The 56,466-nt window shown below is 35.1% G+C and carries 66 protein-coding genes and 2 tRNA genes (2 of these 68 cut by a window edge); 60 read left to right on the top strand and 8 right to left on the bottom strand.

The window, feature by feature from the left end:
* From rpsL to WHC90_RS05355, 38 genes are all read left to right on the top strand, one after another.
* Positions 1–196 carry the 3' portion of a 30S ribosomal protein S12 gene (gene rpsL, locus WHC90_RS05540; RefSeq protein ID WP_188597492.1) on the top strand. Its footprint begins 179 nt before the window's first position, so only the last 196 of its 375 coding nucleotides appear in the window; its start codon lies off the left edge, out of view; the stop codon is at positions 194–196.
* A 26-nt stretch (positions 197–222) separates the two neighbouring features.
* Positions 223–702 (top strand): 30S ribosomal protein S7, encoded by a 480-nt coding sequence (gene rpsG / locus WHC90_RS05535; protein WP_188597491.1) that lies wholly within the window; start codon positions 223–225, stop codon positions 700–702.
* 3 nt (positions 703–705) lie between these two features.
* Positions 706–2,823, top strand: a complete 2,118-nt coding sequence (fusA, locus tag WHC90_RS05530) for an elongation factor G (protein WP_188597490.1) — start codon at positions 706–708, stop codon at positions 2,821–2,823.
* A gap of 12 nt (positions 2,824–2,835) precedes the next feature.
* A complete protein-coding gene (gene rpsJ, locus WHC90_RS05525; protein WP_024740605.1) occupies positions 2,836–3,141 on the top strand; it encodes a 30S ribosomal protein S10 in 306 nt (101 codons plus the stop codon).
* A 292-nt stretch (positions 3,142–3,433) separates the two neighbouring features.
* A complete protein-coding gene (gene rplC, locus WHC90_RS05520) occupies positions 3,434–4,051 on the top strand; it encodes a 50S ribosomal protein L3 (protein WP_188597489.1) in 618 nt (205 codons plus the stop codon).
* Positions 4,051–4,680, top strand: a complete 630-nt coding sequence (gene rplD, locus WHC90_RS05515; protein ID WP_188597488.1) for a 50S ribosomal protein L4 — start codon at positions 4,051–4,053, stop codon at positions 4,678–4,680. The genes rplC and rplD overlap by 1 nt, the downstream gene beginning before the upstream one ends.
* A 5-nt stretch (positions 4,681–4,685) precedes the next feature.
* Entirely contained in the window at positions 4,686–4,976 is a 291-nt protein-coding gene (rplW, locus tag WHC90_RS05510) for a 50S ribosomal protein L23 (protein ID WP_188597487.1), read from the top strand.
* 13 nt (positions 4,977–4,989) lie between these two features.
* The gene (gene rplB, locus WHC90_RS05505) at positions 4,990–5,814 is read left to right on the top strand and encodes a 50S ribosomal protein L2 (protein WP_188597486.1); all 825 of its coding nucleotides are present in this window, start codon (positions 4,990–4,992) and stop codon (positions 5,812–5,814) included.
* A gap of 6 nt (positions 5,815–5,820) precedes the next feature.
* Positions 5,821–6,099, top strand: a complete 279-nt coding sequence (gene rpsS / locus WHC90_RS05500; protein ID WP_188597485.1) for a 30S ribosomal protein S19 — start codon at positions 5,821–5,823, stop codon at positions 6,097–6,099.
* A 6-nt stretch (positions 6,100–6,105) separates the two neighbouring features.
* Positions 6,106–6,513 (top strand): 50S ribosomal protein L22, encoded by a 408-nt coding sequence (gene rplV / locus WHC90_RS05495; RefSeq protein WP_188597484.1) that lies wholly within the window; start codon positions 6,106–6,108, stop codon positions 6,511–6,513.
* A gap of 11 nt (positions 6,514–6,524) precedes the next feature.
* Complete coding sequence (gene rpsC, locus WHC90_RS05490; protein WP_188597483.1) at positions 6,525–7,241, top strand: 30S ribosomal protein S3; 717 nt, start codon at positions 6,525–6,527, stop codon at positions 7,239–7,241.
* 22 nt (positions 7,242–7,263) lie between these two features.
* Positions 7,264–7,692 (top strand): 50S ribosomal protein L16, encoded by a 429-nt coding sequence (gene rplP / locus WHC90_RS05485; RefSeq protein ID WP_188597482.1) that lies wholly within the window; start codon positions 7,264–7,266, stop codon positions 7,690–7,692.
* 11 nt (positions 7,693–7,703) lie between these two features.
* Positions 7,704–7,895, top strand: a complete 192-nt coding sequence (gene rpmC / locus WHC90_RS05480; RefSeq protein ID WP_188597481.1) for a 50S ribosomal protein L29 — start codon at positions 7,704–7,706, stop codon at positions 7,893–7,895.
* A gap of 18 nt (positions 7,896–7,913) precedes the next feature.
* A complete protein-coding gene (rpsQ, locus tag WHC90_RS05475) occupies positions 7,914–8,171 on the top strand; it encodes a 30S ribosomal protein S17 (RefSeq protein ID WP_188597480.1) in 258 nt (85 codons plus the stop codon).
* 1 nt (position 8,172) lies between these two features.
* Positions 8,173–8,541, top strand: coding sequence for a 50S ribosomal protein L14 (gene rplN, locus WHC90_RS05470; protein WP_188597479.1), 369 nt, complete (start codon positions 8,173–8,175; stop codon positions 8,539–8,541).
* Positions 8,542–8,554: 13 nt separating this feature from the next.
* Positions 8,555–8,863: a 50S ribosomal protein L24 gene (gene rplX / locus WHC90_RS05465; protein WP_188597478.1), complete on the top strand. Its 309-nt coding sequence runs from the start codon at positions 8,555–8,557 to the stop codon at positions 8,861–8,863.
* 2 nt (positions 8,864–8,865) lie between these two features.
* Positions 8,866–9,417: a 50S ribosomal protein L5 gene (rplE, locus tag WHC90_RS05460; protein WP_188597477.1), complete on the top strand. Its 552-nt coding sequence runs from the start codon at positions 8,866–8,868 to the stop codon at positions 9,415–9,417.
* Between the two features lie 3 nt (positions 9,418–9,420).
* Entirely contained in the window at positions 9,421–9,690 is a 270-nt protein-coding gene (rpsN, locus tag WHC90_RS05455) for a 30S ribosomal protein S14 (RefSeq protein WP_188597476.1), read from the top strand.
* Between the two features lie 158 nt (positions 9,691–9,848).
* Positions 9,849–10,247: a 30S ribosomal protein S8 gene (rpsH, locus tag WHC90_RS05450; protein WP_188597475.1), complete on the top strand. Its 399-nt coding sequence runs from the start codon at positions 9,849–9,851 to the stop codon at positions 10,245–10,247.
* A gap of 15 nt (positions 10,248–10,262) precedes the next feature.
* Entirely contained in the window at positions 10,263–10,808 is a 546-nt protein-coding gene (gene rplF, locus WHC90_RS05445; protein ID WP_188597474.1) for a 50S ribosomal protein L6, read from the top strand.
* Positions 10,809–10,819: 11 nt separating this feature from the next.
* Positions 10,820–11,170 (top strand): 50S ribosomal protein L18, encoded by a 351-nt coding sequence (gene rplR, locus WHC90_RS05440; protein WP_188597473.1) that lies wholly within the window; start codon positions 10,820–10,822, stop codon positions 11,168–11,170.
* A gap of 10 nt (positions 11,171–11,180) precedes the next feature.
* Positions 11,181–11,705, top strand: coding sequence for a 30S ribosomal protein S5 (gene rpsE, locus WHC90_RS05435; RefSeq protein WP_188597472.1), 525 nt, complete (start codon positions 11,181–11,183; stop codon positions 11,703–11,705).
* A gap of 11 nt (positions 11,706–11,716) precedes the next feature.
* Positions 11,717–11,899, top strand: a complete 183-nt coding sequence (gene rpmD, locus WHC90_RS05430; protein WP_188597471.1) for a 50S ribosomal protein L30 — start codon at positions 11,717–11,719, stop codon at positions 11,897–11,899.
* A gap of 13 nt (positions 11,900–11,912) precedes the next feature.
* A complete protein-coding gene (rplO, locus tag WHC90_RS05425; protein ID WP_188597470.1) occupies positions 11,913–12,362 on the top strand; it encodes a 50S ribosomal protein L15 in 450 nt (149 codons plus the stop codon).
* A 13-nt stretch (positions 12,363–12,375) separates the two neighbouring features.
* Positions 12,376–13,701, top strand: a complete 1,326-nt coding sequence (secY, locus tag WHC90_RS05420) for a preprotein translocase subunit SecY (RefSeq protein WP_188598566.1) — start codon at positions 12,376–12,378, stop codon at positions 13,699–13,701.
* Position 13,702: 1 nt separating this feature from the next.
* Positions 13,703–13,918, top strand: coding sequence for a translation initiation factor IF-1 (infA, locus tag WHC90_RS05415; protein WP_015482241.1), 216 nt, complete (start codon positions 13,703–13,705; stop codon positions 13,916–13,918).
* A gap of 12 nt (positions 13,919–13,930) precedes the next feature.
* Positions 13,931–14,047, top strand: coding sequence for a type B 50S ribosomal protein L36 (ykgO, locus tag WHC90_RS05410; protein ID WP_188597469.1), 117 nt, complete (start codon positions 13,931–13,933; stop codon positions 14,045–14,047).
* Positions 14,048–14,049: 2 nt separating this feature from the next.
* A complete protein-coding gene (gene rpsM, locus WHC90_RS05405; RefSeq protein WP_188597468.1) occupies positions 14,050–14,424 on the top strand; it encodes a 30S ribosomal protein S13 in 375 nt (124 codons plus the stop codon).
* 12 nt (positions 14,425–14,436) lie between these two features.
* The gene (gene rpsK, locus WHC90_RS05400; RefSeq protein WP_188597467.1) at positions 14,437–14,820 is read left to right on the top strand and encodes a 30S ribosomal protein S11; all 384 of its coding nucleotides are present in this window, start codon (positions 14,437–14,439) and stop codon (positions 14,818–14,820) included.
* A gap of 120 nt (positions 14,821–14,940) precedes the next feature.
* Complete coding sequence (rpsD, locus tag WHC90_RS05395) at positions 14,941–15,546, top strand: 30S ribosomal protein S4 (protein WP_188597466.1); 606 nt, start codon at positions 14,941–14,943, stop codon at positions 15,544–15,546.
* A gap of 94 nt (positions 15,547–15,640) precedes the next feature.
* Positions 15,641–16,633, top strand: coding sequence for a DNA-directed RNA polymerase subunit alpha (locus WHC90_RS05390; RefSeq protein ID WP_188597465.1), 993 nt, complete (start codon positions 15,641–15,643; stop codon positions 16,631–16,633).
* A gap of 61 nt (positions 16,634–16,694) precedes the next feature.
* Entirely contained in the window at positions 16,695–17,171 is a 477-nt protein-coding gene (gene rplQ, locus WHC90_RS05385) for a 50S ribosomal protein L17 (protein WP_188597464.1), read from the top strand.
* 175 nt (positions 17,172–17,346) lie between these two features.
* Positions 17,347–18,453, top strand: a complete 1,107-nt coding sequence (gene carA, locus WHC90_RS05380) for a glutamine-hydrolyzing carbamoyl-phosphate synthase small subunit (RefSeq protein WP_188597463.1) — start codon at positions 17,347–17,349, stop codon at positions 18,451–18,453.
* A gap of 137 nt (positions 18,454–18,590) precedes the next feature.
* The gene (gene eno / locus WHC90_RS05375) at positions 18,591–19,880 is read left to right on the top strand and encodes a phosphopyruvate hydratase (RefSeq protein ID WP_188597462.1); all 1,290 of its coding nucleotides are present in this window, start codon (positions 18,591–18,593) and stop codon (positions 19,878–19,880) included.
* Between the two features lie 174 nt (positions 19,881–20,054).
* Positions 20,055–21,341, top strand: coding sequence for a citrate synthase (locus tag WHC90_RS05370; protein ID WP_188597461.1), 1,287 nt, complete (start codon positions 20,055–20,057; stop codon positions 21,339–21,341).
* 50 nt (positions 21,342–21,391) lie between these two features.
* Positions 21,392–22,309, top strand: coding sequence for a dimethylarginine dimethylaminohydrolase family protein (locus tag WHC90_RS05365; RefSeq protein ID WP_188597460.1), 918 nt, complete (start codon positions 21,392–21,394; stop codon positions 22,307–22,309).
* A gap of 62 nt (positions 22,310–22,371) precedes the next feature.
* On the top strand, positions 22,372–23,313 hold the full coding sequence (gene ctlX / locus WHC90_RS05360; RefSeq protein ID WP_188597459.1) for a citrulline utilization hydrolase CtlX: 942 nt from the start codon (positions 22,372–22,374) through the stop codon (positions 23,311–23,313).
* Positions 23,314–23,315: 2 nt separating this feature from the next.
* Positions 23,316–23,990, top strand: a complete 675-nt coding sequence (locus tag WHC90_RS05355) for a PrsW family intramembrane metalloprotease (RefSeq protein WP_188597458.1) — start codon at positions 23,316–23,318, stop codon at positions 23,988–23,990.
* Positions 23,991–24,006: 16 nt separating this feature from the next.
* Here the strand turns inward: WHC90_RS05355 and pafA are convergent, their stop codons facing one another.
* A complete protein-coding gene (gene pafA, locus WHC90_RS05350) occupies positions 24,007–25,647 on the bottom strand; it encodes an alkaline phosphatase PafA (RefSeq protein ID WP_188597457.1) in 1,641 nt (546 codons plus the stop codon).
* 106 nt (positions 25,648–25,753) lie between these two features.
* Here pafA and WHC90_RS05345 point away from each other — a divergent pair, with 106 nt between their 5' ends.
* The 7 genes from WHC90_RS05345 to WHC90_RS05315 all read left to right on the top strand — a co-directional run bounded on the left by WHC90_RS05345 (position 25,754) and on the right by WHC90_RS05315 (position 32,194).
* The gene (locus WHC90_RS05345; RefSeq protein WP_188597456.1) at positions 25,754–26,494 is read left to right on the top strand and encodes an MlaE family ABC transporter permease; all 741 of its coding nucleotides are present in this window, start codon (positions 25,754–25,756) and stop codon (positions 26,492–26,494) included.
* Positions 26,495–27,262, top strand: a complete 768-nt coding sequence (locus WHC90_RS05340; protein ID WP_188597455.1) for an ABC transporter ATP-binding protein — start codon at positions 26,495–26,497, stop codon at positions 27,260–27,262.
* A 62-nt stretch (positions 27,263–27,324) separates the two neighbouring features.
* Positions 27,325–27,397, top strand: a tRNA-Lys gene (locus WHC90_RS05335).
* 136 nt (positions 27,398–27,533) lie between these two features.
* Positions 27,534–27,615: transfer RNA gene (locus WHC90_RS05330), tRNA-Tyr, on the top strand.
* Positions 27,616–27,709: 94 nt separating this feature from the next.
* Positions 27,710–30,106 (top strand): TonB-dependent receptor, encoded by a 2,397-nt coding sequence (locus tag WHC90_RS05325; RefSeq protein ID WP_188597454.1) that lies wholly within the window; start codon positions 27,710–27,712, stop codon positions 30,104–30,106.
* A 9-nt stretch (positions 30,107–30,115) separates the two neighbouring features.
* Complete coding sequence (locus WHC90_RS05320) at positions 30,116–30,655, top strand: CIA30 family protein (RefSeq protein ID WP_229664867.1); 540 nt, start codon at positions 30,116–30,118, stop codon at positions 30,653–30,655.
* Positions 30,656–30,718: 63 nt separating this feature from the next.
* Complete coding sequence (locus tag WHC90_RS05315; protein ID WP_188597453.1) at positions 30,719–32,194, top strand: DUF389 domain-containing protein; 1,476 nt, start codon at positions 30,719–30,721, stop codon at positions 32,192–32,194.
* A 2-nt stretch (positions 32,195–32,196) separates the two neighbouring features.
* On the opposite strand, the gene WHC90_RS05310 is transcribed toward WHC90_RS05315, so the two are convergent.
* Genes WHC90_RS05310 through WHC90_RS05300 form a run of 3 tightly spaced genes read right to left on the bottom strand, consistent with a single transcriptional unit; the run spans position 32,197 to position 34,575 of the window.
* Complete coding sequence (locus tag WHC90_RS05310) at positions 32,197–33,273, bottom strand: mannose-1-phosphate guanylyltransferase (RefSeq protein WP_188597452.1); 1,077 nt, start codon at positions 33,271–33,273, stop codon at positions 32,197–32,199.
* Positions 33,263–33,850, bottom strand: a complete 588-nt coding sequence (locus tag WHC90_RS05305) for a SprT-like domain-containing protein (RefSeq protein WP_188597451.1) — start codon at positions 33,848–33,850, stop codon at positions 33,263–33,265. Before WHC90_RS05305 ends, WHC90_RS05310 begins: the two co-directional genes overlap by 11 nt.
* A gap of 44 nt (positions 33,851–33,894) precedes the next feature.
* Positions 33,895–34,575 (bottom strand): SDR family NAD(P)-dependent oxidoreductase, encoded by a 681-nt coding sequence (locus tag WHC90_RS05300; RefSeq protein WP_188597450.1) that lies wholly within the window; start codon positions 34,573–34,575, stop codon positions 33,895–33,897.
* A 74-nt stretch (positions 34,576–34,649) separates the two neighbouring features.
* Here WHC90_RS05300 and WHC90_RS05295 point away from each other — a divergent pair, with 74 nt between their 5' ends.
* Entirely contained in the window at positions 34,650–35,942 is a 1,293-nt protein-coding gene (locus tag WHC90_RS05295) for a metal-dependent hydrolase family protein (protein ID WP_188597449.1), read from the top strand.
* Here the strand turns inward: WHC90_RS05295 and WHC90_RS05290 are convergent.
* Both WHC90_RS05290 and WHC90_RS05285 read right to left on the bottom strand, forming a co-directional pair.
* Positions 35,932–37,452, bottom strand: a complete 1,521-nt coding sequence (locus tag WHC90_RS05290; protein ID WP_188597448.1) for a hypothetical protein — start codon at positions 37,450–37,452, stop codon at positions 35,932–35,934. The two genes, WHC90_RS05295 and WHC90_RS05290, sit on opposite strands and share 11 nt — an antisense overlap.
* Positions 37,453–37,495: 43 nt before the next feature.
* Positions 37,496–38,536: a glutaminyl-peptide cyclotransferase gene (locus WHC90_RS05285; protein WP_188597447.1), complete on the bottom strand. Its 1,041-nt coding sequence runs from the start codon at positions 38,534–38,536 to the stop codon at positions 37,496–37,498.
* Positions 38,537–38,710: 174 nt separating this feature from the next.
* On the opposite strand from WHC90_RS05285, the gene WHC90_RS05280 reads away from it, so the two are divergent.
* From WHC90_RS05280 to WHC90_RS05270, 3 genes are all read left to right on the top strand, one after another.
* Complete coding sequence (locus WHC90_RS05280; RefSeq protein WP_188597446.1) at positions 38,711–38,965, top strand: type B 50S ribosomal protein L31; 255 nt, start codon at positions 38,711–38,713, stop codon at positions 38,963–38,965.
* Between the two features lie 167 nt (positions 38,966–39,132).
* Entirely contained in the window at positions 39,133–40,638 is a 1,506-nt protein-coding gene (locus WHC90_RS05275; protein ID WP_188597445.1) for an FMN-binding glutamate synthase family protein, read from the top strand.
* A gap of 10 nt (positions 40,639–40,648) precedes the next feature.
* On the top strand, positions 40,649–41,326 hold the full coding sequence (locus WHC90_RS05270; protein WP_229664866.1) for a class I SAM-dependent methyltransferase: 678 nt from the start codon (positions 40,649–40,651) through the stop codon (positions 41,324–41,326).
* Positions 41,327–41,441: 115 nt separating this feature from the next.
* Here the strand turns inward: WHC90_RS05270 and gcvP are convergent, their stop codons facing one another.
* Complete coding sequence (gcvP, locus tag WHC90_RS05265) at positions 41,442–44,285, bottom strand: aminomethyl-transferring glycine dehydrogenase (protein ID WP_188597444.1); 2,844 nt, start codon at positions 44,283–44,285, stop codon at positions 41,442–41,444.
* Positions 44,286–44,494: 209 nt separating this feature from the next.
* On the opposite strand from gcvP, the gene WHC90_RS05260 reads away from it, so the two are divergent.
* Positions 44,495–45,307, top strand: coding sequence for a hypothetical protein (locus WHC90_RS05260; protein ID WP_188597443.1), 813 nt, complete (start codon positions 44,495–44,497; stop codon positions 45,305–45,307).
* A 148-nt stretch (positions 45,308–45,455) separates the two neighbouring features.
* Complete coding sequence (gene serA, locus WHC90_RS05255; protein WP_188597442.1) at positions 45,456–47,348, top strand: phosphoglycerate dehydrogenase; 1,893 nt, start codon at positions 45,456–45,458, stop codon at positions 47,346–47,348.
* Here serA and WHC90_RS05250 read toward each other — a convergent pair.
* A complete protein-coding gene (locus tag WHC90_RS05250) occupies positions 47,345–48,538 on the bottom strand; it encodes a C40 family peptidase (protein ID WP_188597441.1) in 1,194 nt (397 codons plus the stop codon). The two genes, serA and WHC90_RS05250, sit on opposite strands and share 4 nt — an antisense overlap.
* A gap of 91 nt (positions 48,539–48,629) precedes the next feature.
* Between WHC90_RS05250 and kynU the strand changes: the two genes are divergently transcribed.
* The 9 genes from kynU to WHC90_RS05205 form a co-directional block, all read left to right on the top strand.
* Positions 48,630–49,892, top strand: a complete 1,263-nt coding sequence (gene kynU / locus WHC90_RS05245; RefSeq protein WP_188597440.1) for a kynureninase — start codon at positions 48,630–48,632, stop codon at positions 49,890–49,892.
* A 97-nt stretch (positions 49,893–49,989) separates the two neighbouring features.
* Complete coding sequence (locus WHC90_RS05240; RefSeq protein ID WP_188597439.1) at positions 49,990–51,399, top strand: FAD-dependent oxidoreductase; 1,410 nt, start codon at positions 49,990–49,992, stop codon at positions 51,397–51,399.
* A 40-nt stretch (positions 51,400–51,439) separates the two neighbouring features.
* Complete coding sequence (locus tag WHC90_RS05235; protein WP_188597438.1) at positions 51,440–51,973, top strand: DUF1697 domain-containing protein; 534 nt, start codon at positions 51,440–51,442, stop codon at positions 51,971–51,973.
* Complete coding sequence (locus WHC90_RS05230; RefSeq protein WP_188597437.1) at positions 51,970–53,109, top strand: FAD-dependent monooxygenase; 1,140 nt, start codon at positions 51,970–51,972, stop codon at positions 53,107–53,109. Before WHC90_RS05235 ends, WHC90_RS05230 begins: the two co-directional genes overlap by 4 nt.
* Before the next feature lie 97 nt (positions 53,110–53,206).
* Positions 53,207–53,617 (top strand): RidA family protein, encoded by a 411-nt coding sequence (locus WHC90_RS05225; RefSeq protein WP_188597436.1) that lies wholly within the window; start codon positions 53,207–53,209, stop codon positions 53,615–53,617.
* Positions 53,610–54,374: a DUF6090 family protein gene (locus tag WHC90_RS05220; RefSeq protein ID WP_188597435.1), complete on the top strand. Its 765-nt coding sequence runs from the start codon at positions 53,610–53,612 to the stop codon at positions 54,372–54,374. Before WHC90_RS05225 ends, WHC90_RS05220 begins: the two co-directional genes overlap by 8 nt.
* Before the next feature lie 14 nt (positions 54,375–54,388).
* Positions 54,389–55,831 (top strand): aldehyde dehydrogenase, encoded by a 1,443-nt coding sequence (locus WHC90_RS05215; RefSeq protein ID WP_188597434.1) that lies wholly within the window; start codon positions 54,389–54,391, stop codon positions 55,829–55,831.
* Between the two features lie 24 nt (positions 55,832–55,855).
* The gene (locus WHC90_RS05210) at positions 55,856–56,365 is read left to right on the top strand and encodes a hypothetical protein (RefSeq protein WP_188597433.1); all 510 of its coding nucleotides are present in this window, start codon (positions 55,856–55,858) and stop codon (positions 56,363–56,365) included.
* Positions 56,362–56,466, top strand: partial view of an SDR family oxidoreductase gene (locus WHC90_RS05205; RefSeq protein ID WP_188597432.1) — the 5' portion only. The gene runs 675 nt beyond the window's last position; the window shows 105 of its 780 coding nt (coding positions 1–105); it begins with the start codon at positions 56,362–56,364; the stop codon falls past the right edge of the window. Before WHC90_RS05210 ends, WHC90_RS05205 begins: the two co-directional genes overlap by 4 nt.

Here is a 56,466-nt window from a genome sequence, read left to right as displayed (position 1 = left end):
TAATGAGATAAATGCTTACATCCCTGGAGAAGGACATAATTTACAAGAGCACTCGATAGTATTAGTTAGAGGAGGAAGGGTAAAAGATTTGCCAGGAGTAAAGTATCACGTAGTACGTGGAGCTTTAGATACAGCGGGAGTTGAGGGAAGAACTCAACGTAGATCAAAGTATGGTGCAAAACGCCCAAAGAAGTAATTTATTAACTTTTTTAATGTAAAGACATGAGAAAAAGAAGAGCGAAAAAAAGGATTCTTTTACCAGATCCAAAATTTAATGACCAGTTGGTTACACGTTTTGTGAACAACTTAATGTGGGATGGTAAGAAATCTGTAGCTTTCAAAGTGTTTTATGATGCTTTAGAGATCGTAGAACAGAAAAAAGGAGAAGAAGAAGAAAAATCAGCATTAGAAATTTGGAAAGAAGCATTGTCAAATGTTATGCCACACGTTGAGGTTAGATCAAAGCGTGTTGGAGGAGCAACCTTCCAAATTCCAATGCAAATTAGACCAGATAGAAAAGTTTCTTTAGCTATCAAATGGTTAATCTTACACACACGTAAGAGAAACGAAAAAACAATGGCACAACGTTTAGCTGCAGAAGTATTAGCTGCTGCTAAAGAAGAAGGAGCTGCTGTTAAGAAAAGAGTTGATGTTCATAAGATGGCAGAAGCTAATAAAGCATTCTCACACTTTAGATTCTAAGAAATGGCTAGAGATTTAAGATACACAAGAAATATAGGAATTGCAGCACATATTGATGCTGGAAAGACAACGACTACAGAGCGTGTTTTGTATTATACAGGAGTTTCACATAAAATTGGTGAGGTTCATGATGGTGCAGCAACAATGGACTGGATGGAGCAAGAGCAGGAAAGAGGTATTACAATTACTTCTGCTGCTACAACTTGTACATGGCAATTTCCTTTGGAGAATGCTCAACCAACTCCAGAAACTAAAGGATATCACTTTAATATTATTGATACTCCGGGTCACGTTGATTTTACAGTAGAGGTAAATCGTTCATTAAGAGTACTTGATGGATTGGTTTTCTTGTTTAGTGCTGTTGATGGTGTTGAGCCACAATCAGAAACAAACTGGAGACTTGCTGATAACTATAAAGTGCCTCGTATTGGATTTGTTAATAAAATGGATCGTCAAGGTTCTGACTTTTTAGCAGTTTGCCAACAGGTAAAAGACATGTTAAAGTCTAATGCAGTGCCAATCGTATTAAACATTGGTGATGAAGATGACTTTAGAGGTGTTGTTGATTTAGTGAAAAACCGTGCTATTATTTGGCATGATGAAACTCAAGGAGCAACTTTCGACGTTGTAGAAATTCCTGAGGATATGAAAGAAGAAGCTCGTAAGTATCGTGCACTTTTAATTGAGGAAGTAGCAAGTTATGACGAAGAGCTTTTAGAAAAATTTATGGAAGATGAAGATTCTATTACAGAAGAAGAAGTGCATGCTGCACTTAGAGCTGCTGTAATGGATATGGCTATCATTCCTATGATCTGTGGATCAGCATTTAAAAATAAAGGTGTTCAGTTCTTATTAGATGCTGTTTGTCGTTATTTACCTTCTCCAATGGATAAAGAAGGAATTGTTGGTATTAACCCAGATACAGATAAAGAAGAATTGCGTAAGCCAGATGTAAAGGAGCCTTTTGCTGCTTTAGCATTTAAGATTGCAACGGATCCTTTTGTAGGTCGTTTGGCATTCTTTAGAGCGTATTCTGGTCGTTTAGATGCAGGTTCTTACGTGTTAAATAACCGTTCAGGTAAAAAAGAACGTATTTCTCGTATTTATCAAATGCACGCGAACAAGCAAAACGCTATTGATTATATTGAGGCTGGAGATATTGGAGCTGCTGTTGGATTTAAATCTATCAAAACAGGAGATACACTTTCTGATGAAAAGCACCCTATCGTTTTAGAGTCTATGGATTTTCCAGATCCAGTAATCGGTATTGCTGTTGAGCCAAAAACCAAAGCGGATGTTGATAAATTAGGAATAGGTTTAGGAAAGTTAGCTGAAGAAGATCCAACATTTACTGTTAGAACTGATGAAGCTTCTGGACAAACTATTATTTCTGGAATGGGTGAGCTTCACTTAGATGTAATTGTTGATCGTTTAAAACGTGAATTCAAGGTAGAGGTTAACCAAGGACAACCACAAGTAGAATACAAAGAAGCATTGACTGCATCAGCAGATCACAGAGAAGTTTATAAAAAACAATCTGGGGGTCGTGGTAAGTTTGCCGATATCGTATTTACTATGGAGCCAGCAGATGAAGGCGTACAAGGATTGGTATTTGAATCAATTATCAAAGGTGGAAACGTTCCTAAAGAATTTGTTCCTTCTATTGAAAAAGGATTTAAAGAAGCTATGAAGAACGGTCCTTTAGCAGGTTACGAAATGGATTCTATGAAAGTTACTTTAAAAGATGGATCTTTCCACGCGGTGGATTCTGATCAATTATCTTTTGAGTTGGCTGCAAAATTAGGATTTAAGGCTGCTGCAAAACAAGCAAGAGCTGTAATCATGGAGCCATTGATGAAATTAGAAGTTCTTACTCCTGAAGAAAACATGGGAGATATTGTAGGAGACTTAAACAGAAGAAGAGGTCAAGTAAATGACATGAGTGATCGTGCAGGTGCTAAAGTAATTAAAGCTATTGTTCCATTATCTGAAATGTTTGGATATGTAACTGCTTTGAGAACTATGTCTTCTGGTAGAGCAACTTCTACTATGGAATTTTCTCACTATGCAGAAACACCTTCTAACGTATCAGAAGAAGTAATCGCAAAAGCTAAAGGTTAATACACTATTAAGATGAGTCAAAAAATTAGAATAAAATTAAAATCTTACGATTACAATTTGGTGGATAAATCTGCTGAAAAAATCGTAAAGACTGTAAAGTCAACTGGAGCTGTAGTAAACGGTCCAATTCCTTTACCAACAAATAAAAAGATTTTTACTGTATTGCGTTCACCACACGTAAACAAAAAATCTAGAGAGCAATTTCAATTGTCTGCTTACAAGCGTTTGTTAGACATCTATAGTTCTTCTTCAAAAACTATTGATGCTTTAATGAAGTTAGAGTTGCCAAGCGGTGTTGAAGTTGAAATCAAAGTATAAGTAAATTTAACTAGCCTTTCAACTTAGCAATAAGTTGAAAGGATTTAGTTGTATTTATCCTAAACTTGTTTTAGGGTCTCTAACAAAAAAAACACTCTGATAATTTCAGGGTAAAAATGTCCGGAGGGTTTCGCGAAGGAAAAACGGTAAAAACATATTCAGAGTTGAACGTGTTTAACTCTGTTTTTTTTTAACGAATTTCTAAAAGGACTACAGAAACGGAAGTTTCAAATAATTAATTATTAATATAGACGCGATGGATAATATATCTAACGTCTAAAATCTAAACAAAATGTCTGGATTAATAGGAAGAAAGATTGGGATGACCAGCTTATTCGACGAAAACGGGAAGAACATTCCTTGTACAGTAATCGAAGCAGGTCCTTGCGTAGTTACCCAAGTCAGAACCGAAGAGGTTGACGGCTACAATGCGCTGCAACTTGGTTTCGATGACAAAAAAGCAAAAAGTTCTAACAAAGCGTTAGACGGTCACTTCAAAAAAGCTGGGACCACTGCTAAAAGAAAAGTCATGGAATTCCAAGATTTTACAAAAGATTTTAATTTAGGAGATACTGTTACAGTGGACCTCTTTGAAGAAGGAGAGTTTGTTGATGTATCTGGTACTTCTAAAGGTAAAGGTTTTCAAGGAGTAGTAAAACGTCATGGTTTTGCCGGAGTTGGACAAGCAACACACGGACAACACAATCGTTTAAGAGCGCCAGGATCTATTGGTGCGGCTTCTTATCCTGCAAGAGTATTCAAAGGAATGCGTATGGCAGGTAGAATGGGAACCGACACAGTAACAGTTCAAAACTTGAAAGTGTTAAAGGTGGTTTTAGATAAAAACCTAATCGTTGTTAAAGGAGCAGTTCCTGGACACAAGAACGCTTACGTAACTATTCAGAAATAATGAAGGTAGCAGTTTTAGATATCACAGGAAAAGATACTGGTAGAAAAGTTGAACTTTCTAGCGAAGTATTCGAAATAGAGCCAAACAATCACGCTATTTACTTAGATGTAAAGCAGCATTTGGCTAACAAAAGACAAGGAACTCACAAATCGAAAGAGAGAGCTGAGATTTCTGGAAGTACAAGAAAAATCAAAAAACAAAAAGGAACAGGTACTGCTCGTGCGGGAAGTATCAAGTCTGGTGTTTTTAGAGGTGGAGGACGTATGTTCGGACCAAGACCTAAAGATTATTCTTTTAAATTAAATAAAAACTTAAAGCGTTTAGCACGTAAATCTGCCTTAAGTGTTCAAGCAAAAGACAATAATTTAGTAGTTGTAGAGAACTTTGATTTCGATACAGTAAAAACTAAAAACTTTGTCAATGTATTGAAAGCTTTAGGGTTAGAAAACAAAAAATCTTTGTTTGTGTTGGCTGAGTCGAATAATAATGTATATTTGTCATCACGAAATTTAAAAAGCTCTAAGGTTTTAAATAGCTCACAATTAAGTACTTACGGTATTTTGAATGCAAATAAAATCGTATTCACTGAAGGTTCTTTAGAAGGAGTTGAGTCAAACTTTAACAAATAATAGCTATGAATATTTTAATAAAACCTATTATTACAGAAAAAGCAACAACAGATAGCGAGTTGAATAACCGTTATACTTTTGTTGTAGATAAAAGAGCTAACAAATTAGAGATCAAAGGAGCTGTAGAAGCAACTTATGGTGTCGCAATTACCTCTGTAAGAACTATGAATTATCCAGTTCAACGCAATACCAAATTCACTAAGAAAGGTATGGTTACTGGAATGAAAGGTGCTTACAAAAAGGCGATTATTCAGTTAGCAGAAGGAGAAACGATTGATTTTTATAACAATCTTTAAGTAAAAAAGACAGATGTCAGTTAGAAAATTAAAACCAGTAACACCAGGTCAGCGTTTTAGAGTAGTAAACGGGTTCGACACCATTACTACTGACAAGCCGGAGAAAAGTTTATTAGCTCCGAAAAAAAGATCTGGAGGTCGAAACAATCAGGGTAGAATGACAACTCGTAATATTGGAGGTGGTCATAAACAAAAATACCGTATTATCGATTTCAAAAGAGATAAAACAGGTATCCCTGCAACAGTTAAAACTATAGAGTATGATCCAAATCGTACTGCATTTATTGCCTTGCTTAGTTATACTGATGGAGAAAAGCGTTATGTGATAGCACAAAACGGTTTACAAGTAGGTCAAACAATTATATCAGGAGAAAACGTTGCCCCAGAGATTGGAAACGCAATGTTGTTAAGTGAGATTCCATTAGGAACCACTATTTCTTGTATTGAGTTAAGACCAGGACAAGGAGCTGTAATGGTGCGTTCTGCAGGTTCTTTTGCACAGTTAATGGCAAGAGACGGAAAGTACGCAACCGTTAAATTACCTTCTGGAGAAACAAGATTAATCTTGTTAACTTGTATGGCAACCATAGGAGTTGTATCAAATTCAGATCACCAATTGCTAGTATCTGGTAAAGCAGGTAGAAGCAGATGGTTAGGAAGAAGACCAAGAACTAGACCAGTAGTGATGAACCCTGTCGATCACCCAATGGGTGGTGGTGAAGGAAAATCATCAGGAGGACACCCTAGATCAAGAAATGGAATACCTGCTAAAGGATTCAAGACAAGATCTAAGACTAAGGCTAGTAATAAGTATATTTTAGAACGTAGAAAAAAATAATAAGATATGGCACGTTCATTAAAGAAAGGACCTTACGTATTTCACAAGTTAGAGAAAAAAGTGTTAGCTAACGTAGCGACAGATAGTAAATCTGTCATCAAAACTTGGTCAAGAGCAACTATGATTACTCCTGATTTCGTTGGACAAACAATTGCTGTTCATAACGGACGCCAATTTGTACCTGTATACGTAACAGAAAACATGGTAGGTCATAAATTAGGCGAATTTTCACCAACACGTTCATTTAGAGGACACGGTGGGACAAAAAATAAAGGAAAAAAATAGTAGGAAATGGGAGTTCGTAAACAAAACATGGCAAAACAGTTAAAAGAGGCTAGAAAGCAAGTTGCTTTCGCAAAGCTTACTAACTGTCCTACATCACCAAGAAAAATGCGCTTAGTTGCGGATTTAGTAAGAGGTGTTGAAGTAGAAAAAGCACTACAAATTTTAAAGTTCAGCTCAAAAGAAGCTTCTATCAATTTAGAGAAATTGTTATTGTCTGCAATTGCAAACTGGCAAGCTAAAAATGAAGATGCAAGTATTGAAGAGGCTGGCTTATTTGTTAAAACTATATGTGTTGATAGCGCAGGTATGTTAAAAAGATTAAGACCAGCTCCACAAGGGCGTGCTCATAGAATTCGCAAGCGTTCTAATCACGTTACTTTAGAGTTAGGGAGTAAAAATATTGAAAGCAAATAATCGAAGTAGAAATGGGACAAAAAACAAATCCAATAGGAAATCGTTTAGGAATTATCAGAGGATGGGAATCTAACTGGTATGGTGGAAATGACTACGGAGATAAAATTGCTGAAGATGATAAAATAAGAAAGTATGTAAATGCTAGATTATTTAAAGCAAGTGTATCGAGAGTAATTATTGAGAGAACTTTAAAACTTGTAACCGTTACTATCACTACTGCTAGACCTGGTATTATTATCGGAAAAGGTGGACAAGAGGTAGACAAGTTAAAAGAAGAACTTAAGAAAATCACCGGTAAAGAAGTACAAATTAATATTTTCGAAATCAAACGTCCAGAATTAGATGCAAAATTAGTTGCTTCTAGTATTGCTCGTCAAGTAGAAAATAGAATTTCGTACAAGCGTGCTGTCAAGATGGCTATTGCTGCAACTATGAGAATGAATGCTGAAGGTATCAAGGTACAAGTTTCAGGTCGTTTAAATGGAGCAGAAATGGCGCGTTCTGAACACTATAAAGAAGGTAGAATTCCTCTTTCTACTTTTAGAGCAGATATTGATTATGCACTTGTAGAATCACATACAACTTATGGAAGAATAGGTGTTAAAGTATGGATTATGAAAGGTGAGGTATACGGAAAGCGTGAATTATCTCCATTAGTAGGTTTGTCTAAGAAACAATCTTCTGGTAATGGACCAGGCGCTAAGAAACAACCTCGTAGAAGAAAATAATTTTTAAAAGTAGAAATTAAAAATGTTACAGCCTAAAAGAGTAAAATACCGTAAGGTACAGAAAGCGAAGGGGAACATGAAGGGGATCTCTGGTAGAGGGAATCAACTTTCAAACGGAATGTTTGGAATTAAATCTCTAGATCAAGATTTACTTACGTCTCGCCAAATAGAAGCAGCTCGTATCGCGGCAACTCGTTATATGAAAAGAGAAGGTCAGTTATGGATTAAAATCTTTCCAGACAAGCCTATTACCAAAAAACCATTAGAAGTACGTATGGGTAAAGGTAAAGGAGCTCCAGAATATTTCGTTGCTGTTATTAAACCAGGAAGAGTGTTGTTTGAAGTTGGTGGAGTACCAATGCACGTAGCTAAAGAAGCTTTGCGTTTAGCAGCACAGAAATTACCGGTTAAAACAAAGTTTATTGTTGCACGAGATTTTGATAACGCTTAATTGATAATAATATGAAACAGTCAGAAATTAAAGAATTATCAACAGCGGATTTACAGGAAAATCTTGATACGTTGAAAAAAAACTATACTGATTTGAAAATGGCTCACGCGATTTCTCCTTTGGAAAATCCAATACAATTAAGAGCCTTAAGAAAATCTGTTGCAAGAATTGCTACAGAGTTAACAAAAAGAGATTTACAATAATTGTAGTCAGTTTTAAAGATGGAAAAAAGAAATCTTAGAAAAGAGAGAATTGGTGTGGTATCCAGTAACAAAATGGAGAAATCTATAGTTGTATCTGAGGTAAAAAGAACCAAGCACCCAATGTATGGGAAATTCGTATTAAAAACGAAGAAGTACGTTGCACACGATGAGACAAACGATTGCAATGTTGGAGATACTGTAAGGATCATGGAAACAAGACCTTTAAGTAAATCTAAACGTTGGAGATTAGTAGAAATCCTAGAAAGAGCTAAATAATATGTTACAGACAGAATCAAGATTAAAAGTAGCAGATAATACAGGTGCGAAGGAAGTTTTAGTAATTCGCGTTTTAGGAGGGACTAAAAGACGTTACGCTAGTGTTGGAGATAAAATTGTAGTTACTGTTAAAACTGCAACTCCAAACGGTACCGTTAAAAAAGGTCAAGTATCTAGAGCAGTTGTTGTTCGTACAAAAAAAGAAGTAAGACGTAAAGACGGATCTTATATTAGATTTGATGATAATGCTTGTGTACTTTTAAATCCTACAGAGGAGATGAGAGGAACACGTGTATTTGGTCCGGTTGCTCGTGAACTTCGCGAAAAGCAATTTATGAAAATTGTATCATTAGCACCAGAGGTGCTTTAAAATCGGATAGAAGATGAAAAAGCTTAAAATTAAAACAGGAGATACTGTTAAAGTAATAGCTGGAGATCATAAAGGATCTGAAGGAAAAGTAATGCAAATCCTAAAAGAGAAAAATAGAGCAATCGTAGAAGGTGTGAATATGATTTCAAAACACACTAAACCAAGTGCTCAAAGCCCTCAAGGAGGAATTGTAAAGAAAGAAGCTTCTATCGATGTGTCTAACCTTTCACTTGTTGAAAATGGAGTGGCTACAAGAGTAGGATACAGAACAGAAGGTGAAAATAAAGTTAGATTTTCAAAAAAATCAGATAAAGCTATATAATTATGACTTATATACCAAGATTAAAAGCAGAATATAAGAGCAGAATAATTAGTGCTCTTACTGATGAATTTGGTTATAGCAATGTAATGCAAGTGCCTAAACTACAAAAAATCGTAGTTAGTAAAGGTGTTGGTGCAGCTATAGCTGATAAGAAATTGATTGACTATGCTGTTGAGGAATTGACAACAATTACAGGTCAAAAAGCAGTAACGACTATATCTAAAAAAGATGTTGCAAACTTTAAATTACGTAAGGGAATGCCAATTGGTGTTAAAGTTACTTTACGCGGTGAGAAAATGTATGAATTCTTAGATAGATTGGTAACTGCATCTTTACCACGTGTTAGAGATTTTAACGGTATCAAAGCTAATGGGTTTGACGGAAGAGGTAATTACAACTTAGGAATTACTGAACAAATCATTTTCCCAGAAATAAACATTGATAAAGTAAATAAAATTGGTGGAATGGATATTACATTTGTAACATCTGCAGACACAGATAAAGAAGCTAAATCATTGTTAACAGAATTAGGTTTACCCTTTAAAAAGAATTAAGACATGGCTAAAGAATCAATGAAAGCCCGTGAGGTAAAAAGAGCAAAAACAGTAGCTAAATATGCAGAAAAACGTAAAGCTTTAAAAGAAGCTGGAGATTACGAAGGATTGCAAAAGTTGCCAAAAAATGCTTCTCCAGTACGTATGCACAACAGATGTAAACTTACAGGGAGACCAAAAGGATATATGCGTACTTTCGGATTGTCACGTGTGACTTTCCGTGAAATGGCAAATCAAGGCTTAATACCAGGAGTAAAAAAGGCAAGTTGGTAAAAACCAACAATAAAGCTAAATAATAAAATAGATTGTGTATCTTTGCCGATCTATTTTTTTGAGTAAATGAATATGAACTGATTTAAGGTTTAGTGGTCACAGAGAAATCTGTAGCATCAATAGAGGTCGCTAAAAACCGAAATCGCAATTTAATTAATATGTATACAGATCCAATCGCGGATTACCTAACTCGTGTGAGAAATGCAATTGCTGCAGGACACAGAGTAGTTGAAATTCCAGCTTCAAACTTGAAGAAGGAAATGACTAAAATTTTGTTTGATCAAGGGTATGTTTTAAGCTACCAATTTAATGATGCTTCTGTACAAGGAACTATCAAAATTGCCTTAAAATATGACAAGGAAACAAAAGAGTCTGTAATTAGAAAATTAGAACGAATCAGTACACCAGGTTTGCGTAAATACGTTAGTGCATCAGAGATGCCTAGAGTATTGAATGGTCTTGGTATTGCAATCGTTTCGACTTCTAAAGGTGTGATGACTAACAAGCAAGCACGTTTAGATAATGTTGGAGGGGAAGTACTATGTTACGTTTATTAAAAAGATTTTAGTAAGATGAGTAGAATAGGAAAAAATCCCGTAAGTATACCAGCTGGTGTTGAAGTAAGCATCAATGGTAACGAAGTAACAGTTAAAGGTAAATTAGGAGAGTTAACTCAAGAAATTACTGGAGACATTACGATTAAGATAGAAGACGGTGCTGTTGTTTTAAACAGACCATCTGATAGTAAACCACACAAAGCACACCACGGATTATATAGATCATTAGTATTTAATATGATTGAAGGTGTTAGTAAAGGATGGACTAAAGAATTAGAGCTAGTAGGAGTTGGTTATAGAGCTTCAAGTCAAGGTCAGAAATTGGACTTAGCCTTAGGTTTTTCTCACAATATTGTTTTAGAATTAGCTCCAGAAGTTAAGGTTGAGACCGTATCTGAAAAAGGTAAAAACCCTATTATTAAATTAACTTCATATGACAAGCAATTAATTGGTCATATTGCCGCTAAGATTCGTTCTTTCCGTGCACCAGAGCCTTATAAAGGTAAAGGAGTTAAGTTTGTAGGAGAAAAATTAAGAAGAAAAGCAGGTAAATCTGCATAATATATAGCATTATGGCATTATCAAAGCTTGAAAGAAGACATAGAATTAAAAACAGAATCAGAAAAATTGTTTCTGGGACTGCGAATAGACCTAGATTGTCTGTTTATAGAAGTAACAAGGAAATATATGCTCAAATTGTAGATGACGTTGCTGGTGTAACATTAGCCGCTGCATCATCAAGAGATAAAGAAGTTGCTTCAAGCTCAAAAACAGAGGCAGCTGCTTCTGTTGGAAAAGCAATTGCAGAGAAAGCTACAAAAGCAGGTATAGAAGCTGTTGCTTTTGATAGAAACGGGTATTTATACCACGGTAGAGTAAAAGTATTAGCAGAAGCTGCAAGAGAAGCTGGTTTAAAATTTTAATAAGTTGAGTATGTATCAAAAATATAAAAACGTAGAGAGAGTTAAACCTAGCGGATTAGAACTTGTAGATCGTTTAGTAGGAGTACAACGTGTTACGAAAGTAACAAAAGGAGGTAGAGCATTTGGTTTCTCTGCAATCGTAGTTGTAGGAGACGGAAACGGTGTTGTAGGACATGGATTAGGAAAATCTAAAGATGTTGCATCTGCTATTGCAAAAGCAATTGAAGACGCAAAGAAAAACTTAGTAAGAATTCCTCTTTTAGACGGAACCTTACCTCATGAACAAAAAGGTAAATTTGGTGGAGCAAAGGTGTTTTTAAAACCTGCTTCTCATGGTACTGGAGTTATTGCCGGTGGTGCAGTGCGTGCGGTATTAGAATCAGTTGGAGTTCACGATGTATTGTCTAAATCACAAGGATCTTCAAACCCTCACAATGTGGTAAAAGCAACATTAGATGCTTTATTACAATTGCGTAGTGCAGTAATGATTGCAAAACAGAGAGGTATTTCTTTAGAAAAAGTATTTAACGGATAAACCTTAAAACGATGGCAAAAATTAGAGTTACACAAGTAAAAAGCAAAATCGGACGCCTTCAAAGTCAAAAAAGAACTTTAGAAGCATTAGGTTTACGTAAAATGAACCAAGTAGTAGAGCATGAGGCAACTCCTTCTATTATTGGTATGGTAAATACAGTTAAACACTTAGTTTCTTTCGAAGAAATTAAATAAAGACATATAAGAAATGAGTTTACATAACTTACAACCAGCAGAGGGATCTGTAAAAAAAGAAAAAAGAATCGCGAGAGGAGAAGGTTCTGGTAAAGGTGGTACTGCCACTAGAGGTCATAACGGTCAAAAATCGCGTTCAGGTTATTCTAAAAAGATAGGATTTGAAGGAGGGCAAATGCCACTTCAAAGACGTGTGCCTAAATTTGGTTTCACCAACATTAATCGTAAAGAGTATGTAGGTGTTAATTTAGACAAATTACAAACATTAGTTGACGAAGGTAAAATTACTGATACAGTAAATTTAGAGATTTTAATTGCAAACCGTGTGGTTAGCAAAACTGAACTAGTTAAAATACTAGGACGTGGCGAATTAAAAGCTAAATTAAATATTACTGCTCACAAATTTACTGCTACTGCAAAAGCTGCTATTGAAGCTGCTGGTGGAGAAGCCGTTACTTTATAAGATTAGGTAAATGATGAAGTTAATAAATACTTTAAGAGACATTTGGAAAATAGAAGAGCTTAAAAATAAGCTAATTCTTACATTAGGTTTAATCGCTGTATATCGCTTTATGGCTCAAGTTCCATTACCTGGAATTGATCCATTGCAATTAACAGCTTTAAAAAGTCAAACTTCTGACGGTCTTTTAGGATTATTAAATGCATTTACTGGAGGGGCTTTTTCTAGAGCATCAATTATGGCGCTAGGAATCATGCCTTATATTTCTGCATCGATTGTGGTTCAGTTAATGGGAATTGCGGTTCCTTATCTACAGAAACTACAGAAAGATGGAGAAAGTGGAAGAAAGAAAATTACACAGATTACTAGATGGTTAACTATCGCGATTACTTTGGTTCAAGGACCAACGTATATCACTGCTATTAAAACACAATTCGGTTTACCTGAAGAAGCGTTTTTAGTAGGTGGAGCAACCTTTTGGTTTTCATCAATGATCTTGCTAACAGCAGGAACTGTTTTTGCAATGTGGTTAGGTGAGCGTATTACAGACAAAGGAGTTGGTAATGGAATATCATTATTAATTACTGTAGGTATTATTGCTAACTTTCCAACTGCATTTGTTCAAGAATTGGTTTCTAAGACTACCAATGCTGGTGGAGGTGGAATCATGATGATCTTGATTGAAATCATTGTTTGGTTTGTTGTAATTTTATTATCAGTTCTCTTGGTCACTGCAGTCCGAAAAATTGCGGTACAATATGCAAGAAGAACTGTTGCTGGTGATGTTAAGAGTGTTGCAGGAGGATCAAGAGATTATATTCCTTTAAAACTGAATGCAGCGGGTGTGATGCCAATTATCTTTGCACAAGCAATTATGTTCTTACCAGTAGCTTTGGCTAGAAAGTTTCCAGCCTTAAGTGAACTTCAAGACATGAATGGATTGTGGTATAATGTATTGTTTGCCTTATTAATTATAGTTTTTAGCTATTTTTACACAGCCATTACAGTACGTACCGATGAAATGGCACAAGGATTAAAAAGAAGTGGTGGTTTTATCCCAGGGATTAGACCAGGTTCTGATACAGCAGATCATTTAGATTCTGTTTTGTCAAGAATTACCTTCCCAGGTTCTCTATTTTTAGCAGGTTTATCAATCTTACCAGCCATCATCGTTCAGTTTGGTGTTCAACAAAGTTGGGCTATGTTTTATGGAGGTACTTCACTAATCATTATGGTTGGTGTGGCTATTGATACCATTCAGCAAATTAACTCGTATTTGTTAAACAGTCATTATGACGGTTTGATGAAAACAGGAACTAGTAATAGAAAAGCGATCAAATAATATGGCTAAGCAATCAGCAATTCAACAGGACGGAACTATTACAGAAGCATTATCAAATGCTATGTTTCGTGTCGAATTAGAGAACGGACATATTGTGACAGCGCATATCTCTGGTAAAATGCGTATGCATTATATTAAATTATTACCAGGAGATAAGGTAAAATTAGAAATGAGCCCTTATGATTTAACTAAGGCAAGAATTACTTATAGATATTAAAACAAAGTACTGATGAAAGTAAGAGCTTCAATAAAAAAGAGAAGTGCCGAGTGCAAGATTGTGCGTAGAAAAGGCAGATTATATGTAATCAATAAACAGAATCCTAGATTTAAACAAAGACAAGGATAGTTATGGCAAGAATAGCAGGAATTGATATACCAAAAAACAAAAGAGGAGTTATAGCTTTAACTTACATCTTTGGGGTAGGAAACAGTAGAGCTAAAGAAATTTTAGCAAATGCAAACGTTGATGAAAGCATCAAGGTTCAAGATTGGTCTGATGATCAAATCGCAGCAATTAGAGAACAAGTTGGATCTTTCACAATCGAAGGTGAATTACGTTCTGAAATTCAAATAAACATCAAACGTTTGATGGATATTGGATGTTACAGAGGTATTCGTCATAGAGTTGGTCTTCCGTTAAGAGGACAAAGAACCAAAAACAACTCTAGAACGAGAAAAGGTAGAAGAAAAACTGTAGCTAACAAAAAGAAAGCTACTAAATAATAACTAGATATTATGGCTAAAGCGAATACAAAAAAGCGTAAAGTTATTGTTGAATCAGTTGGTGAAGCACATATCACCGCTTCTTTTAATAACATTATTATTTCTTTAACAAACAAAAAAGGTGACGTTATTTCTTGGTCGTCTGCTGGTAAGCAAGGGTTTAGAGGTTCTAAAAAGAATACTCCATACGCTGCTCAAACTGCTGCAGAAGACTGTTCTAGAGTAGCTCATGAAGCTGGACTTAGAAAAGTGAAGGTTTATGTTAAAGGACCAGGTAATGGTAGAGAAAGTGCGATTAGAACAATACACAATAGCGGAATTGAAGTATCAGAAATCATTGATGTTACTCCAATGCCACACAATGGATGTCGCCCTCCAAAAAGAAGAAGAGTTTAATTCTACTTTGAAACTTGTTTCATAAAAAGAATTCAAATTAATTAATATTTTAACTTGGTTGGAAACCGATTATCGAAGGAGTACGCCTTAATTCATAATCCCAACCTTAATAACTAAGAAATGGCAAGATATACAGGACCAAAAACTAAAATTGCTCGTAAATTTGGTGAAGCAATTTTCGGAGATGATAAAAACTTTGAAAAAAGAAATTATCCTCCAGGACAACACGGAAACGCAAAAAGAAGAGGAAAAAAATCTGAATATGCGACTCAATTAGAAGAAAAACAAAAAGCAAAATATTCTTATGGTATTTTGGAGCGTCAATTTTCTAATATGTTTAAAAAAGCACAACGTTCTAAAGGAATTACAGGGGAGATCTTACTTCAATTATGTGAATCTCGTTTAGACAATGTTGTATTCCGTATGGGAATCGCAAATTCTCGTAGTGCAGCACGTCAATTAGTTTCTCACAGACATATTACTGTTAATGGAGAAATTTTAAACATTCCTTCTTATTCTTTAGTTGAAGGAGATGTGGTAGCTGTAAGAGAAAAATCTAAATCTTTAGTAGCAATCGAAAGTGCATTAGCTTCTAACAGCAATGTATACGAGTGGTTAACTTGGAATGATGATTTAAAATCTGGTACTTTCTTAAAAGCTCCAGAAAGACTTCAAATTCCTGAGAACATCAAAGAACAATTAATTGTAGAGTTGTACTCTAAATAATAAATTAATCATATTGGTATTTAGCCAAAGGGTTTGTTGGTACATCTTCAGACTTATAAACCGCGCAACTAAATAACAATCAAAACGAAGAAATATGGCAATTTTAAATTTTCAAAAACCTGATAAAGTAATCATGATTGAATCTACAGATTTTTCTGGTAGATTTGAGTTCAGACCTTTAGAGCCAGGTTTTGGTTTAACAGTAGGAAATGCGTTAAGAAGAGTATTATTATCTTCATTAGAAGGTTTTGCAATTACCTCTTTACGTGTTGATGGTGTAGAACATGAGTTTTCAGCAATCAAAGGTGTTGTAGAAGATGTTACAGAAATTATATTGAATTTAAAACAAGTGCGTTTTAAGAAACAAATCGAAGAAACTGATAGAGAGTCTGTCTCAATATCTGTATCTGGTCAAGAGCAGTTAACTGCTGGAGATTTACAACGTTTTATTTCTGGGTACCAAGTTTTAAATCCAGATTTAGTAATCTGTAATATGGATAAATCTGTGAATTTAAACATGGAATTAACCATAGAAAAAGGAAGAGGATTTGTCCCTGCTGAAGAGAATAAAAAAGCTGGTTTACCCTTAGGCACTATTTTTACAGACTCAATTTACACTCCTATAAAGAATGTAAAATATGCTGTAGAAAACTTTCGTGTAGAGCAAAAAACAGATTACGAAAAATTAGTTTTCGATATTGATACTGATGGTTCTATTAGCCCTAAAGATGCTTTAACTGAAGCTGCTAAAATTTTAATCCACCACTTTATGTTATTCTCTGATGAGCGTATCACTTTAGAGGCTGATGAAATAGCACAGACAGAAACATATGATGAAGAATCATTGCATATGCGTCAGTTATTAAAAACAAAATTGGTAGATATGGACTTGTCTGTAAGAGCCTTGAATTGTTTGAAAGCTGCAGAAGTTGATACTTTAGGAGACTTGGTATCATTTAATAAAAATGATTTGATGAAGTTCCGTAATTTCGGTAAGAAATCTTTAACTGAGCTAGATGAACTAGTGCATGTAAAAGGTCTTACTTTCGGAATGGACTTAAGCAAATACAAATTAGATAGAGATTAACCTTTCATAATTTTGCTCCCCAAAGAGGGTAGATGCAAGATGAAAGAAAAAAACAAATGTCATGAGACACGGAAAGAAATTTAATCATTTAGGTAGAAAAACAGCGCATAGAAAAGCGATGTTAGCAAATATGTCTTGTTCTTTAATAGAGCACAAGCGTATTAACACAACAGAAGCTAAAGCGAAAGCTTTGCGTAGGTTTATTGAGCCTTTAATTACAAAATCTAAGAATGATAGTACTCACAACCGTCGTGTTGTATTTAGTTACCTTAGAGATAAATATGCTGTTACAGAATTATTCAAAGAGATTTCTGTAAAAGTAGCTGACAGACCAGGAGGATACTTACGTATTATCAAATTAGGAAATCGTCAAGGGGATAATGCTCCTATGGCAATGATAGAATTAGTTGATTACAACGAATTGTACAATCCTAATGGTAAAAAAGCTAAGAAAACGACTCGTAGAGGTAGAAAGAAAGCTACTGATGCAACTCCAGAAGTTGCTGAAACTAAAGCTCCAGAAACTACTGAAGAATAAATATGAATTTATTTATTACAAATATTAAAAAAGGGATAAACAGCAATGTTTATCCCTTTTTTTTTGTTTTTTTATTTTCTAACATGGTTTTAACTTTTAAGATATTTAGTACTTTTGCAAGTGCAAAGAAGTCCATTTAATACACACAATCGATTCTAAAGAACACAGATAACAGATGAAATACAAACAACACAAAAAAGCCTTAATTTTATTAGCAGATGGAACTATCTTTTTTGGAAAGTCTATCGGTATAGAAGGTACCGCGACAGGTGAAATTTGTTTTAATACAGGAATGACAGGGTATCAAGAGATATTCACTGATCCATCGTATTTTGGACAATTGATGGTTGCTACCAATGCGCATATAGGAAACTATGGAGTAAACAATGAAGAAGTAGAATCAGATGGGATTAAAATTTCTGGACTTATTTGTAGAAATTTCAGTTTTACACATTCTAGAGTAGACTCTGATGGCAGCTTATTTGACTGGTTTAAAGAGCACAATTTAGTTGCTATTTCTGATGTTGATACCAGAGCCTTGGTTTCTTATATTAGAGATCATGGTGCAATGAATGCTATTATATCTACGCATGTAGATGATATTGAATCGCTAAAAGAACAATTGGCACTAACACCTAATATGGAAGGCTTAGAATTGGCCTCAAAAGTATCTACTAAAGAGCCATATGTTGTGGGTGATGAAAATGCAAGGTATAAAATAGCAGCATTGGATATCGGAATCAAAAAGAATATTTTGCGAAATTTTGTAAAACGAGATGCCTGTGTTAAGGTATTTCCATTTGATGCAAGCTTTGAAGACTTAGAAGCATTTAATCCTGATGGTTATTTTATTTCTAACGGACCTGGAGATCCAGAACCTTTGATCAATGCACAACAACTTGCAAAAGAGATTATCAAAAGGGATCTTCCTTTGTTTGGAATCTGTTTAGGACATCAAGTTATTGCTTTGGCCAATGGAATTTCTACTTACAAAATGCACAATGGTCATAGAGGAATCAACCATCCTGTTAAGAATTTATTGACTGGAAAAGGAGAAATCACCTCTCAAAACCACGGTTTTGCTATCAATAGAGAAGAGACTGAGGCAAATGAAAATGTAGAAATTACACATGTACATTTAAATGATCATACTGTAGCAGGTATTCGTATGAAGAATAAAAATTGTTTTTCTGTACAATACCATCCAGAAGCAAGCCCTGGACCGCATGATGCAGAATATTTATTCGATCAGTTTATAGAAAACATTCAAAAAACAAAATAACAAAGACGCTAACGTTTTCGTTACTTATTAAATCTAATGCTTTTTTAGAAATTGTGATTTTGTAGATTAGCAGTATAAAAAATAAACCAATGAATTTTGCAAAGTTGTGAGATTCTTATAAAAAATAACCAACCGAGATGAGTATTATAATAAACATTCACGCACGTCAAATTTTTGATTCTAGAGGAAATCCAACGATTGAAGTTGATGTAATTACAGAAAATGGTGTTCTTGGTAGAGCTGCTGTTCCTTCAGGAGCATCAACAGGAGAACACGAAGCTGTAGAGCTTAGGGATGGCGGAAAAGCCTATATGGGTAAAGGAGTTTTAAAAGCGGTACAAAACGTCAATCAAATTATTGCGCAAGAATTACTTGGTACATCTGTATTTGAGCAAAATACTGTAGATCAAATGATGATTGATTTAGATGGTACTTCAAATAAATCGGTATTAGGCGCTAATGCTATTTTAGGTGTTTCACTTGCTGTAGCAAAAGCTGCTGCAAATGAGCTTGGAATGCCACTATATAGATATGTAGGAGGTGTGTCTGCAAATACGCTACCAGTACCGATGATGAATATTATCAATGGAGGATCACACTCTGATGCGCCAATCGCATTTCAAGAGTTTATGGTGATGCCTGTAAAAGCGGCTAATTTTACTCAAGCGATGCAGATGGGGTCTGAAATCTTCCATCAGCTTAAAAAAGTGTTACACGATAGAAACTTATCAACTGCGGTTGGTGATGAAGGAGGTTTTGCTCCAACACTAGACGGAACAGAAGATGCTTTAGACACCATAGCATTAGCAGTTAAAAATGCGGGATATACGCTTGGAGATCAAATTATGATTGCTCTTGATTGTGCTGCTGCAGAGTTTTATGTAGATGGAAAATACGATTACACCAAATTTGAAGGAGCTAAAGGAAAAGTAAGAACTAGTAAAGAACAGGCAGATTATTTGGCTGAACTTTCTGCCAAGTATCCTATTATCTCTATTGAGGATGGAATGGATGAAAATGACTGGGATGGATGGAAATACTTAACAGAAAAAGTTGGCGATCGCGTACAATTGGTCGGAGATGATTTGTTTGTAACCAATGTAACTCGTTTGTCTAGAGGTATAGAAAACAATATTGCAAACTCTATCTTAATTAAGGTAAACCAAATTGGTACTTTAACAGAGACAATCGCAGCTGTTCATATGGCGCATAATGCAGGATATACTTCTGTTATGAGTCATAGATCTGGTGAAACAGAAGACAACACCATTGCCGACTTAGCAGTGGCTCTAAACTGTGGGCAAATTAAGACAGGATCAGCTTCTCGTTCTGATAGAATGTCTAAATACAACCAGTTGCTTCGAATTGAAGAAGCCTTGGGGAATACAGCTTATTATCCACAAGAAAAAGCGTTTAAAGTACAGTAAACAACAATCACATATATCATAAAAACCTTAGGCAATTGTCTAAGGTTTTTTTTTGTGCAATTCTATAAGATTATCTTATCATTAAATATCAAAAATCTATCCATACTTGCTTTTAAAATCCTTTAAAAAATGGTATCTTCGTGGCTAACATCAAAATTAAAATAGAGATTGAATATGTCAGATATAGCTACGCTAAAACTAGGTGATAAATCATATGAGTTTCCACTAGTTAAAGGGACTGAAAATGAAGTTGCAATTGATATTAAATCATTAAGAGCAGCCACAGATGGTGTTATTACGATAGATCCAGGATATAAAAATACAGGGTCTTGTGTTAGTGCCATTACTTTTTTGGATGGAGAAAAAGGAATTCTTAGATACAGAGGATACTCTATTGAAGAGTTAGCAGAAAAAGCTGATTTTTTAGAAGTGGCCTATTTGTTGATTTTTGGAGAATTGCCTACCACAGAAGTTTTAGAAAAGTTTACTCAAGATATTTGTGCTCAGTCTATCGTAGATGAAGATGTACGTAAGATTGTTGATGCTTTTCCTAAGTCTGCACACCCAATGGGTGTTATTTCTTCTCTAACATCTGCATTAACAGCATTTAACCCTTCTTCTGTGAATGTAGATTCTGAAGAAGACATGTACAATGCAATTGTAAAGATTTTAGGTAAATTCCCAGTTTTAGTTGCGTGGACGATGCGTAAAAAACAAGGCCTTCCTTTAGATTATGGAGATTGTAACTTAGGTTATGTAGACAACACCTTTAAAATGATGTTTAAGCAGCCAAACAAAGATTACGTAAAAAACCCTATAGTAATTAGCGCTTTAAATAAATTATTGATTTTGCATGCAGATCACGAGCAAAACTGTTCTACTTCTACAGTTCGTATAGCAGGTTCTTCTCATGCTGGATTATTTGCTTCTTTATCTGCAGGTATTTCTGCTCTTTGGGGACCATTACACGGTGGTGCTAATCAAGCTGTTTTAGAAATGCTTGAAGCGATCCGATTGGATGGTGGTGATACTAAAAAGTACATGGCTAAAGCAAAAGATAAAAATGATCCTTTTAGATTGATGGGCTTTGGTCACAGAGTTTACAAAAACTTTGATCCAAGAGCAAAGATTATTAAAAAGGCAGCTGATGAGGTTTTAAGTGATTTAGGTATCGATGATCCTATTTTAAATATCGCTAAAGCATTAGAGCAGGAAGCATTAAATGATCCGTATTTTGTAGATAGAAAATTATATCCAAACGTTGATTTTTATTCTGGAATCATATACAGAGCAATGGGCATACCAGTAGAGATGTTTACTGTTATGTTTGCAATGGGACGTTTGCCAGGATGGATCGCACAATGGAGAGAAATGAGACTTGGAAAAGAGCCAATTGGTAGACCACGTCAAATATATGTAGGAGAAACGCTTAGGCCTTTTACCCCAATTACAGAAAGATAATAATTACAAAAAAAAGCTTCATAATTTTATGAAGCTTTTTATATTTACCTATGTTAAAGTTACAGATAAAGAATGAAACCTCAAGATTGAGGGCTGTCATATTGGGAGTTGCAGAAAGCAATGGTCCTATCCCATCTGTTGATGAGGCGTACGATCCAAAATCAGTTGAGCATATTTTAGCGGGTACTTACCCAACAGAAGCAGCGATGATTCTTGAAATGGAAGCTCTTGCCGCTGTTTTTAAAAAATATGACGTACAGGTTTTTAGACCTACTATAATAAAAGATTACAATCAGATTTTTGCTAGAGATATTGCTTTTGTTATTGATGATTTGTTAATCAAAGCCAACATTCTACCAGATAGAGAAAGAGAGCTTGAAGCAATAGCACCTATTTTAAGTCAGATTGATCCTAGTAAAATAATCCAATTACCAGATGAGTGTCATATAGAAGGAGGCGATGTCATGCCTTGGAACGATTATGTTTTTGTTGGAACTTATTCAGGTGATGATTACTCTAATTATATAACTGCACGTACCAATATGGACGCTGTGATTGCCTTACAAGAACTTTTTCCTGATAAAACGGTTAAGTCTTTTGAGTTGAGGAAGTCCAATACAGAAGCAAAAGACAATGCACTGCATTTAGATTGTTGTTTTCAGCCTATTGGAAAAGGGAAAGCCATACTTCATAGAAATGGGTTTTTAATAGAAAAGGAATACCAATGGTTGCTTGATTTTTTTGGGCAAGAGAATGTTTTTGAGATTAGCAAAGAAGAAATGTATCAAATGAATAGTAATATTTTTTCAATTTCAGAAGATGTTATTATTTCAGAAAAAAACTTTACACGCCTAAATACGTGGTTGCGAGAGCAAGGATTTACCGTAGAGGAAGTTCCATATGCAGAGATAGCCAAACAAGAAGGTTTACTTCGTTGCTCTACTATGCCGTTAATTCGTGATTTATAGTAAAATAATTACTTTTTTTTTGTGATAAAAAACTTACATTCGTAGTCTATTATTTATCATCAATGCTACAGACTACCCAGACTATTTTAATGATTCGTCCTATTGGATTTAGGATGAATGAGCAAACGGCCGTAAACAATTATTTTCAAGAAGATTTGGAAATAAAGAATGCCGAAATAAACCTTAAAGCACAGCAAGAATTTGATCAATATGTATCTGTATTGCGATCAAAAGGAGTTCGTGTTGTTGTCATTTCTGACACCGATGAATTTGATACTCCAGATTCAATCTTTCCAAACAATTGGATTTCCTTTCATCAAAATGCTACGGTAGCCTTATATCCTATGTTTGCAGAAAACAGACGATTAGAGCGCAGAGATGATATTCTAGACGCCTTAGAGGAGAAAGGCTTTATTATCGATCATGTGGTTGATTATACAGAAGCAGAAAAAGAAGGTATTTTCTTAGAAGGTACAGGGAGTATGATCTTAGATCGGAAAAACAGCAAAGCCTACTGTGCATTATCTCCAAGAGCAGATGAAGAGTTGTTTATTGAATTCTGCGAAGATTTTGAATATACTCCTGTCGTTTTTAGAGCTTACCAAACTGTTAATGAAGATCGAGAAGAAATTTATCATACCAATGTTATGATGTGTGTTGCTGAAACCTTTGCTGTTGTATGCACAGATACTATTGATGACGCTAAAGAGCGAAAGAACCTTGTGAATCACTTAAAGAAAGATGGAAAAGAGGTTATTGCTATTTCTGAAGCTCAAATGCATCAATTTGCAGGGAATATGTTGCAGGTTAAAGGAATGGGAGATCAATTGTTTTTAGTGATGAGTAGTACTGCATATCACTCTTTAAATGCTGGGCAGATTAAAAAAATTAACAAGCATTGCGAGATTATTCACAGTAGTTTAGAAACAATTGAAACCTGTGGTGGAGGAAGTGCAAGGTGTATGATGGCAGAAATCTTTTTACCCCAAGAAACTTCTATGTAACTATGGGTTTACTACTCTTGGCCTTGGCTCCAGCATTGATAATCATGGTTTATATTTATGTAAAAGATAAATATGAAAAAGAGCCGATTAAATTATTGCTGACTAATTTTGGGCTAGGGGCAACCGCAAGTATTATTTTGACTTTTATTTTAAGTGCGGTAAGTAAATTGTTTTTTTCGGTTACGGACCCCTTAAGTATACTTCAGCAGTTTATCAAAGCTTTTATGATCGTAGCGCTCGTAGAAGAGCTATCTAAATATTTAATTGTTCGCTATGTTGCTCAAAGAAATCCTGAGTTTAACGAGCCATTTGACGGGATTGTCTATGCAGTTATGGTATCTATGGGTTTTGCTACCCTAGAAAACATTTTATATGTCTTTCAGTTTGGTTTTGGTAACGGGCTGCTACGTGCTTTTACAGCAGTGCCTGCGCATGCAACTTTTGGAATTTTGATGGGATATTTTATGGGATTGGCTAAGTTTTCAAATAAAAAAGCCCAATTGAATTTAACTGGGCTTTTAATGGCGGTTTTATTTCACGGCGCCTATGATTTTTTCTTGTTTGTTAACTTTGTTCCTGGGTTATCTTTTGGAGCTTTTGCTTCGTTAATTATCGCAATAATTTTATCTAGAAAAGCCATCCGAAGACATCAAGATATCTCTCATTTTAAAGAGTAAATTTTCTCTCAAAAATCTATTTTAACGCTTCATCAACGATAATTCCATTTGTTCCATTTGGAAACTCTACTTGCAGTAAATTTGCAATGGTTGGAGCTATATCTACGATGCTGTATCTCTTTTTTGAGACTCCTGCTTTGATTCCTTTACCGTAAAAAATAATAGGAATATGGGTGTCATAACTATTCCCTGATCCGTGTGTAGTACCTTTTCTAGAAGTACTGCTAAACGTAGAGAAATTTGGCGCTAAAAGCACATCTCCTGAGAACTTTTGATTGTAGCCTTTTTGCAATTTGTGTAAGATGCCATCAGTAAAGTTTGTGGTTTGCATGGTTTTGGCGGTAACTGCTTTGTAGATGTTTTTATAGTTGACAACTTCATCAGCAATTTTCTGAGCAACCACATGAATGTCTAAATTTAATTTCTTTAGGGTTTCTTTATTTAAAAATATTTGAAAATTAGATAGGTTTTCTACTAATTTATCTGATTTAAAATGAGTTAATGTAATGTTATTTACATAGTTTTTTAAATCTTTAGCATTGATGTACCCAGCAGGAATTTTTAAGGATTGTAAATACGCAGGTACTTGTACAGCGGCATGATCAGCTGTTAAAAACAAGGTGTATTGGTCTTTTCCAATTTGCTTGTCTAAAAACTGAAATAAATCAGCCAAGTCTTTGTCTAATCGAATGTAAGTGTCCTCAACCTCTTTTGAAGCTACGCCAAATTGATGACCAATATAATCCGTAGAAGAAAAGCTAATCGCTAAAAAGTCTGTATAATTTGATTTCCCTAAGTTCTCACCAATTATTGCTGCTTTTGCAAAGTCTTTGGTAAAGCTATTACCCGCAGGTATGGCTTTTAAAAGATTATAGTTCCCATTGGCTTTTCTCAGCTTTGCGATATCATACGGAAAGGTTGTCTTTTCTTTTCCATTAAATGGAGCCTCATAAATATTATCATCAGCCATGCTTTCTGTATAGCTGTTGATGTTGTAAACAGTGTTCCAAGGTTGTTTTAAGTAGTTGTCAGCTTTGCCGTTTGCATTAAAATTAGACACCCAATTTGGTAAGTTTTTCATATAATAGGTAGAGCTAATCCATTTGCCAGCTGAGCCTCCGTCAAACCAGTATGCTGCATCTGCAGTATGTCCAGCAGGTAGTATAGAAGAGCGATCCTTAATAGCGATTCCTATGGTTTTACCCTGCATGTTTTGTGCTAATTTTAACTGATCTGTAATGGTGGTGGTTTGCATTCTGTACGGAGATTTTTTACCGCCATTACCAGTATTTCCTACTGTTTCATATTGGTTGTCATCTACACAGTAAATACTTTTCTTTAAAAACTTATCATACCAGTTGTTTCCAATAATTCCATGATGATCTGGAGTTGTTCCTGTATAAATAGAGGTATGCCCAACAGCGGTATAGGTTGGAACATAGTTATAATGTGCATTTTCTAAAGAAAACCCATCTTTTAAAATCCTTTTAAACCCATCTTTACCATATTTGTTTGCAAAACGGATTAGATAGTCATAACGCATTTGATCGACAACAATACCAACCACCAATTTAGGTTTTTGAAGGTTTTCTTGTTGCTGCGCTTGACTGTTTATTACAGTAAAAAGTAAAATAAGAAAGAGTTGAATATTTTTCATGAGTTATCGTATTAGAATTCAAAAATAAATATTTTAATTAAGGAATTAGTCAAATTTACGTACAGTTAATGATATTTTAATACTTTAGCAGAAACAAAAGTCTTTGATGAATTATATAGAGCATATAGGAAAGTATTTTATGATGCTTCGACAGGTTTTTACCAAGCCACAAAAGGCCCGGGTGTTTAGAGAAGCGCTCTCAAGAGAAATAGAAGAGTTAGGCTTGAAATCTTTAGGGATTATTATGTTTATTTCTTTTTTTATAGGAGGTGTCATCGCCATGCAGACTGCCTTAAACCTTGACAACCCACTGATCCCTAAAACACTGATTGGTTTTGCTGCAAAACGATCTATTATATTAGAATTTGCTCCTACATTTTGTTCCATCATTTTAGCGGGTAAAGTAGGGTCGTATATAACCTCTAGCATCGGGACCATGAGAGTCACAGAACAGATAGATGCATTAGAAGTTATGGGTATTAATTCTCTTAATTATTTGGTCTTGCCAAAAATTATAGCAACCGTATTTTTTTACCCTTTTTTAATTACCCTAGGGATGATGTTAGGTATTCTAGGAGGATGGGTTGCAGGGAATCTTTCTGGCTTGTTTTCTGGAGTTGATTATATAGAAGGGATACAAACAGATTTCAAACCATTTTTAGTTCAATATGCGATTATTAAAACATTGGTTTTTGCCTTTTTAATAGCAACAGTACCTTCGTATCATGGCTATTATGTTAAAGGTGGATCGCTAGAAGTAGGGAAGGCAAGTACGCAGTCTGTAGTGTGGACTATCGTGCTTATTGTAATTGCAAATTATTTTTTAACCCAAATGTTGTTGACGTAAATGATAGAAGTAAAAGGTTTATATAAAGGTTTTAATGGGGTCGAAGTTTTAAAAGGAATTACGACTTCTTTTGAGGCGGGTAAAACAAATTTAATCATTGGCCAAAGTGGTTCTGGTAAAACTGTTTTCTTAAAGTCTCTAATTGGTTTGCACATTCCAGAACAAGGCTCAATTATTTTTGATGGACGGGTAAATACAGAAATGAATACCGAGCAAAAAAGACAACTGAGACAAGAAATAGGAATGGTTTTTCAAGGGAGTGCCCTTTTTGATTCTATGACTGTAGAAGAAAATGTAATGTTCCCTTTAAAAATGTTTGCCAAATTATCAAAGAGCGACATGTTAGAAAAAGCAAACGCTGTTTTAAAAAGAGTTGATTTGATAGGATCAAATCTTAAGTATGTATCGGAACTTTCTGGAGGAATGCAAAAAAGAGTTGCTATAGCTCGCGCAATTGTGATGAATCCAAAATATTTGTTTTGTGATGAACCTAATTCTGGTTTAGATCCTCAAACGGCCATTATTATAGACAACTTGATCAAAGAAATTACTGAAGAATATCAAATAACAACGGTAATTAACACCCATGACATGAATTCTGTGATGGAAATTGGTGAAAAAATTGTATTTCTTAAAGATGGGGTTAAAGCCTGGGAAGGAAGCAATAAAGAGATCTTTAAAACTGATAATGAAGCTATTGTAAATTTTGTCTACAGCTCTAATTTATTTAAGAAAGTAAGGCAGGCATATTTAAACGAAACTATTTAAAAAAAAAGTTTGTTTTTAGAGATATTGCTTTTATATTTGCAGCCGCTAAGATTAAAGAAAATGACCTGGTAGCTCAGTTGGTAGAGCATCTCCCTTTTAAGGAGAGGGTCCTGGGTTCGAGCCCCAGCCCGGTCACTAATTTTTACTAAGTAATTTGTAAAATAAGACACAAAGGTTTGTAGGGCGAGAAGTTTATGCTGAGCATAGACGAAGTAAGCCCCAGCCCGGTCACAAAAGCTTCTCTAAAGAGAAGCTTTTTATTTGAAATTTTGGTGAGATACTCAAGTGGCCAACGAGGGCGGACTGTAAATCCGCTGCATTATGCTTCGAAGGTTCGAATCCTTCTCTCACCACAAGACTTAAAAAGCAGTTTACCATTGGTAAACTGCTTTTTTTATGCGTATATCTAATTTTTTGTTTAACTTTGTATTAAAATAATTAAACAAAATGAATACACGTATCTTATTTTTAGTTTTCTGTATGCTTTTTGGAACTCTTTTTTCACAAGGAGTGATCAAAGGAAAGGTTATTGATGCCAATACACGAGAGGGACTTCCTTTTGTTTCTGTCATTGTTCTAAATACTCAAATTGGAGCCACTACAGATGAGCGTGGAGAGTTTATTATTAGCAATACGCCATTGGGCTATCTAAAGTTGCAAGCATCTTTTATAGGCTATGAAACTGTAATTACTGAAGATTATTTAACCACCAAGGATAAAATTCCTTTTGTGAGTATTTCATTAAAAGAAACTTCGCAAAAACTAGATGAGGTTGTTATCGCAAATCCATTATTTAAAAAATCAATGCAAAGTCCCTTGTCTCTTCAGTCTTTAGGAATCGCAGAAATAGAGAAAAACCCTGGAGGTAACAGAGATGTTTTAAAAGTTATTCAATCCCTCCCTGGGGTTGCGTCAAATCCTGGATTTAGAAATGATATTATTATAAGAGGGGGAGCTACTTCAGAAAATGCCTTTTATTTAGATGGAATAGAGATTCCTGTTATCAACCACTTTCAGACTCAAGGAGCTACCGGTGGTCCTGTAGGGATTATCAATGCAGATTTGATCCGAAAAGTTGATTTTTATACCAGTGCTTTTCCATCAAATCGAGGGAACGCCTTAAGTTCTGTAATTTCATTTACTCAAAAAACTGGAAATCCAAACTCACTAAACACAAGAGTTACCTTAGGTACCTCTGACGCAGGGATCACCTTAGATGGTCCTTTGACCAGTTCAACCACCTTTATGGCCTCGTTTAGACAATCTTATTTACAGCTTTTGTTTAAGTTGATAAAACTACCTTTCTTACCTACCTATAATGATTTTCAAGTAAATGTAAAATCAACCTTTAGCGACAATAGCCAGTTGTCAATTATTATGGTTGGTGCTATTGATAACTTTAAGTTAAATGAAAGTGTAAATGATGGTGTAGTTGATGAAGAAACTATCAAAAGAAATAGGTATATATTAAGTAACATCCCCGTTCAAGAGCAATGGAATTATACGATCGGCGCAAATTATAAGATATTTGGTGATGGGTCTAATCAGCAATTTATTTTAAGCAGAAGTGCTTGGAATAATGATGCTATTAAGTATTTTAATAACACAGGTCAGGTAAATGATTTGTTGTTAAAATACGCATCAACAGAAGTTGAGAATAAGTTTAGGTATGAGAATAATAGAATTGTAAGTGGCTTTGATATTAATTTCGGTGCAGGACTTCAGCAGGCCACCTATACAAATAACACCTATAATAAAACAGCCAATTCACAGGGTGGCATAGTTCAAGACTTCTCTTCAGAATTAAGTATTGGAAAATATGCACTTTTTGGACAAGTGTCTAAAAAGTATTTGGATGAGAGAATGGGGGTTTCTTTTGGTTTTCGAATGGATGGAAATACCTACAACAGTCAGATGAAAAACCTTTTTAATCAATTCTCACCAAGAGTTGCTGTAAGTTATGCTTTGACAAATAAATGGTCGTTAAATACGTCTTTAGGGAGGTATTATCAATTGCCTTCTTATACCAGTCTTGGATACAGAGATATAGCGAACACATTGGTAAATCAAGAGCAATTAACATATATCCAAGCAGATCACTTTGTCTCTGGAATCGAGTTTAAGCCCGATGCTAGTACAAAAATAACCTTAGAAGGTTTTTACAAGAAATATGGTTCATATCCTTTTTCTGTCAGAAATCAGATTAGTCTAGCAAATCTAGGAGATGATTTTGGGGTTATCGGAAGTGAGGAGGTTACTTCTACATCAAAAGGAAATGCTTATGGTTTTGAGGTTTTTGCACAAAAAAAATCAACCAGTGGGTTGTATGGAATTTTCTCGTATACCTTTGTAAGAAGTGAGTTTCAAGATCAACAGAATAACTATGTTCCTTCTAATTGGGATAATAAGCATTTGTTAACCCTTACGGCAGGGAAAAAATTTAATAAAGATTGGGAGCTTGGCACAAAATTTAGATTGGTTGGAGGTAAACCTTATACCCCTTATGACCTTAACGCATCCTCGCTGATCTCTAATTATGATTTAACTAATAGAGGTATTTTAGATTATAGTCGTTTAAATACTGAGCGCTTTGATACTTATACGCAGTTGGATGTCCGTATCGATAAAACTTGGTATTGGAAGCGGTTTTCTTTAAATTTTTACATCGATGTTCAGAATGTATTGGCTAGTAAAACTACGACACAATCATTTTTGTTACCAAGTTTAGATGCCAACGGAAACAAATTAACCGATCCAAATGATGCCAACAGGTACCTGTTAGAAGATATTGAGAATTCTAGTGGAAACGTATTGCCTGGTTTTGGTTTTATTGTTGATTTTTAAAGAAATACAATGAAAACAATTTTTTATAAAGCCACATTTTTAATTTTTATGTTTATGGGAGACGCTGTAATATTTGAGTTTAATGCAAAGAGCAGTATTGAAAAATGGACCCTTTTGGATGATGTGGTGATGGGAGGTAAGTCAGGCGGTGATTTTTTCTTAAGCAAGGAAGGGTTTGGTGTATTTGCGGGGACAGTTTCTCTTGAAAACAACGGAGGATTTTCATCGGTTAGATATCCGTATACTAAAACTGATTTATCTCAATATACAAAGATTGTGATCAGGCTTCGCGGTGATAAAAAGAACTACCAATTTAGAGTAAAATCAAAACGTTCTGATTATTATTCATATACACATACTTTTAGTACAAATGGAGATTGGCAGACTATTGAAATTCCGTTTTCAGCTTTGAATCCAGCTTTTAGAGGAAGAAGTTTGCAGATGCCAAGTTACCCTGCACAGAGTATAGAAGAAATCGCTTTTTTAATAGGGAATAAAAAAAATGAACGCTTTCAATTAGAGATTGCTAAAATCACATTAAGTAATTAATCATTATAAAAAGATATTGTTCTTTTTTGTATCTTTCCAATACCAATTTAACAGATTTAATCTATGACCCAAGATCAGAAAGATGACCTTCAACAAGATGTCGAAGTAGAAAAAACCAAAGAAGACATTAAAAAGGACGCAAAAGGTCTTTTTAAAGGTGTAAAGAAATTTTTGGTTGAGCTCTTAGATTTTAGACAAGACACAGATCATCAGGCAACCATAGAGGCTATCAAGGTCGATATTCCTTTTAAAGGAGCTACAGCATGGATTTTAATCTTTGCGGTATTTGTGGCATCTATTGGTTTAAATGCAAACTCTACAGCAGTGGTTATTGGAGCCATGTTAATCTCTCCTCTTATGGGGCCTATTTTAGGGATTGGTATGTCTATTGCCATTAATGATATAGATACCTTAAAGAAGTCTTTAATCAATTTAGCAACCATGATTGTGTTAAGTTTGATTACTGCCTTTTTGTTTTTTTATATTTTTCCTTTAAGCGAAGATAATTCTGAGCTACTAGGGAGGGTTCGTCCAGATATTCGAGATGTACTAATCGCCTTTTTTGGTGGATTGGCTTTAATGGTAGCACGTACTAAAAAAGGAACCGTTGCTTCTGTTATTTTTGGTGTGGCCATCGCCACAGCATTGATGCCGCCTTTATGTACAGCTGGGTACGGATTGGCACAAGGAAATATGAGTTATTTTTTAGGCGCCATGTATTTGTTTACCATCAATACTATTTTTATTGCATTGGCAACTTTTTTGGTATTAAAGTTATTGCGCTTTCCAATGCTCAAATACATCAATTCTGCAAAGAGAAAACGTACTGCTCAGCTAGCTTCAGCCTTGGCAATTGTAGTGATGATTCCTGCAATTTTCACTTTTGTTTCTGTTTATAAAGAAAACACGATCAACAATCAAATGAATGCGTTTATCAAAAACGAAGTAAAAAGCAATTCATCCCTTCAATTAATCGGAGAGCCTGATATTGAGGATAAAAAAATTAAACTGAGCTTTTTTAATGAGGTAGATGAGGCTACTCAAAACGCCTTAAACAATCAGTTAGCTAATAATGAAAAATACAACGCTCTTAAAGAGTATAAAGTTGCTGTAAAAGGCAGCGATACAAAGAGTTTTGAATTGATCACCACTGCCTACCAAGAGAAGCGCCAAGAGTTGGCAGACAGTAAAAAAATAATAGAAGGTCTTCGAACAGAAGTTGATGAATTAAAAAACACTATAACATTTTTAAATGAAAGTATAGAGCAAAAATCTGCTCTTAATAATGAAAAAGCCATTGCGTTTAGTCGTATCGCTAGGGATGCTAAAATTCGATATTTTAGTCTAGAAAAGCTTGGTTTTGCAAACTTGCTTTCATCCTCAGATTTTATAAAGATAGATACCATTCCTCTAGTTATTGTTAAGTGGAATACGTCTTTAAATGACAGTATTAAAACTCAAAAAGAACTTGAGCTTTCTAATTGGATGAAAGATGAGATGCAGTTAAAAGAGTTGATTATAAAAAGAGAAGATAACTAAATTTAAGATTCAACCTTTCCAAACTTTTCGTTTAATTCTTTTGTGATTTCTTTAATGTGTTGCTCAGAAGCTAGTGGGCAAATTAAAAGGGTGTCATCTTTTTCTACGACAATATAATTGTCAAGCCCTTCAATTACCACGCGTTTTCCCGATTGGGTTTTGAGTAGGTTGCCATTTGCGTTTCTAAAAATAGCTTTGGCATCAACAACAGCGTTGTCATTGTTGTCTTTTGTAAGTTTTTTATGTAAAGAACCCCAAGTTCCCAGGTCGCTCCATCCAAAATCAACGGGTAGAACCAACACGTTATTTGCGCGTTCTAAAATCCCAAAATCAATAGAAATATTTTCTGCATTTTGGTACTCTTTTTCAATAAACTCTTTTTCTAAAGGAGTGTTCCAAACAGGTGTTTCTAGATTGAAAAGGCGCATCATATCTGGCAAGTGTTGCTCAAAAGCTTTCAGTATGCTTTTAGCCGACCAAACAAAGATTCCGGCATTCCACAAAAAATCACCGCTAGCTAAAAAAGACTCAGCAGTTTGTAGGTTGGGTTTTTCTCTAAATTGTTTTACTTTTTTAATTTCTGAAGCACTTTTTTCAAATTGAATATATCCATAACCTGTATTTGGGTTGTCTGGTTTAATCCCCAGCGTCATTAAAATATCACTCTTTGCACAAGCCTCCATTGAGGTCTCTATATTTTGAATGAATTTTTTTTCATCATCAATCCAATGGTCAGAAGGTGCTATCAATAAAACAGCATCTTTGTTTTGTTCGTATATTTTTAAAGCAGCATACAAAATACAAGGAGCTGTATTTCTCATTACAGGCTCTAATAATAGTTGCTCGTTGCTAATTTTTGGAAGCTGTTGTTGTACCAATGCTTTATAGCGATCATTGGTTGAGATAAAGATATTATTAGAGCTAACAAGTGTGTTTATTCTATTAAATGTTCGTTGGATTAGAGATTCTCCAGTATCCAATATATCGTGAAATTGCTTTGGGTTTTTCTCGGTGCTAACAGGCCAAAATCGAGATCCAATTCCTCCTGCCATAATCACTGCGTAATAATTATTCTTCATATACTTCTACATTCTGATTGAATAAATAGACCTTGTTGTTGGCTGTATTTAAACATTCAATTCTTGTTCTTCTTAAGTTTCCTCGTTTGTAAGTTACATCTTTAAATCGAAATAAGCTACCCCTAGGAACTTCAAAGATAAAACTCTTTCCGGTTTCTTTGCTAAATTCTTTAAAAGCTAAGGATAATTTAACGTCCGCATCTGTACTTGCTTTTGGGCTTTTTAAATAATTTGCTAGCAAAGGCAATATGTGTTTTGGATATATTTCTGGGTGTACAAAAGGGAGCATTAAGTGCTGAAAAACAGTTTTCCACTCTTTCCCGTGTGCTTGTACATGCCCAAATTTTTGATAGGTTACATGATGGGCAATCTCATGAATCAGAGTTAATAAAAATTGATATTTATTTAGGTTGTTGTTAACGGTAATCTGAAACTGTCCATTGGGAAGTTTTCTAAAATCACCGTGTTTGCTTTGTCTTTGGTCGACTATTTTTAAGGTAAAATGATGCTCTTCTATTAAAAACTGTACAAAGGGAATTGCTTTTTCGGGTATGTAGTTTGCATAATTTTTTTTCATTGTCTAATAAGCCTGTGCAAAGATAAAAAAAGTACCGCCCGTTTTTATGGATTAGTACTAGAAACTGGCAAAATCTTTCCGTTGTAAAAACGGTGACCATTTAAAGAAAAGTCTGCGATATATGCTGCCATTTCTATAGGAGATACGGGTGCCTGATAACCTGGGAAAGCCTCTTCTAGCATTTCTGTTTGTACTGAGCCTAGTGCCAATACGTTAAAAGAGATACCTTCTTCTTTGTATTCCTCAGCTAGGAGTTCTGAAAGTGTAATTACCGCCCCTTTTGAAGAACTATAGGCTGCAAGTCCAGGGAATTTTAAACTTCCTTGAACACCTCCCATACTGCTTATCGTAACAACATGACTACCTCTTTTTAAAAAAGGAAGCATTTTTTGAGTCAATGCAGCAACCGCAAATACGTTTACTTTATAGACTTCAGTAAAATCAGAAACACTGAGCTCTGCAAATGGTTTATTAATTAATTTACCAGCATTGTTAATCAGTATATCCACATGATCCCAATTAGTGCTTACAAAGTTAACAACAGTATCTAATTGCTTTTCATCAGATAGATCAGTTGCTAAGACAGTTATGTTTGGGTGCGCTACGGCATTTAAAGTACTAGCGTCTCTTGAAAGTGCTAAAACTCTATGATTGGCTTCGGCAAAATAGTTGGCTAAGGCAAATCCAATTCCTCTGCTAGTTCCTGTGATGATGATATTTTTCATGATTAAAATCGAACAAATTTAGGGGGCAATCTACTCATTTTTTAATACATTTATAAAATACTAAAACACAAATCATGAAAAAATACTTCCTTTTTATTGCGCTGCTATTTTCTATGAGCAGCTTGATGGCTCAAAAAACCTATGTTTTATGTGGCAAATTATTGGATGTGAAGTCAGGAGCACTATTAGAGAAGAAAACCTTAGTTGTAGAAGGCGATAAAATTATTAAAGTTTTTGATGGATATGTGCAGCCTAAGGACAGAACTTCAAAAGTGTACAATTTAAAAAATCAGGTAGTCATGCCAGGTTTGATTGATATGCATGTTCATATAGAAAATGAATTTAATGCAAATACCAGATTAAACGGTTATATTTTAAATGAAGCAGATATTGCATTTAATGCCAGCGTTTTTGCTAAGATCACTTTAGAAGCAGGTTTTACTACGGTTAGAGATCTAGGAGGTTCTGGTGTCAATGTTTCTGTTAAGAAAGCTATCAATGAAGGTAAGATTATAGGACCAAGAGTATTTACCGCTGAGAAATCTTTAGCAACTACTGGGGGTCATGCAGATCCTACTAATGGGAGTCGAAGAAGTCTTATAGGAGATCCAGGGCCTAAAGAAGGGGTGGTAAATAGTGTCGCTGACGCAAGAAAAGCCGTACGTCAACGCTATAAAAATGGTGCAGATTGGATTAAAATCACTGCTACTGGAGGAGTGCTTAGTGTGGCTAAAAGTGGAGACAATCCTCAATTTACCATAGAAGAAATAAAAGCAATTTGCCAGACAGCTAAAGATTATGGAATGTTTGTAGCTGCTCATGCACATGGAGATGAAGGAATGCAAAGAGCTATTATAGGTGGGGTTAAAACCATTGAGCATGGAACTTATATGAGTGATGCAACTATGGATTTGATGATACAACACAATGCCTATTTGGTACCTACCATCACAGCGGGTAAAGAGGTTGAGGAGAAAGCTAAAATAAAAGGTTTCTACCCAGATATTGTTGTCCCAAAAGCGTTGGCTGTTGGGCCTCAAATTCAGGGAACTTTTGCAAGAGCCTATAAAAAAGGAGTTGGAATTGCTTTTGGTACTGATGCAGGTGTGTTTAAACACGGAGCAAATGGAAAGGAGTTTGCATATATGGTAGAGGTAGGAATGCCTGCTATAGATGCAATTAGATCGGCCACCTTAACCAATGCAATGCTTTTGCAAATGGAAAATAAAATAGGGCAACTTAAGGAAGGTTTTTTGGCAGATATTATCGCTGTAGATGACAATCCCTTAACCAACATAAAGACCATGGAAAACGTTGTGTTTGTGATGAAGGCAGGAAAAGTGTATAAAAAGCAACTTAGTCATTAAGCCAGGTTCCGTGCTGGTATGCACCCATGTCTGGTGAGCTAGTTCTATCTTTTCCTAACAAATCTAAAGGAATGCTTTGGGCAGCATTTAAAGCAGCTTTGCCAACTCCGCTATTGTCAGATCCAATAAAAAAGTCGTTTAAAAAAGGGTTTTTAAAATTAGGTGTACCGTTTAGAATGTTGTTTTGGTAGTGGTTTTGATCTTCAAAATCTAACTCAGCGATAGCTGTAAAATTGTTGTTTACATCATTAAAGCGCAGCATGCTGTTTTTTACACTATAGTTAAATTGACTGCCGTCAGCCTTGTCAAAAATTAATTCAATATTGTTGTTTCCATCGATAATGCAATTTATAAAGTCAGCGGTTACTAGATCTCTAGTCTCTGTAATTTCTTGATTATTACTGTTGGTGTAGTTAAAATAATTAGTAACCAAAACAGCAGGATCATCTCTAAAGCTACCTGTCCAATAATTGGCAAAAGTACAGTGTGTAAAATGATATTTACCGCCGATGGTTGCCGCCAAAGAAATTTGACCAGTGTTTCCTATTACTAAGTTTTCCCCTTTGATATGTGTTTCTCTCCCTAAGATTCCAAAACTAGATTGATTGTAAATTTGAGAATTTTTAATGCTTAGGGTTGGCAGTGTTGGGCTGCCAATAGAGTCAACAAGAATGCCGATGGTTCCGTTTTTTATAGTAGTATAATCTATTTGGTTGTCTGTACTTCCGGCACGAAGCCAGATAGCTCCCCATTGGCCAGGTACCTCACTAAAATTAGGTTCTAATCTATCACCTTCTATAATCACTGGTTCTGTGAGTGTTCCGTTTATTTTAAGACTCGCTTTTGAGTCTACAATCAGACCAGAGTTTTGATGAAAATGAATCTTTGCTCCCGCATCAATTTGTAAGGTTTTGTTTTTAGGAACACCAATATAACCATACACAACATAAGGCTTTTGATTGGTGAAAATCAATTCAGAATCGTTTAGAAATCGACCTTGTGAAAATTTGTTTCCTCCGATCACTAAAGAATCAATTTCTAAAGTGTTTGCGTTTCTGCCAGGATATAAAAAAGTAGCGTCTTGTACCAAGGTAACCAAGGTAACTTCTTGTGCATTGACACCGGTGTCAAATACAATTTTATCGGTATAGAGTGGGTTGGTAATATTTGAGGCGTCAACAGTAGTTTCTATAAAAACATAGAGGCTGTCATTGGCTAAAATATCGATATCTTGAAACTGTTTGCCAGGGATTCCATCAACATTTAAACGATAATTAGAACTCGTGCCGTTGGCTAATTCAATAGAAGGGATGCTAATTGCTTTTGAACTTTTGTTGTACACTTTTAGATTGTAAGTGCTAGATCCAATCGTGCTAAAGACAGTATCAAGATAGACCGTATCTTTAGAAAAATGCAAACTGCCAAAGTTTGGAATGGTTTCAAAATCTTTTCGACAAGAACTCATCGCTATTAATAAAATCAATGCAATAAAAGAAAATGTATACCTCATAGTCTTTGATTCGTAGCTTTTCTGATTTAAAACAAACGAGTGTCTATTTTTTAACCAGCTTTATCTCGTACAATTTGCCCCATAATTTTCCAGTTACAAAAATACGGTTGTTCTCTTGGTCATAGGCAATCCCGTTTAGCACTGCATCGCCATCAGTAATTTTTTCTTCTTTAATAATTTGCTCTTGTAAACCGGCTAAGTTGGCAATACCTTCTACCACACCATTATCTGGGTTAATGATTGCTATTAGGGGTTCTTTCCAATAATTGGCATAGATTTTTCCATTGATGTATTCTAGCTCATTTAAATCTTTGATTCCGTTTTTATCGGTATAGATGTTAATAGAGCGTTTTTCTTCTTTAGTCTCTGGATCTAAAAACCAAAGTTTTGAACTTCCGTCAGATTTTATCAATTCTGTTCCATTGTGAGTCATTCCCCAGCCTTGTCTGCTGTTTCCATAAGAGAATTGCCCTTCTTTTTCAAAGGTGTCTAAGTTGTACACAAAACCCATTTTAGACTCCCAGGTTAAAAAATAAATTTTATTGTTAAAAATGGTCATTCCTTCTCCAAAATAACGATCATCTATATCAACTTTTTGTAAAACCTTACCTGTTTTTAATTCTGTTTTTCTGATAGATGAGGTGCCTCTTCTTCCTGTACTTTCATAGATAAAACCATTGTGATATTCCAAACCTTGCGTAAAGGCTGTTTTATCATGAGGATAAGTATTGACAATTTCATAGGTGTAAATATCATAAGGCTTGTCTGCTAAAACCTCTATAGAATTGTTTACTTTTTTTGTTTTTTCAGGATAAAAAACCAAAGCACTAACTACATGTTTACCAACTCCTAAGGTCTTTGTATCAATGTTTGCTGTGTTGTTTGTTGATGGGATTTTTCTTCCGTTTACATAAAATTGAACAGAATCTATTGGCTTTCCAGATTTTTCAGTTAGGCTTGCTGTTGCTTTTTGATTTAGGACTACCTTAGCTGTAGTTGTTAAGGTAAAATTATATCGATTACTACAAGCTGTTAAAAAAAGTAAAACGAAAGCGTAAGAAAGAATAGTTTTGTATGAATGCATTATCAATTATTTTTACACAAATAAAACGATTTATTTGTTTGTATATTCAAAAATATCGTTAAATTTGCAGCCTCAAATGGCTAAATATTAGTTGTTGAGTATATTAAGAGTCAGAATTTACCAAGCTAACTCTTTGACAAATTTAGGAAATAAAAGTATTAAAAGCATATTAAGATGAAAAAAGGGATACATCCAGAAAATTATAGAATGGTAGCATTTAAAGACATGTCTAACGGCGATGTTTTTTTAACACGTTCTACAGCAAACACAAAAGAAACTTTAGATGTTGATGGAGTAGATTACCCATTAATCAAATTGGAGATTTCTAGAACTTCTCACCCATTTTACACTGGTAAATCAAAACTTATTGATGCAGCTGGTCGTATTGACAAGTTCAAAAACAAATACGCAAAATTCAAAAAGGACTAACTTTAGAATTTTAAGAAATAAAAAAGCCTCGTTAATTCGAGGCTTTTTTTTGTTTAATAAACTATTTTTCAAGTATCATGCTCTCAAATTTTTAGAGCAATTCTAAATAATATCAAGCACTTAAAATTGTATTTTTGATCTACTCATCAGACTCAAATTTTATATTTATGAGAAATACAATTTTAGCAGTTCTATTTAGTGCAACATTGTTGTCAGCCATCTTGGTTTATTTTATTCCGCAAATCGGAACCATTATTTTATTGTCAATTTGCGTTCTTTTATTGCTTATTGGTGTTAAAGATAGTTTGCAAACAAGACATTCATTGTTAAGGGCTTTTCCTTTAGTAGCTCGTTTGCGTTGGCTTTTTGAAGAAGAAAGAGATAAAATTCAACAGTATTTTATAGAGGACAATTTAAATGGAACTCCTATCAGTAGAGAGAAGAGAAGCTTGGTGTATCAGCGTTCAAAATTGCAGAAGGATACCATTCCTTTTGGTACTCAACACAATGTCTATGCTAAAGGCTATGAGTTTGTTAAACACTCTCTGTTTCCAAAAGATCATCGTCAAATACAAGGAGAGCGTGTGCTTTTTGGGTCAGATAAATGTACCCAAAAATACGAAGGGTCTCTGATCAATATTTCTGCAATGTCCTTTGGATCACTAAGTAAAAATGCTATTATGGCTCTAAATCAAGGGGCCAAACTAGGTAATTTTGCTCACAATACAGGAGAAGGAGGGATATCTTCATATCATTTGCAGGGAGGAGATTTAATTTTTCAGGTAGGAACAGGATATTTTGGAGCTGGTAAGTCGGTAGATGGCAAACGCGTATTTGATGCAGATATTTTTAAAGAAAATGCAATTCGTCCAGAAGTTAAAATGATAGAGATAAAGTTTTCACAAGGGGCGAAACCAGGTCATGGTGGTATTTTACCTGCTAAAAAAAACACCGAAGAAATTGCAAAAATACGTTCTGTAGAACCCTTTACTCAAGTAGATTCACCTCCAGGACATTCTGCATTCTCTAATTATAATGAGCTCATTGGGTTTATTCAGGAACTAAGAGAGTTGTCTGAAGGCAAACCAATAGGAATAAAGTTTTGTGTTGGAGATAATGACGAAATTGAAGACATGTTTAAAGCTTTTTCTGAGGCTAAAAATTATCCAGATTTTATCACGGTAGATGGTGGAGAAGGAGGTACTGGTTCTGCACCAATGGAGTTTACCAATTATATAGGAACCCCTTTAATAGAAGGCTTAACCTTTGTAAATAAATTGCGTGAGAAATACAACTTAAAAAACCAAGTTAAAATTATTGCAAGTGGTAAGGCTGTGGATGCTTTTGATATTGTAAAATTATTGGCCTTAGGCGCAGATACAATCAATATGGCTCGTAGTTTTATGCTAAGCTTAGGCTGTATACAAGCTAGAGAATGCAATTTAGATACTTGTCCTGTTGGGGTGGCAACTCAAGATCCAGACTTGGTAAAAGCCTTAGTGGTACAAAAGAAGAACATTCGCGTTAAAAACTATCATGAGAAAACGATTCTCTCTTTAAAAGATGTTGTTGCTGCGATGGGAGTTTCATCATTTGAAGAACTAAATGCAAGTCAAGTTTTTAGAAGAACTAAAAATGAAAAAATTGTTAGTCTAGAAGAGGTTTACTATTAGGTTGTCATTTGTGAAGCATCAAAAAGAGAAAAATTTATTATTAAAAAAGCCTTGGCCAACAAAAGATGCTATGCAGCAAATTTATGAGCTGAAACTTTGGGGAGATAATGGCACTGATTTTTATTCTGGAGCAGGATCTCATCAACCAGAAATTGTAAACCCATATCTAGAAGCTGTTAAATGTTTTTTAACAGCTTTTAAAAATCCACTTGTAGTTTGTGATTTAGGTTGTGGTGATTTTAATATTGGAAAGCAACTTGTAAAACACACTCAAAAGTATATTGCAGTAGATATTGTTCCTAGTTTAATAAAGCAGCATAAAGAAAAATATCGAATAGAAAATTTAGAATTTTGTTGTTTAGATATTGCAAAAGATAAGTTGCCTAAAGGAGATTGTGCTTTAATAAGGCAAGTTTTACAACATCTTTCTAATAAAGAAGTGCAAAATATTCTTACTAAACTTACTGATTATAAATACATTATTTTAACAGAGCATTTGCCAAAAGGAAATTTTGTCCCCAATAAAGATATTGTCTCTGGTCAAGGAATTAGACTAAAAAAACAAAGTGGGTTAAACTTATTAGCTTCTCCTTTTAATTTAAAAATTAAGGAAGAAAAAGAGTTAGTGTCTTATCAATTAAAAGAAGCAAAAGGTAGTATTGTAACCACACTTTATACAATGTATTAAACATTTTTCATTTAGATTTGATTCTAATAGCACAGCCAACCTAATAAAAAAAAACCGCTTTTGTGCTAAAAAAAAGCATAAAAGCGGTTTAAAATTTATAAAAAAACTACCTGTTTTACATATAATCTTCAATTGGGTTACAAGAACAAATTAAGTTTCTGTCTCCAAAGGCATCATCTACTCTTCTAACTGTAGGCCAAAATTTGTTTTCGGCAATATAGTCTAAAGGAAAAGCAGCTTGCTTCCTGCTGTATGGAAGTTCCCAAGTGTCTGCAGTTAATAATTCTTGTGTGTGCGGAGCATTTTTTAAAGGGTTGTTGCTGTCTTCTTTAGTTGCTACTTCTATTTCTTTTCTGATGGCAATCATAGCATCACAAAAACGATCGAGCTCTGCTTGACTTTCAGATTCAGTTGGCTCTACCATTAAGGTACCGCCTACAGGGAAAGAAACAGTTGGTGCGTGAAAACCGTAATCCATTAATCGCTTAGCGATGTCTACAACTTCAATCCCATTGCTTTTAAAATCTCTACAGTCTAAGATCATCTCATGTGCTGCACGATTCATCTCGCCGGTGTATAAAGTTTTGTAGTGACCACTTAAACGCTCTTTGATATAATTGGCGTTTAAAATAGCGTTTTTAGTTGCATCTGTTAAGCCTTTTGCACCAAGCATGGTAATATAACCATAAGAGATTAGACAAACCAAAGCAGATCCCCAAGGAGCTGCAGAAACGGCTGTGATTGCATTGTCACCTCCAGTAGCAATTACTGGGTTTCCAGGTAAAAAAGGAACTAGCTGAGGCGCTACACAAATTGGTCCAACTCCTGGTCCACCACCTCCATGAGGAATGGCAAAAGTTTTGTGCAAGTTTAGGTGACAAACATCAGCGCCAATGGTTGCAGGATTTGTCAATCCAACTTGAGCGTTCATATTTGCGCCATCCATATATACCTGTCCTCCATTTTCATGGATAATTTTGGTAATTTCTTTAATTGCACTTTCGTATACACCATGGGTAGACGGGTAGGTTACCATCAAAGCAGAAAGGTTGTCCTTATGTGCAATGGCTTTTGCACGTAAATCTTCTACGTCAATATTTCCTTTGTCATCTGTTTTTGTTACCACTACTGTCATACCAGCCATCACTGCAGAAGCAGGGTTGGTACCGTGAGCAGATGCAGGGATCAAGCAGATATTTCTATGAGCATCTCCATTGTGTTCATGATAAGCTCTAATGGTCATTAAACCAGCAAACTCTCCTTGAGCACCAGAGTTAGGCTGAAGTGAAGTTCCAGAGAATCCAGTAATGATATTTAATTGATGCTCTAATCTCTTTAATACTTCTTGGTATCCTTGCGCCTGATCTAATGGAACAAATGGGTGAATATTCCCCCAGTTAGGATAGCTTAAAGGAAGCATTTCTGAAGCTGCATTTAGCTTCATTGTACAAGAACCTAAAGAGATCATTGAGTGATTTAAAGCCAAATCTTTACGTTCTAGTTTTTTAATATAACGCATCATATCAGTTTCAGACTGATAAGTATTGAATACCTCATGGTCTAGGAAAGAGGTGTTTCTCTCACAGTTTTTTATGATGGCATTGCCATTTTTAATTTGAGCAATGGTTGTGCTTGGTAAATTTAAAGCTTCTGTAAAAACCGCTACAATGGCATTCAATTCTTTTAACCCAACAGTTTCATTGATAGAAATAGAAAGGTTGTTTGCATCGATATAATTAAAATTGATTTGATTAGCCTCTGCAATTTCTTTTATTTTTTGAGCTGGTGCTTTAACAGAAATTGTATCAAAATAAGAAGCGTTTGTTTGCTCGATTCCTAATTTTTCTAAGGTATTTGCTAAGGAAACCGTTGCATCATGTACGCGGTCTGCGATGTATTGAAGACCATCTTTACCATGGTATACAGCATACATTCCTGCCATTACAGCTAGCAATACCTGAGCTGTACAAATGTTTGATGTTGCTTTTTCTCTTTTAATGTGTTGTTCGCGGGTTTGCAATGCCATACGCAAAGCTCTATCACCGTTAATATCTTTAGTAATTCCAATAATTCTACCAGGAATACTTCTTTTGTAAGCTTCCTTGGTTGCGAAGAACCCTGCATGAGGCCCTCCGTAACCTAAAGGAATTCCAAAACGTTGCGTAGTTCCAACAACAACAGCTGCACCAAATTCTGCAGGAGCTTTTAATTTTACCAACGATAAAATATCAGCAGCCACAGCTACTTTAATGTTGTTTTCTGATGCTTTTGCTACAAAATCAGTATAATCTATTACAAGACCATGCTTGCCTGGATACTGAACAATAGCTCCAAAGTATGTTGTAGAAAAATCAAAATCTTCATGGTTTCCTACAACCAACTCAATGCCGATTGGAGTAGCTCTGGTTTTTAAAATTGATAATGTTTGAGGTAATATTTCTTCAGAAACAAAGAATTTATTTACCTTGTTTTTCTTTTGATCTCTTTCTCTAAGGTCAAACAACAAGGCCATGGCTTCTGCTGCAGCAGTTCCTTCATCTAATAAAGAAGCATTGGCTAATTCCATGCCTGTTAAATCACAAATCATTGTTTGAAAATTTAACAAAGCTTCTAATCTACCCTGAGCGATTTCTGCTTGATAAGGAGTATAGGCAGTATACCATCCCGGGTTTTCTAAAATGTTTCTTTGAATAACGCTAGGGATAATCGCTTCGTGATAGCCCAAGCCGATATAACTTTTATAGACCTTATTTTTAGCGGCCAATTCTTGAATATGACTTAGGTATTCATATTCACTCATTGCTGGCGCTAGATCCAATTCTTTTTCTAAACGAATATGATCAGGAACAGTTTCATCAATCAGTTGATCTAATGAGTTAACTCCAATGGTTGATAACATGGCAGCCTGCTCTTTTGAGTCTGGACCAATGTGTCTACGTTGAAACGAATTTGTATTCATTTTTTGTGTTGTTTGTGTTTGTATTTTGAGAAGAATTCTTAAAAATTATCCTCGTTTGCTGTATTCAAAAAGAGTGGGAAAAAACGAACTCAATTTTGCGCTCCAAAAATAGTCAAAAAAGCAGTATTTTAAACTTAAAAAAAACAGAAAAAGCAGATTAATTGTTAACCAAAAGCATTACTTATAAACAGATAGCGTATTTTTGTGCGATGAAGTTTCTAAATCAGTTGTTTCGTTTTTATCTTAATGCAAGCATTCATGTTGCTTTGGCAGTTTGTGCTTTCTTGAAGATTTCTGAAATTTATTTACAGATTCCAGAGGCTGAAAACTTAAATTACTTTGTTTTTTTCTCAACCATTACAGGATATAACTTTGTAAAATACTTTGGAATCGCAAAATTTCACCACAGAAGTCTAACCACCAACCTTAAAATTATTCAAGTCTTTTCATTTGGTAGTTTTTTAGCCATGTGCTATTTTGCATTTAAGCTGCCATGTATGCTGTTTTGGTATTTATTACCTCTAGGTTTGTTAACCCTGTTGTATGCAATTCCTTTTTTAAGTGGTTTTCAGAAAAGCTTAAGAAGTATTTCTTATTTGAAAATAGTCATAGTTGCTCTGGTTTGGGCTGTTAGTACTGTGATACTGCCTGTGATCTTAAATAATTCGATTGTAGATTTTGTGATTCTCATGTATGCGTTTCAACGCTTTTTAATTGTGATGATTTTAATTTTGCCTTTTGATATTAGAGATTTAAAATACGATGCTATTTCTTTACAAACCATTCCTCAAAAAATTGGTGTAGAAAAAACCAAAAAGTTAGGCTTTGTATTGTTAGCAATTGCTGCTTGTATTGAGTTTGTTGTGAGTACAGATCAACAAAATAAAATGGTGTTTTTAGGGTTTTTAGTATTGCTCTTGTTTTTTTTAATGAGAGCTCAAAAAGGGCAATCGACCTACTATAGTTCTTTTTGGGTAGAGGCTTTGCCTATTTTTTGGTTCTTGGCGCTTTTGTTTGTGTAAAATATCCCGCCTTTTATTAAGGATTTTCTAATTTTGATGGCTGAAATTTAAGAGTCCGTAAAAAAATAAAAATGCCAGCAGTTAAGCTTTAGAAAACCATTTTACTTTGTAGCTTTGTAAGGTATTCTTAAACTATATACGCATATTTATGAGTCCTTTAAAAAGAAGCTACGTATTTGACTTTGACAGCACCTTAACTCGAGTAGAAGCCCTAGATGTTTTGGCAGAAATTACCTTGGTAAACAATCCTAAAAAAGATGAAATCATTGAAGAAATTATTTCAATTACAAATTTAGGGATCGATGGAGAAATTTCTTTTACAGAGTCTTTAGAGAGAAGGATCAAGTTATTACAAGCCAACAAAGCTGATTTACAAACGCTGATTGTTCAGTTAAAAGATAAGGTGTCTCATTCAATTGCTAGGAATAAATCTTTTTTTGAGGACTTTTCAGAGGATATTTATGTTATTTCATGTGGGTTTAAAGAATTTATAGATCCAATCGTTGCGCAATATAACATTCCTTCTGAACGGGTGTTTGCAAATACGTTTGAGTTTGATGAAAATGATAGTATTGTGGGCTTTGATCAAGAGAATGTCCTTTCTACTCACAACGGGAAAATTGCCTGTTTAAAAAATTTGAATTTAGAAGGAGAGGTACAAGTTATCGGTGATGGATACAGTGATTATGTTACCAAAGAAGCAGGGGTTGCTGATAAATTTTTTGCCTATACAGAAAACGTTTCAAGAACAAAAACAACTGAGAATGCAGATCATGTGGTGCCTAATATGGATGAGTTTTTGTATGTAAATAAATTGCCAAGAACCATTTCGTATCCAAAGAATCGTATTCATATTTTACTTTTAGAGAATGTGCATCCAGATGCTTTTGAAAAACTGTCAAAAGACGGGTTTACTGTAGAGACGGTGTCAACTAGTTTGTCTGAAGATGAGCTTATAAAAAAAATGAAGGATGTTCATGTGTTGGGAATCCGCTCTAAAACGCAGGTTACAAAAAGAGTACTGGATGCTGCTGATAAATTAATGGTTGTTGGTGCTTTTTGTATCGGAACCAAACAAATAGATTTAGAAGCCTGTAAAGAAAATGGAGTAGTAGTTTTTAACGCACCTTATAGCAATACTCGTTCTGTTGTTGAATTGGCTATTGGAGAAATTATTATGCTAATGCGTAGTGTCTTTCAAAGAAGTACTGAGTTGCATAAAGGAGTTTGGAATAAGACTGCAGCTGGATCACGTGAGGTTCGTGGGAAAAAGCTGGGAATTGTCGGCTATGGTAATATTGGTAAGCAATTGTCTGTATTGGCAGAAGCTCTGGGGCTGGATGTCTATTATTATGATGTAGAAGATAAGTTGGCACTCGGAAATGCAACTAAGATTGAAAAGCTTTCTGATCTACTAGCCATCTCTGATGTTATTACCTTGCATGTTGATGACAATGCTGCAAATAAAAATTATATAGGCGCTGATGAAATTGCTCAAATGAAGGATGGAGCCATTTTAGTTAATTTGTCTAGAGGTTTTGTTGTGGATATTAAAGCTTTAAAAGCGGCATTGGTTTCTGGGAAGCTAGCTGGAGCTGCAGTGGATGTATATCCAGAGGAGCCTGCTAAAAATGGGGCTTTCACTACTGATTTAAAGGGTTTAGAGAATGTGATTTTAACACCGCATGTTGGTGGGAGTACAGAAGAAGCTCAAAAAGACATCGCTGATTTTGTACCCAATAAAATAATGGCCTATATCAATTCTGGAAATACGGTAGACGCTGTAAATTTCCCTAATATTCGACTGCCGAAACAAGAGAAATCACATCGATTTTTACACATCCATCAAAATGTGCCAGGTGTCATGGCAAAAATCAACAAGGTTTTAGCCAAATATGATATGAATATTACAGGACAGTACCTCTCAACAGATTCAAAGGTTGGGTATGTAATTACGGACTTAAATAAGCAGTACAATCCTAAAGTAATTAAAAAGTTAAAAGAAATTGAAGGAACAATAAAGTTTCGAGTGCTGTATTAGTCTTTGAGTGTTGTTGTTTCTGTTAGTTCCATCAATAAAGGGTCTTTAACACCCAAATAACGCTTGCTGCCTAGGTAACGACCTTTGTTAAAGGCATCGTAATTGGGTTGATCTTCATTAATAGAACTTAGATGTACGTTACCTGATGCGTGGATAAACTCGCCTTTATCATTGCCTAACCAAATACCGACATGAGTTACACGCTGTTTTTTTTCTTTGGTTGCTGGGGTTCCAAAAAACAGTAAATCACCTTTTTCTAAGCCCTCAAAGGCTAAGTTTTCATCAACTTTCTTTCCTGCATTTATTTGCTGTGAAGCATCTCTTGGGATCACAAAACCATTCATTAAATACACCATTTTTGTAAAGCCACTACAGTCCATGCCTTTGGTAGAGGTACCGCCCCATAAATACGGAACTCCTAGCATGGTTCTACTTGCTTTTTCAATTTCATCACCGTTTGCACTTAGATGTTGTTTCCAGTCGTTATATAAAACGGCATCCTCTTTTTTTACATAGCCAATTCTGCCATCTGGATAGGCAACTTTATAATAGCTTCTGCTTTGTTCAATGAGTTTTAATAAGTTGCCAAAAACAAGGTCTGAAACAATTTGAGCTTTTTCTGTTGGTGCGCTATATGCATAACCGTTGGTAGCAGAAAAAAGAATCTTGGGAGCAGCTTCCCAATCAGAAAATTGCTTGGCGTCCATTAATTGAATCCCACCTTTATCAACCCAAGAAATATAGTTGTCTGGAGTTTGAATGCGATAGAAATCACCTTTTTTGTCAAGCACTTTAATAGACATCCCCAACAGGCCCTGTGTGCCTAGTTCTGCAGAATGCTTTGCGGCAGAACGGATGTTGATGACTGAGTTTCTACCCACGGCATACACGTTTTTATTTACAGCAGAGTCTGGTAAAATTCGCACCGTATTTTTATATGAAATTCCCAATTTATTTAGAGAGTCCGCAAGGGCTTCGACAGCTTTTCTTTGGGTACTTTCTCCTTCTAAATGAAGACTGTTATTTTGCCAGTCCATTTGGATGTTAAAAATTGCCACGCGACTGTCTGGTGCAAATTCTTGCTTAACATTCGCGCTGATCTTTTTTAATTCATCAAGGTTTTTAGTGTTGGTTGTGCAAGCGATGCTTAAAAAGAGACTGAATAAAAGAAAATAGTTTACTGATTTCATCAAAGATACTTTTTTGCTAAAGTACAAAATCAACAAAATATCCAAGTTGATTTCTGGGATTATCTTATATTTGGGGATAAGCAACTACTACATGAATTTTCAGAACACCTTAGCCTATGCAAGGCAATTAGATAAAGAAGACCCTTTAGCAACTTACAGAGCTAAATTTCATATTCCAAAGGATGCAAATGGGCAAGATTGGCTATATTTTACAGGAAACTCATTGGGTTTGCAACCAAAGGCCACCCAAAAATACATTCAGCAAGAGCTTGATGATTGGGCTAATTTCGGAGTAGAAGGGCATTTTGAGGCAAAGAATCCATGGATGCCATATCACGAGCTTTTAACGGAGTCTATGGCAAAGATAGTTGGAGCCAAGCCTCTTGAGGTTGTTGTGATGAATACCTTAACCACCAACTTGCATTTGTTGATGGTGTCATTTTATCAACCGACAAAAAAGAAATATAAAATAGTTATAGAATCAGATGCCTTTCCATCAGATAGATATGCGGTGCAGTCTCAGTTGCAGTTTCATGGATTTGATCCTGCCGATGGCTTGATTGAATGGAAACCAAGAGATGGCGAGGTCTTGTTAAATATAGAAGATCTAGAGACCATCGTTTCTGAGCAAGGTGATGAGATTGCTTTGCTGCTGATTGGTGGTGTTAACTATTATACAGGTCAGTATTTAGACCTTAAAAAAATTGCAGCAATAGGTCAAGCCAAAGATTGCATGGTTGGGATTGATTTAGCGCATGGCGCAGGGAATGTTTCGCCAGAATTACACGATAGCGGAGTTGATTTTGCCGCCTGGTGTTCATATAAATATCTGAATGCAGGGCCAGGGAGTTTGGGAGGATTGTTTGTGCATGAAAAACACGCTTATAAAAAAGATTTACCTCGGTTTTCTGGCTGGTGGAACCATAACAAAGAGACGCGTTTTAATATGCGTCAACCCTTTGATGTGATGCCAGGAGCAGAAGGATGGCAATTGTCCAATCCTCCAATATTGTCTATGGCAGCCATTAAAGCATCTTTAGATATGTTTGAAGAGGTAGGAATGGAAGCCTTGCGAAACAAATCAGAAAAACTAACAGGCTATTTTGAGTTTTTAATCAATGAGATGAACTCTGATGATATTAAAATTATCACTCCAACAAACCCAAAAGAGCGCGGTTGTCAATTGTCTATACAAGTTAAAAATGCAGACAAGAGTTTGCATCAAAAGCTTACCCAAAACAACATCATTACCGATTGGAGAGAGCCTGATGTGATTCGCTGTGCACCAGTACCCTTGTATAACAGATTTGAAGATATCTATAAAATGGTGACTGTTCTACAATCACTACTCTAAAGAGGTTGCCTTGAGTAGCTTAAAGGAGTTGTTTGAGTGAGATTAAATAAAGTATTATGAGCTTCCGAGCACAGTCTTGGAGTAACAGCAAAAAAAGATGAATAAAGAACAAAATATACTAATTATTGGCGCAGGATTGTGTGGGAGTTTGCTAGCATTACGTTTAGCTCAAAGGGGCTATAAAGTTGCTGTTTATGAAAGCAGACCCGATCTGCGTATAACAGATATTTCTGCTGGGCGCTCTATTAACTTAGCTTTGTCTGACAGAGGTTTTAAAGCCTTGCGTTTGGCTGGAGTAGAAGAGCAGGCAAAAGCAATATGCATTCCTATGTACGGGCGTTTAATGCACGATAAACAGGGAGCTACTTTTGCATCTAATTACTCCGGTAGAGAAGGAGAGTATATCAACTCCATTTCTCGAGGTGATCTAAACGGGATATTATTAACCGAAGCGGAGAAACATCAAAACGTAAGCATTTATTTTAACAAGAAGTGTGTTGATATCGATATAGAAAATACGGTAGCTACTTTTGAAGATTATACAAGTAAACAAGAGTTTACTGTAAATGCAGATGTTATTTTTGGGACTGATGGCGCAGGTTCTGTTTTGCGTAAAAGTTATTATTTAGATCGTAAATTTTTGTTTAGCTATTCACAAAACTATCTAAGTCACGGGTATAAAGAATTGGAGATTCCAGCAGCTGCAAATGGAGCTCATCAAATTAGTAAAGACCATTTGCATATTTGGCCTCGTGGTGATTATATGTTAATTGCTTTGCCAAATCTTGATGGGAGTTTTACAGTGACGCTCTTTCTAAGTTATGATGATGGGGAGTATAACTTTAATAATTTAACATCAAAAGAAACCATTACCCGTTTTTTTGAAAAGGAGTTTCCAGACGCATTGGCCTTGATTCCAAATATAAAAGATGAGTTTTTTAACAATCCAACAGGTGCCTTAGGGACTGTAAAATGTTCGCCGTGGAGCTATCAAAACAACACCCTTTTAATGGGAGATGCAGCTCATGCAATTGTTCCGTTTTACGGACAAGGTATGAATGCTTCTTTTGAAGATGTTACTGTTTTTGATGAAATCTTAGATGGAGGTTTAGAAAGTTGGGAAGCTGTTTTTAAAGCCTTTGAAAAGTTGAGAAAACAAGATACGGATGCCATCGCAGATTTGGCTATTGATAATTTTCATGAGATGAAAGATCATGTTGCAAATCCATTGTTTAAGCAGAAGCGAAAAATAGAAATGGATTTGGAGAAAACCTTCCCAAGCGATTATTTTTCTAAATACTCAATGGTTACGTTTAATGAAGAAATTGGTTATGAGCAGGCAATGAAAATTGGAAGAGCTCAAGACAAGGCTTTGTTAAATTTAATTGCAGATGAGGCTGTTTCTACTTCCTTAGAAATGACAAAGGAAGAATTGAAAATAGTCTTAGATAAGATACAGCAAGAGACCAATGAGATTTTAAATGAGGATAAAATCGCTGGCTTGTAAAATTTTTAGTAGAGGTTTGAAGCAGTAAAAAAAGGAATAGATGAAAACATACATTGTTTTATTAAGAGGGATTAATGTTTCTGGGAAAAACAAACTTCCGATGGCAGCCCTGCGTGAACTCTTAAATGACCTTGGTTTTCAAAAAGTGCAAACTTATATACAGAGCGGAAATATTGTACTGGATACAGATATTACTAAAGCAGTGCTTTGTAGTAAAATAAAAGAAGAAATTTTGTCTAGGTTTGGATATGAGGTTCCTGTAATGGCGAGAACTCTTGATGAGTGGGAGAATGCCATCGCAAATAATCCATACCCTATAGCTAATCATAAAATTTTAGCATTTGCTTTTTTAAGTGAGCTTCCTAAAAAACAAACTATTGAAGTAAAAGGAACAAAAGATGATGTGTATACCATCATAGAAGATGTGGTGTATATCTACTGTCCATCTGGAATGGGAAGCACAAAATTGACAAACAATTTGTTTGAAAAACAATTAGAAGTTCATGCAACTTCTCGTAATTATAGAACGAGTATCACCTTGCTAGAAATGGCAAAGAACAACAAGGGCTCATGAGGTATGCAATTATAGGTGCAGGGATAGGAGGCCTAACAACGGCATTGGCTTTTGAAAAAAAAGGTATTGATTACCATTTGTTTGAAAGAGCACCTGAGTTAAATGAAGTAGGAGCAGGTATTTGGTTGGCTCCAAATGCATTGCAGGTATTAGAATCCTTGGATATTTTAGAAGAAATCCAATCAAATGGAAATTGTATAGATAGAATTACCATAGGGAAACCAGATTTATCTCCCATTTCAGATAGTTTACAAGATAACATCTTAAAAAAGTTTGGCTATACCACTGTGGCGATTCACAGAGCAAATCTTCAAAAAGTGTTGTTTGATAAAATTCCTTCAGAAAAAATAACATTGGGTAAAAGTTTTAAGGAGTACAAAGAATTGGATTCTGGTAAAATAGCTGTGTTTTTTGAAGATGGCAGCAGGGTAGAAACAGATTATTTAATTGGTGCCGATGGAATACATTCGCCAGTTAGAAAGCAGCTTTTTCCAGAGAGTACTACCCGGTATTCTGGGCAAACCTGCTGGAGAGGCGTTGCAGAACTTAGACTTGATAAGGACTATGATCACAGAGGGTATGAGCTTTGGGGAAATCAAATCCGATTTGGGATTTCGAGAATTGCAAAAGATAAGGTATATTGGTTTGCGGTTGCAAAAGAAGCGCAGAACAGTCAAGATAATACGCCTAAGGTCAAAGAGAAATTGCAAGCCATGTTTGTAAGTTTTCACCCGGTAATTGCGCAGTTAATTAAGGCAACACCGATAGAAAGCATTTTAAAAAATGATATCTATGATTTAAAACCCATGAAAAAATGGCATCAGAATAAAGTTTGCTTGTTGGGGGATGCCGGGCATGCCACTACACCCAATATGGGACAAGGAGGAGCACAGGCGATAGAAGATGCATATTATTTGAGCAATCTGATTGAGCGAGAAGTTCCAGAGGATGTGTTTGCATTGTTTCAGGAAAAACGTCAAAAAAAAGTACATATGATTGTGCAGCAATCTTGGAATACAGGTAGGATGGCACATTGGAAATATGGAAAAAAGTTACGGAATTTTTTAGTGCAACAAGTTCCTAAAAGCTATATAGAAAAGAAAATGATTGAACTGTATCAGATAGATAAGTTTTAGTTAGATACACAAGTATCATTTTACATTTGAAACAGCACTTTGAACAATAATTTAAAATTGATACCTGTATCAACAGGAATGATAAAAAAATACACAGATGGAAGAAAAAAAGGTTACACCAAGAGGCGCATATCCACATGTAAAAGTTGTGGGAGATTTTATTTTTGTATCTGGAACAAGTTCTAGGCGACCAGACAATAGCATTGCTGGAGTCGATATTATTGATGAAATGGGAACCAAACATTTAAATATTGAAACCCAAACCCGTGAAGTATTGCAAAATATTGATAAAAATTTACAGACTGTCGGGGCCACTTTAAAAGATGTAGTTGATGTGTCTACCTTTTTGGTAAACATGAATGATTTTGCAGGTTATAATAAAGCTTATGCAGAATTTTTTGAGAAAGAATCTGGACCAACAAGAACAACCGTAGCTGTACATCAATTGCCACATCCAGATTTGGTTGTAGAGATTAAAGTAACTGCTTATAAAAAGTTAGATGATTAAATTATTTAGAAAAACCCGTCAAAATCTGCTTATGGAAAACAAAATTTCTAAGTATTTTAAATATGCAATAGGAGAAATTGTTTTAGTTGTTATTGGTATTCTAATTGCATTAAGTGTAAGCAATTGGAATGAAAATAGGAAGTTACAAGAACGGGTCAATAATTTTTATCCAAAATTCAAATTACAGATAGAAAAAAATATTAAAAAAGTTGATGCTTATTTGTATGAAGTAGATTATCAATTTAAGGGGGCAAAAAGGAATTTAGAGATACTGGGTAGTAAAAATAATAAACTAAGCTTGTTAAGGTTAGATTCATTAATTCTTTTCACAGGTACAGATTTTCATTTAAATTTAGACATGATTACTTTAAATGAAGCTAGATTAAACGAAAATTTATCACTTATAAAATCAGATACTTTAAGAAAATCGATATATACTTTTATTAAACTTAATGATGATGTTATTGAAAGAGAAAAAATTGTAAATGAAGATTTAAAAAGTGAGTTAAAACCATTTATAAACAAACATTTTAATATTAGAAATCTATTTAATAGTATAGGTTATAGTGGGCTAAGTAAATCTAAAGTATATAAAGATGATAATAAAAAGATTTTAGATAGTCAAGAGTTTGAAAATCTTGTTGTTACCAGAATTATGTATATAGAAGATATATCTGTTTTGTATTCAGGTGCATTAAATACTTTAGAAATAATTAATGATTTATTAGAAAAAGAAATTAAAAAGAATAATGATTAAATTCTTAAGCTAAAATGAAAATCCAAAACTATATAAAAGGTGAATTTGTAAATCCAATAGCTGCTACTTGGTTAGACAATTACAATCCGTCAAATGGAGAAATCTATGGGCAAATTCCGAACTCGCAACAAGCAGATGTAGAACTGGCCTACCAAGCAGCACAAAGTGCTTTTCCAAGTTGGTCAAACACAAGTTTAGCCACTCGAAGTAAAATCTTGGCTAAAATAGCAGCGTTAATTAAGGATAAAATCCAACTACTGGCAGAGGCAGAGTCTAAAGACAATGGGAAACCCGTTTCTTTGGCCAAAGAAGTCGACATTCCTAGAGCCGCTGCTAATTTTCAGTTTTTTGCCAATGCCATTACCCAGTTTGGATCAGAAGCTCATGAGAGTGTTGGTTTAAATGCCGTTAATTTTACCCTGCGTCATCCCATTGGTGTTGTTGGGTGTATTTCGCCGTGGAACCTGCCTTTGTATTTGTTTTCATGGAAGATTGCTCCTGCTATTGCAGCAGGAAACTGTATCGTTGCAAAACCGAGTGAGGTAACCCCAATGACGGCCTATTTGTTGGGTGAAATTTGTACAGAAGCAGGTTTGCCAAAAGGTGTGCTAAATATTGTACACGGTTTGGGTAGTACTACTGGGCAGGCCATTGTATCGCATCCAAATATTAAGGCAATCTCATTTACAGGAGGAACGGAAACCGGAGCTCATATTGCAAGTGTAGCAGCACCTATGTTTAAAAAGTTGTCTTTAGAGTTAGGCGGAAAAAACCCAAACTTAATTTTTGCAGACTGTGATTACGAGACCATGTTAGCGACAACGGTACGGTCTTCATTTGCCAATCAAGGTCAGATTTGTTTGTGTGGCAGTCGCATTTTTGTAGAAGAAACTATTTATGAAAAGTTTAAAAAAGATTTTGTACAAAAAGTACGACAATTACAGGTAGGACATCCATCGGATGCTGCTACCCAAGTAGGAGCTTTGGTTTCTAAAGCACATTTAGAAAAAGTAAAAAGCTATATAACAATTGCAGAAGAGGAAGGCGCTAAGGTGTTGTATGGCGGATTAGAAGTAACCGTACCGGGTTATGAAAATGGCTATTATTTACAGCCAACAGTGATTGAAGTTCAAGACAATCTCTGTAGAATCAATCAAGAAGAAGTCTTTGGGCCTGTTGTGACTATTATGCCTTTTAAAACAGATGCAGAAGCCTTGGCCTTGGCCAATGAAGTAAAGTATGGTTTGTCTGCAACAGTTTGGACCAACAACTTAAATAGAACCATGCAATTTTCAAAACAATTACAAACAGGGATTGTCTGGGTAAACACTTGGATGTTGCGCGATCTGAGAACACCTTTTGGAGGGCAAAAAGCAAGCGGAGTTGGAAGAGAAGGCGGTTTTGAAGCGCTGCGCTTTTTTACAGAACCCAAAAATATATGTATCAAGTACGAGTAAATGAATAATAGTAAAAATTAAAGCATGGATTTGAAAAGAATAAGTTTGGTAATAATGGTGGTTTTTTTAACAGCAACTGTTAAGGGTCAAACTAAAAAAGAAGTTCTGGAAACAGCTGCGTATACCATTGAATATGAAACGGATTGGACCTTAGATGTCTCAGGAAAAATGAATACATTATTTCTTTTGTTTTCTAAGGCAGAGCAGGATGATTTTTTTGCAGAGAATATTAATCTGGTTATGCAAGATTTAAAAGGATTGAATATGACTATGAAATCTTATATTGATCTTTCTGAAAACCAAATTAAAACCATGGTTAAGAATTCAAAACTCATTAAGAGTGAAGCAATTGGCTCAAAATATATGATGGTTTGGAGTGGAGAGATGGGAGGTCAAGAGCTAAAGTTTAAACAGTACTTTTTTATGAAAGATGAAAAAGCATATGTGCTTTCTTTGACGACCTTATTAACTACCTATGATGAGTATATTGGAGCTGGGGATAAAATATTAAATAGTTTTAAATTAAAAGAATGAACTTAGAAATACAAAATAAAAATGCCTTGGTATGCGGTAGCACACAGGGTATCGGTAAAGCATCAGCAATGGGGTTGGCAGCAGAAGGCGCTAATGTGACA

Origin of the sequence: Polaribacter pacificus (assembly GCF_038024035.1) — a bacterium.
Classification (GTDB): domain Bacteria; phylum Bacteroidota; class Bacteroidia; order Flavobacteriales; family Flavobacteriaceae; genus Polaribacter; species Polaribacter pacificus.
This window is presented reverse-complemented; position numbering and strand designations above follow the sequence as displayed.

Coding starts and splice junctions, on each gene's coding strand:
- rpsG (WP_188597491.1), top strand. CDS start 223: ATGAGAAAAAGAAGAGCGAAAAAAAGGATTCTTTTACCAGATCCAAAA.
- fusA (WP_188597490.1), top strand. CDS start 706: ATGGCTAGAGATTTAAGATACACAAGAAATATAGGAATTGCAGCACAT.
- rpsJ (WP_024740605.1), top strand. CDS start 2,836: ATGAGTCAAAAAATTAGAATAAAATTAAAATCTTACGATTACAATTTG.
- rplC (WP_188597489.1), top strand. CDS start 3,434: ATGTCTGGATTAATAGGAAGAAAGATTGGGATGACCAGCTTATTCGAC.
- rplD (WP_188597488.1), top strand. CDS start 4,051: ATGAAGGTAGCAGTTTTAGATATCACAGGAAAAGATACTGGTAGAAAA.
- rplW (WP_188597487.1), top strand. CDS start 4,686: ATGAATATTTTAATAAAACCTATTATTACAGAAAAAGCAACAACAGAT.
- rplB (WP_188597486.1), top strand. CDS start 4,990: ATGTCAGTTAGAAAATTAAAACCAGTAACACCAGGTCAGCGTTTTAGA.
- rpsS (WP_188597485.1), top strand. CDS start 5,821: ATGGCACGTTCATTAAAGAAAGGACCTTACGTATTTCACAAGTTAGAG.
- rplV (WP_188597484.1), top strand. CDS start 6,106: ATGGGAGTTCGTAAACAAAACATGGCAAAACAGTTAAAAGAGGCTAGA.
- rpsC (WP_188597483.1), top strand. CDS start 6,525: ATGGGACAAAAAACAAATCCAATAGGAAATCGTTTAGGAATTATCAGA.
- rplP (WP_188597482.1), top strand. CDS start 7,264: ATGTTACAGCCTAAAAGAGTAAAATACCGTAAGGTACAGAAAGCGAAG.
- rpmC (WP_188597481.1), top strand. CDS start 7,704: ATGAAACAGTCAGAAATTAAAGAATTATCAACAGCGGATTTACAGGAA.
- rpsQ (WP_188597480.1), top strand. CDS start 7,914: ATGGAAAAAAGAAATCTTAGAAAAGAGAGAATTGGTGTGGTATCCAGT.
- rplN (WP_188597479.1), top strand. CDS start 8,173: ATGTTACAGACAGAATCAAGATTAAAAGTAGCAGATAATACAGGTGCG.
- rplX (WP_188597478.1), top strand. CDS start 8,555: ATGAAAAAGCTTAAAATTAAAACAGGAGATACTGTTAAAGTAATAGCT.
- rplE (WP_188597477.1), top strand. CDS start 8,866: ATGACTTATATACCAAGATTAAAAGCAGAATATAAGAGCAGAATAATT.
- rpsN (WP_188597476.1), top strand. CDS start 9,421: ATGGCTAAAGAATCAATGAAAGCCCGTGAGGTAAAAAGAGCAAAAACA.
- rpsH (WP_188597475.1), top strand. CDS start 9,849: ATGTATACAGATCCAATCGCGGATTACCTAACTCGTGTGAGAAATGCA.
- rplF (WP_188597474.1), top strand. CDS start 10,263: ATGAGTAGAATAGGAAAAAATCCCGTAAGTATACCAGCTGGTGTTGAA.
- rplR (WP_188597473.1), top strand. CDS start 10,820: ATGGCATTATCAAAGCTTGAAAGAAGACATAGAATTAAAAACAGAATC.
- rpsE (WP_188597472.1), top strand. CDS start 11,181: ATGTATCAAAAATATAAAAACGTAGAGAGAGTTAAACCTAGCGGATTA.
- rpmD (WP_188597471.1), top strand. CDS start 11,717: ATGGCAAAAATTAGAGTTACACAAGTAAAAAGCAAAATCGGACGCCTT.
- rplO (WP_188597470.1), top strand. CDS start 11,913: ATGAGTTTACATAACTTACAACCAGCAGAGGGATCTGTAAAAAAAGAA.
- secY (WP_188598566.1), top strand. CDS start 12,376: ATGAAGTTAATAAATACTTTAAGAGACATTTGGAAAATAGAAGAGCTT.
- infA (WP_015482241.1), top strand. CDS start 13,703: ATGGCTAAGCAATCAGCAATTCAACAGGACGGAACTATTACAGAAGCA.
- ykgO (WP_188597469.1), top strand. CDS start 13,931: ATGAAAGTAAGAGCTTCAATAAAAAAGAGAAGTGCCGAGTGCAAGATT.
- rpsM (WP_188597468.1), top strand. CDS start 14,050: ATGGCAAGAATAGCAGGAATTGATATACCAAAAAACAAAAGAGGAGTT.
- rpsK (WP_188597467.1), top strand. CDS start 14,437: ATGGCTAAAGCGAATACAAAAAAGCGTAAAGTTATTGTTGAATCAGTT.
- rpsD (WP_188597466.1), top strand. CDS start 14,941: ATGGCAAGATATACAGGACCAAAAACTAAAATTGCTCGTAAATTTGGT.
- WHC90_RS05390 (WP_188597465.1), top strand. CDS start 15,641: ATGGCAATTTTAAATTTTCAAAAACCTGATAAAGTAATCATGATTGAA.
- rplQ (WP_188597464.1), top strand. CDS start 16,695: ATGAGACACGGAAAGAAATTTAATCATTTAGGTAGAAAAACAGCGCAT.
- carA (WP_188597463.1), top strand. CDS start 17,347: ATGAAATACAAACAACACAAAAAAGCCTTAATTTTATTAGCAGATGGA.
- eno (WP_188597462.1), top strand. CDS start 18,591: ATGAGTATTATAATAAACATTCACGCACGTCAAATTTTTGATTCTAGA.
- WHC90_RS05370 (WP_188597461.1), top strand. CDS start 20,055: ATGTCAGATATAGCTACGCTAAAACTAGGTGATAAATCATATGAGTTT.
- WHC90_RS05365 (WP_188597460.1), top strand. CDS start 21,392: ATGTTAAAGTTACAGATAAAGAATGAAACCTCAAGATTGAGGGCTGTC.
- ctlX (WP_188597459.1), top strand. CDS start 22,372: ATGCTACAGACTACCCAGACTATTTTAATGATTCGTCCTATTGGATTT.
- WHC90_RS05355 (WP_188597458.1), top strand. CDS start 23,316: ATGGGTTTACTACTCTTGGCCTTGGCTCCAGCATTGATAATCATGGTT.
- pafA (WP_188597457.1), bottom strand. CDS start 25,647: ATGAAAAATATTCAACTCTTTCTTATTTTACTTTTTACTGTAATAAAC.
- WHC90_RS05345 (WP_188597456.1), top strand. CDS start 25,754: ATGAATTATATAGAGCATATAGGAAAGTATTTTATGATGCTTCGACAG.
- WHC90_RS05340 (WP_188597455.1), top strand. CDS start 26,495: ATGATAGAAGTAAAAGGTTTATATAAAGGTTTTAATGGGGTCGAAGTT.
- WHC90_RS05325 (WP_188597454.1), top strand. CDS start 27,710: ATGAATACACGTATCTTATTTTTAGTTTTCTGTATGCTTTTTGGAACT.
- WHC90_RS05320 (WP_229664867.1), top strand. CDS start 30,116: ATGAAAACAATTTTTTATAAAGCCACATTTTTAATTTTTATGTTTATG.
- WHC90_RS05315 (WP_188597453.1), top strand. CDS start 30,719: ATGACCCAAGATCAGAAAGATGACCTTCAACAAGATGTCGAAGTAGAA.
- WHC90_RS05310 (WP_188597452.1), bottom strand. CDS start 33,273: ATGAAGAATAATTATTACGCAGTGATTATGGCAGGAGGAATTGGATCT.
- WHC90_RS05305 (WP_188597451.1), bottom strand. CDS start 33,850: ATGAAAAAAAATTATGCAAACTACATACCCGAAAAAGCAATTCCCTTT.
- WHC90_RS05300 (WP_188597450.1), bottom strand. CDS start 34,575: ATGAAAAATATCATCATCACAGGAACTAGCAGAGGAATTGGATTTGCC.
- WHC90_RS05295 (WP_188597449.1), top strand. CDS start 34,650: ATGAAAAAATACTTCCTTTTTATTGCGCTGCTATTTTCTATGAGCAGC.
- WHC90_RS05290 (WP_188597448.1), bottom strand. CDS start 37,452: ATGAGGTATACATTTTCTTTTATTGCATTGATTTTATTAATAGCGATG.
- WHC90_RS05285 (WP_188597447.1), bottom strand. CDS start 38,536: ATGCATTCATACAAAACTATTCTTTCTTACGCTTTCGTTTTACTTTTT.
- WHC90_RS05280 (WP_188597446.1), top strand. CDS start 38,711: ATGAAAAAAGGGATACATCCAGAAAATTATAGAATGGTAGCATTTAAA.
- WHC90_RS05275 (WP_188597445.1), top strand. CDS start 39,133: ATGAGAAATACAATTTTAGCAGTTCTATTTAGTGCAACATTGTTGTCA.
- gcvP (WP_188597444.1), bottom strand. CDS start 44,285: ATGAATACAAATTCGTTTCAACGTAGACACATTGGTCCAGACTCAAAA.
- WHC90_RS05260 (WP_188597443.1), top strand. CDS start 44,495: ATGAAGTTTCTAAATCAGTTGTTTCGTTTTTATCTTAATGCAAGCATT.
- serA (WP_188597442.1), top strand. CDS start 45,456: ATGAGTCCTTTAAAAAGAAGCTACGTATTTGACTTTGACAGCACCTTA.
- WHC90_RS05250 (WP_188597441.1), bottom strand. CDS start 48,538: ATGAAATCAGTAAACTATTTTCTTTTATTCAGTCTCTTTTTAAGCATC.
- kynU (WP_188597440.1), top strand. CDS start 48,630: ATGAATTTTCAGAACACCTTAGCCTATGCAAGGCAATTAGATAAAGAA.
- WHC90_RS05240 (WP_188597439.1), top strand. CDS start 49,990: ATGAATAAAGAACAAAATATACTAATTATTGGCGCAGGATTGTGTGGG.
- WHC90_RS05235 (WP_188597438.1), top strand. CDS start 51,440: ATGAAAACATACATTGTTTTATTAAGAGGGATTAATGTTTCTGGGAAA.
- WHC90_RS05230 (WP_188597437.1), top strand. CDS start 51,970: ATGAGGTATGCAATTATAGGTGCAGGGATAGGAGGCCTAACAACGGCA.
- WHC90_RS05225 (WP_188597436.1), top strand. CDS start 53,207: ATGGAAGAAAAAAAGGTTACACCAAGAGGCGCATATCCACATGTAAAA.
- WHC90_RS05220 (WP_188597435.1), top strand. CDS start 53,610: ATGATTAAATTATTTAGAAAAACCCGTCAAAATCTGCTTATGGAAAAC.
- WHC90_RS05215 (WP_188597434.1), top strand. CDS start 54,389: ATGAAAATCCAAAACTATATAAAAGGTGAATTTGTAAATCCAATAGCT.
- WHC90_RS05210 (WP_188597433.1), top strand. CDS start 55,856: ATGGATTTGAAAAGAATAAGTTTGGTAATAATGGTGGTTTTTTTAACA.